The sequence below is a fragment of the Endozoicomonas sp. genome, assembly GCF_965196975.1.
GTDB lineage: Bacteria > Pseudomonadota > Gammaproteobacteria > Pseudomonadales > Endozoicomonadaceae > Endozoicomonas.
This window is the reverse complement of the sequence record NZ_OZ239981.1, coordinates 288,356-346,026: the sequence shown is the minus strand read 5'-3', so window position 1 is coordinate 346,026 and position 57,671 is coordinate 288,356. Positions and strand designations below refer to the sequence as shown.

Annotated in this window: 52 protein-coding genes (2 of these 52 running past the window's edge); 26 read left to right on the top strand and 26 right to left on the bottom strand. The window is 47.8% G+C overall.

Going from position 1 to position 57,671, the window contains the following annotated elements; all coding sequences use genetic code 11:
* Positions 1-1,326, bottom strand: the 5' portion of a protein-coding gene (gene tnpC / locus ACOCLE_RS01670; RefSeq protein ID WP_419532963.1) for an IS66 family transposase. 180 nt of this gene lie to the left of the window's left edge; the window shows 1,326 of its 1,506 coding nt (coding positions 1-1,326); its start codon is at positions 1,324-1,326; its stop codon lies off the left edge, out of view.
* A gap of 202 nt (positions 1,327-1,528) precedes the next feature.
* Between tnpC and ACOCLE_RS01665 the strand changes: the two genes are divergently transcribed.
* From ACOCLE_RS01665 to ACOCLE_RS01655, 3 genes are all read left to right on the top strand, one after another.
* Positions 1,529-2,572: a hypothetical protein gene (locus ACOCLE_RS01665; RefSeq protein ID WP_419535245.1), complete on the top strand. Its 1,044-nt coding sequence runs from the start codon at positions 1,529-1,531 to the stop codon at positions 2,570-2,572.
* A 221-nt stretch (positions 2,573-2,793) separates the two neighbouring features.
* A complete protein-coding gene (locus tag ACOCLE_RS01660; protein WP_026258081.1) occupies positions 2,794-3,276 on the top strand; it encodes a MaoC family dehydratase in 483 nt (160 codons plus the stop codon).
* A gap of 113 nt (positions 3,277-3,389) precedes the next feature.
* Positions 3,390-4,568, top strand: coding sequence for a pyridoxal-phosphate-dependent aminotransferase family protein (locus tag ACOCLE_RS01655; RefSeq protein WP_419535244.1), 1,179 nt, complete (start codon positions 3,390-3,392; stop codon positions 4,566-4,568).
* A 62-nt stretch (positions 4,569-4,630) separates the two neighbouring features.
* Here ACOCLE_RS01655 and ACOCLE_RS01650 read toward each other — a convergent pair whose 3' ends face one another.
* A complete protein-coding gene (locus ACOCLE_RS01650; protein WP_419535243.1) occupies positions 4,631-6,337 on the bottom strand; it encodes a class I adenylate-forming enzyme family protein in 1,707 nt (568 codons plus the stop codon).
* Between the two features lie 399 nt (positions 6,338-6,736).
* On the opposite strand from ACOCLE_RS01650, the gene ACOCLE_RS01645 reads away from it, so the two are divergent.
* The 3 genes from ACOCLE_RS01645 to ACOCLE_RS01635 all read left to right on the top strand — a co-directional run bounded on the left by ACOCLE_RS01645 (position 6,737) and on the right by ACOCLE_RS01635 (position 10,613).
* On the top strand, positions 6,737-8,326 hold the full coding sequence (locus ACOCLE_RS01645; RefSeq protein ID WP_419535242.1) for a hypothetical protein: 1,590 nt from the start codon (positions 6,737-6,739) through the stop codon (positions 8,324-8,326).
* Between the two features lie 6 nt (positions 8,327-8,332).
* Positions 8,333-8,896: a TetR/AcrR family transcriptional regulator gene (locus ACOCLE_RS01640; RefSeq protein WP_419535241.1), complete on the top strand. Its 564-nt coding sequence runs from the start codon at positions 8,333-8,335 to the stop codon at positions 8,894-8,896.
* 211 nt (positions 8,897-9,107) lie between these two features.
* Complete coding sequence (locus ACOCLE_RS01635) at positions 9,108-10,613, top strand: CoA-acylating methylmalonate-semialdehyde dehydrogenase (protein ID WP_419535240.1); 1,506 nt, start codon at positions 9,108-9,110, stop codon at positions 10,611-10,613.
* Between the two features lie 37 nt (positions 10,614-10,650).
* Here the strand turns inward: ACOCLE_RS01635 and ACOCLE_RS01630 are convergent, their stop codons facing one another.
* Positions 10,651-11,574, bottom strand: a complete 924-nt coding sequence (locus tag ACOCLE_RS01630; RefSeq protein WP_419535239.1) for an alpha/beta hydrolase fold domain-containing protein — start codon at positions 11,572-11,574, stop codon at positions 10,651-10,653.
* 177 nt (positions 11,575-11,751) lie between these two features.
* Here ACOCLE_RS01630 and ACOCLE_RS01625 point away from each other — a divergent pair, with 177 nt between their 5' ends.
* A complete protein-coding gene (locus ACOCLE_RS01625) occupies positions 11,752-13,032 on the top strand; it encodes an ISKra4 family transposase (RefSeq protein WP_419532972.1) in 1,281 nt (426 codons plus the stop codon).
* A 309-nt stretch (positions 13,033-13,341) separates the two neighbouring features.
* Positions 13,342-14,520, top strand: coding sequence for a hypothetical protein (locus ACOCLE_RS01620; protein WP_419535238.1), 1,179 nt, complete (start codon positions 13,342-13,344; stop codon positions 14,518-14,520).
* Between the two features lie 103 nt (positions 14,521-14,623).
* Here the strand turns inward: ACOCLE_RS01620 and ACOCLE_RS01615 are convergent, their stop codons facing one another.
* Positions 14,624-16,129, bottom strand: a complete 1,506-nt coding sequence (locus tag ACOCLE_RS01615) for a discoidin domain-containing protein (RefSeq protein WP_419535237.1) — start codon at positions 16,127-16,129, stop codon at positions 14,624-14,626.
* A 135-nt stretch (positions 16,130-16,264) separates the two neighbouring features.
* Positions 16,265-17,773: an NTP/NDP exchange transporter gene (locus tag ACOCLE_RS01610; RefSeq protein WP_419535236.1), complete on the bottom strand. Its 1,509-nt coding sequence runs from the start codon at positions 17,771-17,773 to the stop codon at positions 16,265-16,267.
* Positions 17,774-17,951: 178 nt separating this feature from the next.
* Here ACOCLE_RS01610 and ACOCLE_RS01605 point away from each other — a divergent pair, with 178 nt between their 5' ends.
* From ACOCLE_RS01605 to ACOCLE_RS01575, 7 genes are all read left to right on the top strand, one after another.
* Positions 17,952-18,335, top strand: coding sequence for a MerR family transcriptional regulator (locus ACOCLE_RS01605; protein WP_066016497.1), 384 nt, complete (start codon positions 17,952-17,954; stop codon positions 18,333-18,335).
* A gap of 61 nt (positions 18,336-18,396) precedes the next feature.
* On the top strand, positions 18,397-19,566 hold the full coding sequence (locus ACOCLE_RS01600) for an isovaleryl-CoA dehydrogenase (protein ID WP_419535235.1): 1,170 nt from the start codon (positions 18,397-18,399) through the stop codon (positions 19,564-19,566).
* Between the two features lie 17 nt (positions 19,567-19,583).
* Entirely contained in the window at positions 19,584-21,191 is a 1,608-nt protein-coding gene (locus ACOCLE_RS01595) for a carboxyl transferase domain-containing protein (protein WP_419535234.1), read from the top strand.
* Between the two features lie 21 nt (positions 21,192-21,212).
* The gene (locus ACOCLE_RS01590; RefSeq protein ID WP_419535233.1) at positions 21,213-22,040 is read left to right on the top strand and encodes an enoyl-CoA hydratase/isomerase family protein; all 828 of its coding nucleotides are present in this window, start codon (positions 21,213-21,215) and stop codon (positions 22,038-22,040) included.
* Positions 22,033-24,030 carry an acetyl/propionyl/methylcrotonyl-CoA carboxylase subunit alpha gene (locus tag ACOCLE_RS01585; RefSeq protein WP_419535232.1) on the top strand — a complete coding sequence of 666 codons (1,998 nt, stop codon included), beginning with the start codon at positions 22,033-22,035 and terminating at the stop codon, positions 24,028-24,030. Before ACOCLE_RS01590 ends, ACOCLE_RS01585 begins: the two co-directional genes overlap by 8 nt.
* A 30-nt stretch (positions 24,031-24,060) precedes the next feature.
* The gene (locus ACOCLE_RS01580) at positions 24,061-24,999 is read left to right on the top strand and encodes a hydroxymethylglutaryl-CoA lyase (protein WP_419535231.1); all 939 of its coding nucleotides are present in this window, start codon (positions 24,061-24,063) and stop codon (positions 24,997-24,999) included.
* 56 nt (positions 25,000-25,055) lie between these two features.
* Positions 25,056-26,999, top strand: a complete 1,944-nt coding sequence (locus tag ACOCLE_RS01575; protein ID WP_419535230.1) for an acetoacetate--CoA ligase — start codon at positions 25,056-25,058, stop codon at positions 26,997-26,999.
* 8 nt (positions 27,000-27,007) lie between these two features.
* Here the strand turns inward: ACOCLE_RS01575 and ACOCLE_RS01570 are convergent, their stop codons facing one another.
* Together ACOCLE_RS01570 and ACOCLE_RS01565 are read right to left on the bottom strand one after the other, a co-directional pair.
* Positions 27,008-27,718, bottom strand: coding sequence for a glutathione S-transferase N-terminal domain-containing protein (locus ACOCLE_RS01570; protein ID WP_419535229.1), 711 nt, complete (start codon positions 27,716-27,718; stop codon positions 27,008-27,010).
* Positions 27,719-27,796: 78 nt separating this feature from the next.
* Positions 27,797-28,375: a hemerythrin domain-containing protein gene (locus tag ACOCLE_RS01565; RefSeq protein WP_419535228.1), complete on the bottom strand. Its 579-nt coding sequence runs from the start codon at positions 28,373-28,375 to the stop codon at positions 27,797-27,799.
* 270 nt (positions 28,376-28,645) lie between these two features.
* Here ACOCLE_RS01565 and ACOCLE_RS01560 point away from each other — a divergent pair, with 270 nt between their 5' ends.
* The 5 genes from ACOCLE_RS01560 (at position 28,646) to ACOCLE_RS01540 (ending at position 31,371) form a co-directional block, all read left to right on the top strand.
* Positions 28,646-28,834, top strand: coding sequence for a hypothetical protein (locus tag ACOCLE_RS01560; protein WP_419535227.1), 189 nt, complete (start codon positions 28,646-28,648; stop codon positions 28,832-28,834).
* A 90-nt stretch (positions 28,835-28,924) separates the two neighbouring features.
* Positions 28,925-29,344, top strand: coding sequence for a DUF3301 domain-containing protein (locus ACOCLE_RS01555; protein WP_419535226.1), 420 nt, complete (start codon positions 28,925-28,927; stop codon positions 29,342-29,344).
* Positions 29,298-29,864 (top strand): elongation factor P-like protein YeiP, encoded by a 567-nt coding sequence (yeiP, locus tag ACOCLE_RS01550; RefSeq protein ID WP_419535225.1) that lies wholly within the window; start codon positions 29,298-29,300, stop codon positions 29,862-29,864. The genes ACOCLE_RS01555 and yeiP overlap by 47 nt, the downstream gene beginning before the upstream one ends.
* A 296-nt stretch (positions 29,865-30,160) precedes the next feature.
* The gene (locus tag ACOCLE_RS01545; RefSeq protein ID WP_419535224.1) at positions 30,161-30,688 is read left to right on the top strand and encodes a hypothetical protein; all 528 of its coding nucleotides are present in this window, start codon (positions 30,161-30,163) and stop codon (positions 30,686-30,688) included.
* Positions 30,689-30,762: 74 nt separating this feature from the next.
* Positions 30,763-31,371: a DUF416 family protein gene (locus tag ACOCLE_RS01540; RefSeq protein WP_419535223.1), complete on the top strand. Its 609-nt coding sequence runs from the start codon at positions 30,763-30,765 to the stop codon at positions 31,369-31,371.
* 2 nt (positions 31,372-31,373) lie between these two features.
* Here ACOCLE_RS01540 and ACOCLE_RS01535 read toward each other — a convergent pair whose 3' ends face one another.
* Positions 31,374-32,480 (bottom strand): hypothetical protein, encoded by a 1,107-nt coding sequence (locus ACOCLE_RS01535; RefSeq protein WP_419535222.1) that lies wholly within the window; start codon positions 32,478-32,480, stop codon positions 31,374-31,376.
* Between the two features lie 109 nt (positions 32,481-32,589).
* Positions 32,590-32,958 (bottom strand): hypothetical protein, encoded by a 369-nt coding sequence (locus ACOCLE_RS01530; protein WP_419535221.1) that lies wholly within the window; start codon positions 32,956-32,958, stop codon positions 32,590-32,592.
* 187 nt (positions 32,959-33,145) lie between these two features.
* Between ACOCLE_RS01530 and ACOCLE_RS01525 the strand changes: the two genes are divergently transcribed.
* Complete coding sequence (locus ACOCLE_RS01525; protein ID WP_419535220.1) at positions 33,146-33,421, top strand: DUF2788 domain-containing protein; 276 nt, start codon at positions 33,146-33,148, stop codon at positions 33,419-33,421.
* Positions 33,422-33,461: 40 nt separating this feature from the next.
* On the opposite strand, the gene ACOCLE_RS01520 is transcribed toward ACOCLE_RS01525, so the two are convergent.
* Positions 33,462-34,805 carry a DASS family sodium-coupled anion symporter gene (locus ACOCLE_RS01520; protein ID WP_419535219.1) on the bottom strand — a complete coding sequence of 448 codons (1,344 nt, stop codon included), beginning with the start codon at positions 34,803-34,805 and terminating at the stop codon, positions 33,462-33,464.
* Between the two features lie 200 nt (positions 34,806-35,005).
* On the opposite strand from ACOCLE_RS01520, the gene ACOCLE_RS01515 reads away from it, so the two are divergent.
* Positions 35,006-35,662, top strand: coding sequence for a pseudouridine synthase (locus ACOCLE_RS01515; RefSeq protein WP_419535218.1), 657 nt, complete (start codon positions 35,006-35,008; stop codon positions 35,660-35,662).
* Positions 35,623-36,066 carry a VanZ family protein gene (locus ACOCLE_RS01510; RefSeq protein ID WP_419535217.1) on the top strand — a complete coding sequence of 148 codons (444 nt, stop codon included), beginning with the start codon at positions 35,623-35,625 and terminating at the stop codon, positions 36,064-36,066. Before ACOCLE_RS01515 ends, ACOCLE_RS01510 begins: the two co-directional genes overlap by 40 nt.
* 128 nt (positions 36,067-36,194) lie before the next feature.
* On the opposite strand, the gene ACOCLE_RS01505 is transcribed toward ACOCLE_RS01510, so the two are convergent.
* From ACOCLE_RS01505 to argF, 14 genes are all read right to left on the bottom strand, one after another.
* Positions 36,195-37,298, bottom strand: a complete 1,104-nt coding sequence (locus ACOCLE_RS01505) for an SGNH/GDSL hydrolase family protein (protein ID WP_419535216.1) — start codon at positions 37,296-37,298, stop codon at positions 36,195-36,197.
* A 105-nt stretch (positions 37,299-37,403) separates the two neighbouring features.
* Complete coding sequence (locus ACOCLE_RS01500) at positions 37,404-38,684, bottom strand: ISKra4 family transposase (protein ID WP_419532972.1); 1,281 nt, start codon at positions 38,682-38,684, stop codon at positions 37,404-37,406.
* Positions 38,685-39,062: 378 nt separating this feature from the next.
* Complete coding sequence (locus ACOCLE_RS01495) at positions 39,063-39,806, bottom strand: amino acid ABC transporter ATP-binding protein (RefSeq protein ID WP_419535215.1); 744 nt, start codon at positions 39,804-39,806, stop codon at positions 39,063-39,065.
* A complete protein-coding gene (locus ACOCLE_RS01490) occupies positions 39,790-40,779 on the bottom strand; it encodes an amino acid ABC transporter permease (RefSeq protein ID WP_419535214.1) in 990 nt (329 codons plus the stop codon). Before ACOCLE_RS01490 ends, ACOCLE_RS01495 begins: the two co-directional genes overlap by 17 nt.
* Positions 40,780-40,785: 6 nt before the next feature.
* Positions 40,786-40,917: a transporter substrate-binding domain-containing protein gene (locus tag ACOCLE_RS01485; protein ID WP_419535213.1), complete on the bottom strand. Its 132-nt coding sequence runs from the start codon at positions 40,915-40,917 to the stop codon at positions 40,786-40,788.
* Entirely contained in the window at positions 40,918-41,595 is a 678-nt protein-coding gene (locus ACOCLE_RS01480; protein WP_419535212.1) for a transporter substrate-binding domain-containing protein, read from the bottom strand.
* Positions 41,596-41,832: 237 nt separating this feature from the next.
* Positions 41,833-43,692 carry a V-type ATP synthase subunit A gene (locus tag ACOCLE_RS01475; protein WP_419535211.1) on the bottom strand — a complete coding sequence of 620 codons (1,860 nt, stop codon included), beginning with the start codon at positions 43,690-43,692 and terminating at the stop codon, positions 41,833-41,835.
* A gap of 75 nt (positions 43,693-43,767) precedes the next feature.
* The gene (locus ACOCLE_RS01470; protein ID WP_020581395.1) at positions 43,768-44,457 is read right to left on the bottom strand and encodes a DUF2764 family protein; all 690 of its coding nucleotides are present in this window, start codon (positions 44,455-44,457) and stop codon (positions 43,768-43,770) included.
* Positions 44,458-44,563: 106 nt separating this feature from the next.
* Complete coding sequence (locus tag ACOCLE_RS01465) at positions 44,564-45,256, bottom strand: hypothetical protein (protein WP_066016262.1); 693 nt, start codon at positions 45,254-45,256, stop codon at positions 44,564-44,566.
* Positions 45,257-45,382: 126 nt separating this feature from the next.
* On the bottom strand, positions 45,383-45,832 hold the full coding sequence (locus ACOCLE_RS01460) for an ATP synthase subunit C (protein WP_066016263.1): 450 nt from the start codon (positions 45,830-45,832) through the stop codon (positions 45,383-45,385).
* Positions 45,833-45,834: 2 nt separating this feature from the next.
* On the bottom strand, positions 45,835-47,667 hold the full coding sequence (locus ACOCLE_RS01455) for a V-type ATP synthase subunit I (RefSeq protein ID WP_419535210.1): 1,833 nt from the start codon (positions 47,665-47,667) through the stop codon (positions 45,835-45,837).
* A gap of 61 nt (positions 47,668-47,728) precedes the next feature.
* The gene (locus ACOCLE_RS01450; RefSeq protein WP_020581399.1) at positions 47,729-48,355 is read right to left on the bottom strand and encodes a V-type ATP synthase subunit D; all 627 of its coding nucleotides are present in this window, start codon (positions 48,353-48,355) and stop codon (positions 47,729-47,731) included.
* A 5-nt stretch (positions 48,356-48,360) separates the two neighbouring features.
* Complete coding sequence (locus ACOCLE_RS01445; RefSeq protein ID WP_419535209.1) at positions 48,361-49,743, bottom strand: V-type ATP synthase subunit B; 1,383 nt, start codon at positions 49,741-49,743, stop codon at positions 48,361-48,363.
* 405 nt (positions 49,744-50,148) lie between these two features.
* The gene (argF, locus tag ACOCLE_RS01440; protein ID WP_419535208.1) at positions 50,149-51,156 is read right to left on the bottom strand and encodes an ornithine carbamoyltransferase; all 1,008 of its coding nucleotides are present in this window, start codon (positions 51,154-51,156) and stop codon (positions 50,149-50,151) included.
* 469 nt (positions 51,157-51,625) lie between these two features.
* Here argF and ACOCLE_RS01435 point away from each other — a divergent pair, with 469 nt between their 5' ends.
* From ACOCLE_RS01435 to ACOCLE_RS01425, 3 genes are all read left to right on the top strand, one after another.
* Positions 51,626-53,929: an Orn/Lys/Arg decarboxylase N-terminal domain-containing protein gene (locus ACOCLE_RS01435; RefSeq protein ID WP_419535207.1), complete on the top strand. Its 2,304-nt coding sequence runs from the start codon at positions 51,626-51,628 to the stop codon at positions 53,927-53,929.
* Between the two features lie 76 nt (positions 53,930-54,005).
* Positions 54,006-55,445, top strand: a complete 1,440-nt coding sequence (locus ACOCLE_RS01430) for an APC family permease (RefSeq protein WP_419535206.1) — start codon at positions 54,006-54,008, stop codon at positions 55,443-55,445.
* A complete protein-coding gene (locus tag ACOCLE_RS01425) occupies positions 55,435-56,811 on the top strand; it encodes an amino acid permease (protein ID WP_419535205.1) in 1,377 nt (458 codons plus the stop codon). Before ACOCLE_RS01430 ends, ACOCLE_RS01425 begins: the two co-directional genes overlap by 11 nt.
* A 111-nt stretch (positions 56,812-56,922) precedes the next feature.
* Here the strand turns inward: ACOCLE_RS01425 and ACOCLE_RS01420 are convergent, their stop codons facing one another.
* Together ACOCLE_RS01420 and ACOCLE_RS01415 are read right to left on the bottom strand one after the other, a co-directional pair.
* A complete protein-coding gene (locus tag ACOCLE_RS01420; RefSeq protein ID WP_419535204.1) occupies positions 56,923-57,321 on the bottom strand; it encodes a hypothetical protein in 399 nt (132 codons plus the stop codon).
* 50 nt (positions 57,322-57,371) lie between these two features.
* Positions 57,372-57,671, bottom strand: the 3' portion of a protein-coding gene (locus ACOCLE_RS01415) for a hypothetical protein (RefSeq protein ID WP_419535203.1). 1,011 nt of this gene lie beyond the right edge of the window; 300 of the gene's 1,311 nt are visible here — the last part of the coding sequence; its start codon lies off the right edge, out of view; its stop codon occupies positions 57,372-57,374.

Below are 57,671 nucleotides of genomic sequence, written 5' to 3'. Positions count from 1 at the left end.
GGCATCACGTTCACTGCCATTGTTATCGAAGGGAATTGAAAAGTCCGACATGAAGCGCAACGTTTCAACCTTAAACTCAATAAGCCTTTTGAACAGGTTGTAGGCCTTGGTATTCCTGACCTTCTTACGTCCAAGCACCTGTCGTTGTTTTTCCATATAAGCGGTTTCCTTCGTGAGAGCCCTTTGAAGGATTTGGTCGTATATCGTCTCAATGCGAAGCTGTATTGCACCAGGCATTTGAGTCAGACCGGCTGCTTTGTATTTCTTGCAGAAGTGCCAGGAGAGCGTAAGCAATTTCATCAGCCGCAGAGCCAGCTTATTCGCATCCCTATCGACAACTCCCTGAAGCTCTCTCAGATGATGGGCATTACAAAGCACATGCACTGCCGCATAGGCAAAGTAGGACTTCCAATGATCGTGAACCAGAATGCCTGCAAAAGTCAGCAGGATGCCCATTGCATCCATTGCTTCACAACCTCGCCTTTCTGAGAGGTAGTAAAGCGTCCATTGGTCATCTCGCATAATGTGTAACCACCACAGTGAACCGTCAACCCGCATGCCAGTTTCATCCGCTCCTGCAACCGGACTTTCTTGTAAAGCATCGCGGATACTCTGCTCAGTAGAGGCCAGGTTCTCATGGGTATAGGCAACAAAATTGGCAACAGAGCCTGCGCTGACACTCATGCAATAAATAGTATTGAAATACTCAGACACCCGGTGATATGGGATGAAGTGATACTGGTTTAAATGAACAGCCATTGCCTGAGTCACTTCTCCGTATTGAGCAGCGGCTTTCACTCCTTGGGGAAACTCAGCGGTGTTCCGTTTACCACAAGGACATACTTTAACGTCTGCCCAGTACGCGGTAACTTCAAATTCTCCGGGTCTACCTGGATCAAAAACCTGTCGCTCAATGTATTTGGTGGGTTTAATATCGATAAGCGAAGACTGGCAACAGCAACATTTTTCAACCTTCAGATGCCTGACATAATCGGGTAAGGCGACACGTCTCAAACAAGAGCCTTGATGACCTTTCTGGCCACCTGGTTTATTGCCTGAAGATGGTCTAAGGCTTTTGGGGTTCGGTGTTTCCTGTGAGGAGCAGGGGGCTTCTTTGGAAGATGTATCACCTTTATCACTCCCTTTTTTACTGGGCTTTTGATAACCATCTGACGATGGTGGCTTACTACTGTTTTGACTGTTTTTATTAACCCTTTCTTCCAGTTCGCTGCAACGTTCCCGTAAAAGCGCATTCTCGGTCCGAAGCTCTTCATTCTCTTTAAGGAGAGCTTCGGTAAACGGAGTAGCTGGGAAGTCTGGTTCCATACTGGAGATTTGTTAGAAAAATTGAGTATAAGATGATGGTCGAAAAATCAGAAAATTCCAGATTTATATGAAGGGTGCTGAATAGTTACCGCAAAAGAAACCAGATGGTGATAACCCTGTCGTCAGGATCAGCAATATTCATCTCGAAGGGATACAGCCTGCTACAGTAAACACGCAGGGCGTTGATGCCAGTGGGAACCCCATGGAAAGACTGACAATTAGGGCCGATAAGCTGGCTTTTGAAGTTGAGTATTCATCACCTGACACCATGAGAGAAAACCAATCCTCCCCCGTCACGCTTTCTATTGAGATTAACCAACCGGAACTCGTTGGAGAAAGTAACTTACTGTCCCTGGTTGCGATGTCCATCAATCGATATTGCTCAGAAATCAGGTATCACCTTCCAGGTGCCATTACACAGAAAAGTGATGATACGTTACCAAAGCCTTCTCTCTGGGGCCAGGAAGAAACTGGCGCTCAACTCACATCGCAGACTGCACATATTAAGGTTAGAAATATTAAAAACCTTGCTCCTGACTACTCAGATTACATTCCTGAAGTCACAAACCTTTCACTTATTGATTTAAGAGCGGGGTTACATCAAGGTCTAATAGGGGGGCAAACATCTAAGCCCCATATCTTTTTCGAAAACCTTGAGTTCAGTGGCAACAATGCAGGCCCATTCCATATACGAACAGGGCAGATGAAACTGGATGAAGACATGAGTGGCTCGCTTGATATTATGGTTCAAACTCCTTTTTCCAAACTCGAGGAGTTTATGCAACATCTTCCCGATACAGCCAGAGCTCTAGCAAAGAAAAAAATCACTGGGAATGAAGCAGGTAATAACCAGCTGGGCATTTTGATTCATCTGGACATTATTCATGGTGATATTGACTTAAACACTCTTACTGCACTGGGGGTGAGTGAAAAGAAATTACCTATGCTGCAGAAACAAATTGAGAAAGCCGCGCTTCGAACATTAAGATCTGAACACACAAGGTTCCGAGACTTACCGTCAGGCAACAAAGAATTCAAACTCGATTCCCTTGCCATTTCGGGCAAAGCTCCTGAGTTTCTCAAAAAGAAACTTCATGGTGCAGCGACAAAGAAAACATCCAGCTATTACGATGTTGGTGACAAACCCTATATTAAAACAGGCAAAAAAAGCAGAGGAATGATTTCTCTGCCCGAACTATTACAACTGGAGATAAGTTCAGGTTTCAAGCCTACGAAACCATCCTGAACAATAGCCCTGCCAACTTCTGATTCAGTAACTTCAGCCAAAGTGTTAACCTTTTCATAAAGATGCAAACTGTGGTCAAAAAAACCATTACGGTAGTTCACCTGTACCCCACAATAGGTACGATAATCATTCCCGGTGAAAATATACTACCACTAACCGTAAACCAGACCACTCTGAAAAACGGTTACTCATACCTCAACAATGCAATAGAGCCATACCTTATGCGCAAGCTGGAAAACATCCCATTCGAAGAGTTAACCATTGGCACCAAGGCCAGTCTGACACGCACATTGACAGAAGAAGACCTTCTGCTATTTGCCAAAGTATCCGGCGATACCAATCCCGTTCATCTGGATGAGGAGTTTGCCGCAACGACCCAGTTTGAAGGTCGCATTGCCCACGGCATGTGGACCGCTTCAATTATCTCATGTGCCCTAGCAACAAAACTGCCAGGACCCGGTGGTATCTACCTGGGCCAAGAGCTAAAATTCATGCGTCCTGTCAAAGTCGGTGATACGGTAACCGTTGAGCTGGAGATTCTGGAAATCAACGAACAGCGAAAACGTGCGACAGTCTCAACGAATGTTGTAAACCAGCACGGCAAAGCCGTAGTGAAAGGCAAGGCAGAAATCATGCCTTCGTCTGGTAAAGTCGTTGTTGATGAATATCCTCTGCCTGAAGTGGTATTAAAGCCAGCCGACTGAACGACAGTTCTTGCCTGACTGCGCCTCTGCTGTCAGGCTTCACTACAATAATAGACCGGCACTCGCTCTACCCGTCAGTAGCCGTGCCCATAAGTGGAGAACAACAGGCAGTTATGACAATCACCTCTTTTCACCCTCCAAAGTGTACCCTGATGGGCCCTGGCCCCTCTGATGTTCACCCAAGAATTACCGAAGCCCTGGCTCGACCAACCATTGGGCATCTTGACCCTGAGTTCATTCGAATGATGGATGAATTGAAATCATTGATTCAATATGCCTTCAAGACCAGTAACCGGCTGACACTGCCCATTTCTGCTCCAGGTTCAGCAGGGATGGAAGCCTGTTTTGCCAACCTGGTGGAAGAAGGCGACAAGGTCATCGTTTGCATAAACGGTGTCTTTGGCGGTCGGATGAAAGAAAATGTCATACGCATGGGTGGCACCGCCATTACCGTTGAATCAGACTGGGGGCGTGCAGTAGACCCGAAAGCTGTTGAAGAAACACTGAACGCTCACCCAGATACAAAAATTCTGGCCTTTGTTCATGCCGAGACTTCAACCGGTGCACGCTCCGATGCAAAAACATTGTGTGAATTGGCAAGAAAACATAACTGCCTGACGATTGTCGACACCGTAACCTCTCTGGCCGGCTCTGAGCTGGAAGTTGATGAGTGGGGAGTCGATGCCGTTTACTCCGGCTCCCAGAAGTGCCTGTCCTGTGTTCCCGGTTTGTCACCGGTCAGCTTCAGCGAAGCAGCTATTGAGAAAATTCAGGCCAGAAAAACGCCTGTTCGCAGCTGGTTTCTCGATATGAACCTGATCATGGGCTACTGGGGGGGCGATGGAAAAAGAGCCTACCATCATACGGCACCCGTCAATCAATTATACGCCCTGCACGAGTCTCTCTGCCTCCTGCAGGAAGAAAGACTGGAAAACAGCTGGAAGCGGCATCAGCTACATCATCAGGCGCTGGTTGCTGGACTCGCAGCCATGGGACTGGAAATGCTGGTTCCTGAAGAGGAGCGACTCGCCCAACTGAATGCCGTGATAATACCAGAAGGTGTTGATGACCTTGCGGTTCGCCAGCAATTATTGGCGGAATATAACCTGGAGATTGGTGCGGGTCTCGGTGCATTTGCTGGAAAAGTCTGGCGGATTGGCTTGATGGGGTATGCCGCGAATCAAACCAATGTGTTGAACTGCCTCTCTGCACTGGAGTCTGCACTGCTGAGACAAGGCCATACGTTCACACCAGGTGAAGCGGTAAAAGCAGCCATTTCCATTTACCAATAACAACAAAGGCCCAAAGGGGTTACCCTTTGGGCCTTTGACAAGACAAAACCTTAACGCCCTCTCTATTGCACCAGTTCATCTACATACTGGTCACGAACTTCCTGCTTAACCACCTTCTGCATGGCATTTTTTGGCAGTGGCTGTTCAGCAAAAACAACGTGTGTCGGTACTTTGAATTTAGCCAGTGATGTCGCAACATAATCCTGAAGTTCAGCATCAGACAACTCTTCTCCTGGCTGCAGATGAATCGCAACGGCCAGTTCTTCACCCCACCGGTCGTGAGGGACACCAAAAGCAGCACTCTCGACAACAGCCGGATGCTCATTAATCAACGCTTCTACTTCAACACAGTAGATGTTTTCCCCCCCACGAATCACCATATCCTTCATACGATCGCAGACATAGAGCAAGCCTTTCTCGTCCTTATAACCCACATCTCCGGAACGATACCAGCCATCCTTTAACACCTTGGCAGTTTCTTCCTCCTTGCCCCAGTAACCGTCAATCATGGCAGGGCTTTTGATGCAGATTTCACCCACCTCTCCAATCGCCAGCTCTTTTCCATCGTCACCAATCACTTTGATTTCTGAAATGGGATAGGGAAGACCAACACTGTTTCTGTTTTCCAGATACATAGGCCCCATATTGATGGAGGCATAGAGATTACATTCGGTCATTCCATAGCCAGTCCCAAGAAAATTAAGAGGGAACTGGGTCAGAATCTCTTTCAAAAGTGCTTCAGGCTGGGCAGCACCAACACCGGTAAGGTTCAGAATACTCTCAGTGTCGAACTGGTCAAATTCAGGGTGTTCAAGAAAATCCCAGATCATTTTTGCGGCACCAGAAAATGTGGATATTTTTTCACGCTCCACCAGTTCCAATGCTTTTCGTGCATCCCACTTTGATTGGATAACCACTTTCGTTCCCTGTCGCAAAGCAGAGAGCACCACGGTATGCAAACCGCTGCCATGGAATAATGGCAGCGCCAGCAGGACAGCAGGTGCATGGCCCCGCTTCATCGCGGCCTGGACAGACTCCGGGTGCTGTGTAGCCATGGTCATACCCGCAACAGAGCCACAGGTAATAGCCTGACCAATAGACCAGTGAGAAGAGAGTGCCCCCTTTGGCCTGCCTGTCGTGCCTGAGGTATACAGAATAAAAGCAGGGTCTTTGCCATCAATGCCAACGTCTGGCATTTCAATTGTGGGACCACTGACCAGAGACTGCCATGTGGTTACACGGTCATTCTGTGAAGTTGCTTCATCATCAACCACAATGGCCCGAACATTCATCTGAGCCAAGTCAGCAACAATATGGTTCAATCGCCGGGCATCGGCAAAAACCACCTTTGCTCCAGAATCCTCAATGCCATATTCCAGTTCATCCCGCCCTCCCCAGCTGTTAAGCGGAACAGCAATCGCGCCAGCAGACGTAATCCCCATAAAAGCAAGGATCCACTCAGGCAGATTACGCATGGCAATAGCGACACGGTCACCCTTTTTAATATCAAACTGATCAATCAGCTGTGACGCCACCTTACTGGCCAGAGAGTAAGCTTCCTTAAAGGTATAGCGCTTGTCCTCATAAACAAGAAATGGCTGATCACCAAAAGCCAGGCTTTCCCGGTAAATCTGTGGCAGCGTGGTTGGTGCATTTTTATAGGAACGGTAGGTGATGCCCTGAATAGTCGTCTCTTCAAGTTCAAACTGCGCGCCGGGACGAGTTAAACCCGCAAATACGGTCTTTACCGCATCAATAGCATTGGACATATTTTTTTATCCTTATTATTAAGAGCATGGTGAAAGCTGACTTAATTTCACTCATCCTCTGGCCCCTACTAACCAGCTACAGATGCCGACCAAAATGGCGGTATTCTGCAGACACACAAAAGAGGCACAAGCCGGTGCAAGAAATAACTTTTTTTATCATCGCCAAACTGGCAGCGGGAACAATGACAAAAACAGGCCAATCTACACTGGCAATTTTTTAAATCTCAGGTAATTTGACCAGAGAACAAAAAAACCAATGTCGTATATTGTAGTAAAACGGCCACTCCCCCATCAACCGATGTCACAAAAACACAACAAATAACAAAACCACTTGATCTCCCTGTCGTTTTATTTTTATAGTGCCGCTATAAAAATAAAACGACGCAGGAATTATCTTTCATGAAGCATTATGTGATTGCTCTATTATCAACCGCGCTAATGGCAGGCTGCAGCCCCTCCAAAGAGCCTCAGTCTCTGAAAAGCACGTCAATGACGGCTCCGGCATTTATCGGCCAGCCAGCGGAAGCAAAACCTTTTCAGGGAGAGAGCATCAAGCATCCTTTTATGGCTTCCGCAGGAAAAAGCACCATTCATGGTGATGGCTTTAATTCCGACGTTCACCTGATTTCTGGGCCTCTGGGCATTAACCCGCAGATACAAACCCGGGATGGATCCAATATGCCCGGGGGCATGTGTGCAACGGTTACTATTACTACCAAGGATCAACTGATTGCGCTGTGTGCATCCATTGCCGGATTTGAAATCCACATGTTGCAGCCCAGGTCTTTAGAGCTTCTCGCGCGCTACAAATTACCGAACCGCCCCAGCTCATTTCAGGCTCTGGTCAAGCGTGACCCTACGATTGTAATGACCGACACTTCAGGCGGTGCTTACTATTATCTTGATGATCAGGATCGAGTCGTTCTGGCTGATAGCACACAGCGTATTCTCAGACTGGCCAATCGTCAGACTGAAAGCGGTGAGTGGGAGTTCTATCTGGATGGCAGCTGGGATCTCAGCCAGGAAGTACCCAACGACTGCATGAACTGGAATAACTGGTTCCCGGAAGGAGAGTGCGATCCAATTACCGCTGTATTACCTGATCATAAAGGCCTGATATGGTGGGTAACCCGTTATGGACGGGTCGGTACCCTTAACCCGGAGACCGGCAGTGTCAAAAGTACGCAATTCAAGGGTGAAGAGATCCAGAACAGTTTCGCAATGGATGAGAATACTGCCTATATCGTTACGGATCATGCCACTTATGCCATGAATACCGACGCCAAGGGAAAGCCCACTGTCCTCTGGCAGGAAGCATACGACCGTGGATCTGCACGTAAAGTTGGCTCTATCAACCAGGGATCAGGCACTACTCCAACACTGCTGGGGGATCGGTATATCACGGTTACTGACAACGCAGACGAAAGGATCAACCTTCTGGTTTATCGTCGTCAGCCAGACTTTAACGGCCAGCGGTTAATTTGTACGGTTCCCCTGTTTGAAAGCCAGCAGTCCGCCACTGAAAACTCCATGGTAGGCTGGGGCCGCTCAATCATTATCGAAAATAACTTTGGCTACAGCAGTGCCGTTCAACAGAAAGAGTGGGATGTCATTCCCGGTGGTATCACCCGGATTGATATCCGTAAAGATGAGTCGGGATGCGATGTTGTCTGGAACTCATCTGAAAAAGCGCCATCCGTTGTACCAAAGCTCTCTGCCGACAATGGTCTTGTGTATTTTTATACCTTTGAACCGCAGAAAAATGCTGAGGATGTCGCCTGGTATCTGATGGCTCTGGATGCGGAAACCGGTGAGACAATCTTTAAAATTCGCACAGGCGCGGGTATGGAGTTTGACAATAACTGGGCACCTATTACCATCGGCTCCGATGGTACGGCTTATGTCGGTACCATCAAAGGCATCATCGCTATCTGGGATAACCCGACAGCCTTGAGCCAGTCCGCTGAAAGTAAAGACAACCAGGGATAATTAACCATGGGCAGACCCCGCGTGCGAAACCGCATTCTGGACGCCGCCAGAGACCTTCTGGCAACTGAAGGTCTTTCAGGGCTTACAACCAGAGCTGTTGCCTTGCATGCCGGGGTTACTGAGGCCAGTCTGTTTAATAATTTTGGCGATAAAACCGGACTATTACAGGCTCTGATCAATGAAGCCCTGCCGGAGCAAACCGCTCTCACGGAGCGAATAACAGAAGACAATAAGCAAACTGCGTTATGGCTTTATGGTGTTTTTGAGGCTGCCATTTCTTACTTTGAAAAAGTTCTTCCCATTGCAGCATCTTCTCTCAAAGCAGGTCAGACCTCTGTCCCCAGTGATCGGGTAGGAGGATTTTATACACCCAGGAAAATACTTTCCGACCGATTACAAACGTTGAAAGATAGCCAGCGACTTCCTCAACATATTACCCCTGAACTCACAGCCGTCATGCTGATGGGAACTGCCATGCATACTGCAATGACACGACTGTCACTGGGCGACAGTGGACTTTCAAATCACTTCACGCCCCAAAAACTTGCAGAAACCCTGGGTATCGCATAGTCCATAGCAACCATGAGCTTCATAAGAGCTGCGATACAATAAACACTAACCATCATAAACTGTTCACAATTTACCACCAATCTGTTAAATATTATGAACAGGTTGCCTCGTGATAATTAATTTCACTTAATTATCGTAACCAATAATGACGTGCTGGCATAAAAACCACATAGAAGAGCACGCTTAATAATAAAATAAGACAGGTAGTCCCATGCCTAAGAGAATCCCCCTTTTTATCGATGGCGACTTCATCGCCAGTGAAACCTCACAGTTTATTCCTGTCACAAACCCTGCTACTCAGGAACTGCTGGCGGAACTGCCCTATGCCACCGAAGCCGAAATGGAAAAAGCGGTAGAAAGTGCAAAGGCAGCCTTTAAGCAGTGGAGGGACGTCCCTGTATCGGAGCGTGCTCGTCTGATGATGCGCTATGTTGCACTGCTTAAAGAGAACCATGATGCACTGGGAGAACTGGTTTCCCAGGATACGGGCAAAACATTTGCGGATGCCAAGGGCGATGTGTGGCGTGGCATTGAAGTAGTCGAACAGGCAGCCAATATTCCTTCCGCCATGATGGGCGAGACGGTTGAGAACGTTGCCAACAACATCGACACTTACAGTTACACCCAGCCACTGGGTGTTTGTGTTGGTATCAGCCCATTCAACTTTCCGGCAATGATTCCACTGTGGATGTACCCTCTGGCGATTGCAGCAGGCAACACATTTATTCTTAAGCCCTCAGAGCAGGTACCTCTCACGGTAATGCGCCTGATCGAGCTGTTTGTTGAAGCAGGTGCTCCCAAAGGCGTACTGCAAGCCGTTCATGGCGGTAAAGAGCAGGTTGATTATCTCCTGAACCACCCTGAGACCAAGGCAGTGTCGTTTGTAGGCTCCGTACCTGTTGGTAAATACATCTACAAGACAGCCACCGAAAACATGAAGCGTGCCCAGTGTATGGCGGGTGCTAAAAACCATATGGTCATCATGCCTGATGCCGACAAAGACCGTGTATTGAATGGGCTTGTTGGTGCATCTGTCGGGGCTGCCGGCCAACGCTGTATGGCCATCAGTGTGGCGGTATTTGTTGGTGACAGTAAAAACTGGATTAATGAGTTAAAAGACCAGCTGTCCGTCGTTAAACCTGGAGCCTGGGACGATCCCACAGCAGGCTATGGCCCGATCATTTCCAAGGCGGCTAAAGAACGTGTACTGGGATTAATTGCCAAAGGTAAAGAAGAAGGTGCAACCTGCCTTCTGGACGGCAGTGACTGTACTGTTGAAGGACTTCCAGATGGCAACTGGGTTGGGCCCACACTGTTTACCGATGTCACCACCAACATGGCCATTTATCAGGAAGAGATTTTTGGCCCGGTTCTGTGCTGCATCACTGTTGATACATTGGCCGAGGCTATTGAGCTGATCAACGCCAGTCCATACGGCAATGGCACATCAATCTTCACCGGTTCCGGCGCAGCAGCCCGGAAATACCAGCGTGAGATTGAAGTCGGCCAGGTAGGTATTAATATTCCTATCCCTGTACCGCTCCCCTTCTTCTCATTTACCGGCTGGAAAGGTTCATTCATGGGTGATCTGCATGCCTATGGCAAGCAGGCAGTTCGCTTCTATACAGAAACCAAAACCGTCACTTCCCGCTGGAACTATGATGAAGAAGCTTTCCAACAGAGTGATCAGCCAAACCTGACGATCAATCTGAAATAAAAGTTCAAAGGCTGGCTTTTGCCAGCCTTTTCACATCTCACTGCATATGCCTTAACAGAAAATCATTCAGTTCAGCGTACACCTGCCTGGATTCAGGGGTATCCGTAGCATACATATAATCAGCATGGGACATCCCTTCATAAACATTAAGTTCTGCCATAACAGAAGCCTGTCGTAATTTCCGATGCACTCTGACCGTATCACTTAGCAGCAAATCCCGAGTACCGGTAACAAGATAGGTTGGCGGAAAGTTCTCATATTGGCCATATACTGGAGAAATAAAAGGTGTCAGCAGGTTATTAGTGCCGGCGTAAAGCGCTGCAGCTTCCGACAACAGCCCCTTATTTCCCACCAACAGGCGGTCAAGGCCTTCATTGGTATATTGCGTATCCCCGGTTTTTGTCAAGTCAGACCAGGGCGTACCCAGGTACAAGGCACCAGGAAAAGGTACCCCAAGTTCTTTAAATTTCAGCAGGGAGGCAATAGCCAGGTTACCACCGGCAGAAGTACCACCAAGAATCATCGAATGTGCAGGCCTTTCGGTAAGTAATCCACGATAGACTGAGACAACATCATTCAGTGCTGCAGGAAACGGAAACTCTGGAAGCGTTCGATAGTCAATGGATACAACCGGAATCTTCAATCGAGTAGCGATTAACATTGATTCCAGAATGGAGGCATCCCCCCCATTTACTAAAAAAGCGCCACCATGAGCTTCTACAAAAAGGTGGTTCTTATGCCTTTCATCAATCTCATGGGGAACCACATAACGAACGGTTACGCCATTAATTTGTGACAGTGTGACATTCACTGGAAGCACTTTCATCAATTCTCGAGCCTTGGCCATACGCAGAGTGTTAGCGCTGTCCTTTTTGTCTCTCCATTCCATCATGGTTTCCGGCTTGAACTGGCTGGCTGCTTTTACATCTGGCTGCACTTTACCCGTGATATAGTCACGCAACCCGGTACTGATATCCTCAGGTACGGGAACCGGTCGTTCAGCAATGTGCCAGATAACTTTTCCAACACCTTGTGCATTCTCTTGTTTGGTTACAGGGTGCTCTCTCTGAATGATTGAAACAATAGTGCTCTATTTTCACAGCTACTATGGGAACACCACTCATAATAGTTAACTGTCATGCCCGCTTCTGTTATTTCCAGCTCTACCAAAAGCATCGTTTTGCAAATTGAAGTTTCTATAGATTCAGGCAACATGCTGAATCTTGAAGATAGTTTACAGCGTGCACTCAATGAAGCCGGGCAGCTTGGAACAAAAGAGTTATTGGGGCTATTTGAATCACCCAATAAAGAACCTATCGTCGTTAATCAGCAGAAGTGGAACTACAAAGGAAAGGTTCTTAAGCACTATGAAACCTTATACGGTCGTATACCTTTGGAGCGCTCCGTATATCAGGGTGTCAGAGGTGGCAGTACTCTGGCAGCACTTGATCTTCGTGCCGGTATTATTGGTTCAGCTACCCCCAAATTTGCCAAGTCTATCGCCTGGAAATACAGCCAGATGCCAGCGCCTGCGGTAAAAGAAGATTTTGAGACCAACCATCAAAGGACGCTTTCAAATTCTTATATCAAGCATTTATCGGACAGAGTAGGTGCATTAATTGAAGACCAGCAAGACACTCACTACCACCTTCCTCCACTAAAAGAGCCTGTTGAAACAATAGCCATTGGTCTGGATGGAACCTGCATGCTGCTTTGTGAAGAAGGCTGGAGGGAAGCCATGTGTGGGACATTGAGCCTATATTCTGCAGATGGAGACAGGCTCCACACGATATATACAGCCAGTTCGCCAGAGTATGGTAAACAAAGCTTTATGAGCAAGCTCGACGAGGAGATTGCAGATCTAAAACGACTCTACCCAAATGCCACATACATCGGGGTAGCTGACGGGGCTAGAGAAAACTGGAGTTATTTGAAACAACATACCTCTGGGCAGATACTCGATTTTTATCATGCATCTGAATATTTAGCTGGAGCAGCGGAAGCACTGTTTCCAACCAGTAAGGCGAAGCGACACCAGTGGCTTGAAGACAGGCTACATAGTTTGAAAAACAAGCGTGGAGCAGCCAAAAAAATCCTTCAGGAAATTGAATCAGCCGAGCTCCCGAAAAAGACAATCGCACTGACAGAGAAGCGCTACAAAGCTGTGAGCTATTTTACAAACAATCACCAGTTAATGAATTATCATCAGGCGCTTAAACGCCATTGGCCAATAGGTTCAGGAGTTACTGAAGCGGCTTGTAAGACTCTGGTAAAGCAACGATTATGTGGTTCTGGAATGAGGTGGAAAGCAACAGGAGCGGAAGTGCTTTTGACAACAAGAGCACTGATCCAGAGTAAGGGGCGCTGGGAACAACTTTGGTCTGAGTTCATGACTGGAAAGGTTGAAGCTAACCTATGAGTCAGTTATCAAATTGAGAGAGCACCCTGGTTACACAACCAGAGATTATTAACGAGCACAGAATTATTTTTCCAAAAAACAGTTTCTTATTCATGATATTCATTAAAAAATCAAATTCTGAGGGTAGAACTTAATAGAGGATTCATGAAATCAATATGAGGAATACCCATATAGCACGAGGAAATAAATATACTTTTATTTGACACCCAAAGATTTCAAACCTATTTAAAGGTAACCATCAAAATAACAGCTTAATTCACTCCCCCTGGCCATTAGCTTTAACTCATTCACAAGAAAAGAGATCCTGTCATGGTTAGAAGAATTAATACCAACGCAATAATCTATTCTATTTTCAGCCTATGTCTTATCATTTCTTCAGAAGTACTAGCCAAGGATTTTGACTGTATTGAGTTTCTTCGTTATCCACTATGGCAGCAACGAGAACAGCTCACTGTAGCAAGAGATCAATTTATTGAATATTTCAATAGAAGCGAAAATCACGGTTTTTCTATTTCAGATTTAGCCAATCTCCTCAAGAAAAAAGACTTTGATCCGGAAATAGGAAACGGTGTATATCTAACAAACTTACCTGATTTTATTCTTGACACCCGGAAACACATTGATGATGACTTTCTTAAAGCTCTGACAATGAAAATAAACGCACTGGAAGAAGTTGGAAAGTGTTTCCATTATCAGGTACAGGAAACCTCAACTGATCCCCTAATGGCATTAAAACTCTATACTCCTGATCAAGATTCTGCTTTCGATCCTGATACTAAACTCTATATGGGCTACACAACAGTATCTGTATTGAACGGAATAGCTGTAAAACAGGCAAGATTTACAGCTCCTGAAGAGTGTGATGCATATCAGTGCACATTTACAAATGTGCCCTTAGCAAAAGCCAAAAAGTCATTAGAGACAAACTCTGTAATCAGGCTGATTCACAATCCCAAAGAGTTAGAAAAAGTTGTTCATGACACCCCAGAGCAACCTGACGAAAAACTTCTACCATCACAAACATGGTTAACCGAAGTGACTCTCTATAAAACAGGTGAAATTTTTACCCGTCCAGAAATCTATGTGACTATTGCCTACTATTCGGGAGAAGAACTAATCCATAAGAATGTCAAACCTCTTCCCTGGGTCCTTAAAAAGGGACTAAATACAGGATATTCATTGCTTCTGGATTGGCCAGCTGGAAGTGACAAAGCAAAACTGGCAATAATGGAAAGTGATATGGATATTCCATATAGATCAGTATTCAATATTATTCTTGATATTTTTCAAAACTTCATCAGTGATTCCTCAGTATCATCGGGTATAGACTCGATTTCCGAACGACTGGAAAAAAGGCCTCAACTTGGAAAAAGCTGGGGTGATGATGACTTTATTGGCAAAGCCACTATTTATAGGAGAGCCAAGACTACTGAAGTGATAACCTACGAAGAGACTGCAATATTAAAACTTCAACACAAGTATAATTGACTCTAGCATTTTCATTTTCAATGGGATTAACAGCCTCACCATCCACAACAACTGTTGTGGATGGTTTAAACGTTTCAGGGGAAAACACGTTTTACACATGAATTCATTTCATCCCCCACTTTGAAGCAAGCTGAAGAAAATTTGCCATAATGGGGCCTGACTGGTTAAAAGGCACAACGGCTGCCGGATGGAACTGTGTCGAGTAGACTGGGCGATTCACATTATGCATGGCTTGAATATAGGAAGATCTGGCCATCACAGCGAAGTCCTGATGTTCTTTGATAAACTCATCACTTACCGACCAGCTGTGTATCTCAACCGCCTGAAAGGGATTGGGGACATTGTCAAAAATTGGGTCGCTGGTGAACGGCGGCTGAATGGTCACTTTATCAACTGGTAGTCCCTGGTTCTTTCTGAAAATTGTGTCATCAAACCATTCCATCCAATGGGCAAATGAAATGCCGTAAGCCATGGCAAAAAATTCATTGCCTGCGCACATCCCCATCATGGGAATATCGCGGACTTCCCTCATCACTTCATATTCACCATAGTATTCAAACATAGGCAGATACTGCCAGTCGGCATTATTACCACTGAACATGATGGCCATGGGTTTATGCTTCAGTTTTTTCAATACATCCAGTGAAAATTCGTAGTGTGGTATCAGTACCGTTTTAAATCCTTTACTCTCTACAAAGTCCGCCAGCTGAGTATAAGTAAAGCCATTCATCTGATTACCCACCAGAAGTACATATTTTCCTTCCGGTACCTCTGGTACAGATGGGCTGCCTTTGGTGTAAGGGATGATGGTATTGATCTGAGCCTGCAGAGCATTCTGCTTATTGATCAGCAAACGGAAATAGCGGGCAGTGACCGGTTTAAAATCAATGATATTACGATAGGTATCATTGCCCACTACTTTGGCATCTCTGATATCTTTCCAGCTGACTCGATCATCACTGTATTGCCACTGGAAATCCACCAGCCACCCGGCAGCAGGCGTTACACTTCGGGTTGACAGTATCCAGAAACGACTGAGCTCTGTCTTTTTTCCAAGATCCAACACCACCCAGCTATTCTTTTCACCCATTCCCTGGGGTGAATTATTCCAGAAAGTCAGCTGTCCCTGGTCATCCCAGTCAATGATGTTTTTCGGGTTCTCTCCAGAAGACACTTCTATTGATTTGACCGGCACTCTTAGCAATCCACTGAAGGTTCTGGATCCCTGGTAGTCCATAACAAAACGACTGACCGCCCATGGACTGACAGCTTTTTTATTAAGGGTACGAACCCGCCAGTAATAACGACCATCTCTCAATTTATTTTCCGGCTTAACACGCACCTGAGCAAAATACGAGTTCAACTGTTTGATATTTTTATAGTGGGCAACCACATTCCTGAACGTCTCATCACTGGCAATTTGCAGTTCATATTGCCACTTGGGGTCATGACCACTGACAGAGAACGTCATCACCGGCCTTGGGTTAGTTAATACCATGTCCCACTGCGGGTTATTGTTTTGCCTGGGTGATGGCAGTTCGCTGATGGATAGCGCAATTACAGGCATGAGCAGTAGCCAAAGTGCAAGAAAAGGACGCAGAAGAAGCATAATGGGACTCTTGGGAAAGGAAGCATGAAGGAATGCAGAGAGAAGGGATGATCATTTCGGTCTGAAATCAGATAGAAGTTAGCATATATTGCTGCGCCCACAAGTTCAGGTTTCGCAACGGCAAGCCGCTGCTTTTTATTCGACATCACTGTGCTGTTTTGCCAGGTGCCTGAACCGCGTACCTAGCGATTTAGCCGATGTTATCCAGACGACAAAGAAACCCAGAACAATAACGGCAACATAAGGTGTGATGGCGGAAAGAGAGCCAAAGATAACCAGCAAGACCTGTTGAATCAGCGAGCCGGTAGACTTCCCCAAAGGATTACCAATAACGTCTACGGCTGCCTTGCCCTTCACTTTCTTCTCAGGGTCCAGAGGGATATAACTCATCTCTTTGGTGGGATCGAATAACGAGTACTTAGTGGACTTACTGAGTATATTCTGCAACGCACCCAGAATAACCGTCATCATTAAGGGCGACATTCCCAGGATAAACCAGCCATTGGGTACGCTATCCCGGAGTAGAACGAAACTGAAAAAAAGACAGCCGGTACTTAATAGAACAACTGGTGTGCAGAGTGCTGCCACAGTCCAGCCAAATCGCCGAATGACATTATTGGTAACAAATAGCATCATGAAGATGGTAAAAATTCCGGTGCAGGTAGAGAACAACCCCATGAACTGGTTGTACTCGTTGGGTGATGGGTATTGCATACGCAACTGATTCTTCCAGGTCACCTCCACCATGTTGATACAAACCCCATAACAAATGACAAGCATGGCAATACAGAGTAAGTATCTTGAACTAATAATCAGTTGCAGGCTGTCTTTTATAGAAAGACTTAGCTTATCCTGCTTGGATTCAGCCGTGTTATCAGGGTGATAAAGTTTTGGATCAGTGACCACAAAACGGTTAATCCACCAGTACACCAGCATAATCAACAGACCTGCAACGGTGATCACTCCGGTCATGATGTTGAGAGAGTAACCCCAGGTATCAATACCTTCAGGCAACGTTTCCCGGGCCTGAGAGGCGTAATAAACAAAAAAACCGGCTGTTGGTAATGCCAGGTTTCCCATCATCCCAAAGAGTGCATAAAACCGTTTTGACTCGGATACCTGGGTAATATGATTGGCAAAACCCCAGAATAGCAGTGAGAGACAAACACTTCCCCAAAGCTCAGACATTACATAGAAAAGAGAAAACGTCCAGTTCCGCAGGACGGCGATCAATCCTTTTAACCCCATAGGGAGAACAGCTTCCAGATAGTCAGCAAGCTGGTCTGCATGCAAAACATCCCGACAGGGATACAAAACAAGGGAAAATAGACAGAAAAAAAGGATGAACCCTGAAATGATAAAATAAAAAAGCACATTCCGACGAAGAACGTTGCTAAGTTTTGCGTAGGACAGGGTAAAAAGGATGGCAAAAGGGACATTCACCCATAACTTCAGAAACGGGATAATTTCTGCCCCTGAACCATGACCGGTTATCACTAGTGTATCTTTGGTATCCCTGAGAATGGTGTAAACAAACAAAACCAGATAAAACATCAGGATCATGGGAATCACCTTTTTCAACTCATAGCCATGAACAGGCCAGAGTCTGGCTCTCCATACACTGAACTGATGATTTTCCTGCATGGGCACCCCATTGGGACGAGTGATTCACGATAATGCTTATAGATAGCCAGTAAACCGCTAAAGTTCCATGAGGGAGAACTACGGACAGCTTTACGTTTACGTAAAGGGAATCTATACTCAAGTCATAATAAGAAAACGAAGCGTCTACAAACGCGCTTTAAATAAAGAGCACAGAACAATGTCCGAGACCACGTTCACAATTTCAGAACTCGCCCGGGAGTTCGACCTCACCCCCAGGGCGATACGCTTTTATGAAGATCAGGGGCTGCTCAGTCCCAGCCGCAATGGCCTGCAGCGCATATACAGCAAGAAGGACCGTGTTCACCTTAAGCTCATTGTCCGGGGCAAGCGTCTTGGCTTAAGCCTCGCTGAATCCAGAGACCTGATTGAGCTGTATGACCCAACTTCCCGAAATAAAAAGCAGCTCCAGGCAATGCTCGATGCCATTGACACGTCCAGTATGCGTCTTGAGCAACAGCTCAAGGACATTCAAATGATGCGGGATGAACTTATCGAGGCCAGAACCCGCTGCCTTAAAGCCTTGCAGGAAAACGAGAGTTAAACCGTCTCTTCGTTACATAAAACTCATACAGTAATAAGAATAAAAAAGTGAGGAAGCACCAATGAGTCAATACTCAGAGCTGAATTTCAACCTTGGAGAGACCAACGACATGCTCAGAGAGCAGGTCAGGCAATTTGCTGAAAAAGAGATTGCGCCAAGGGCAATGGAGATCGACCAGACTAACCAGTTCCCTATGGATCTCTGGCAGAAAATGGGTGATATGGGCTTGTTGGGTATCACTGTATCTGAACAGTACGGTGGCTCAGAAATGGGATACCTCGCCCATGTCATCGCCATGGAAGAAATCAGCAGAGCTTCTGCCTCCGTTGGGCTCAGCTATGGTGCCCATTCCAACCTTTGTGTAAACCAGATTTTCCGGATAGGCACCGATGCTCAGAAGGAAAAATACCTGTCCGACCTTATCAGTGGTCAGGCCGTTGGCGCACTGGCGATGAGTGAACCGGGAGCGGGCTCGGATGTGGTCAGCATGAAGCTTAAAGCCGAAAAGAAAGGCGATCGCTATATCCTGAACGGAAACAAAATGTGGATCACAAATGGCCCTGATGCATCCACCTACGTTATCTATGCCAAGACGGAGCCTGAAAAAAAATCCCGCGGCATAACCGCATTTATTGTTGAAAGGGATTTCCCGGGATTCTCCAGAGCTCAAAAGCTGGACAAACTGGGAATGCGGGGTTCAAACACCTGCGAATTGGTCTTTGAGGACTGTGAAGTACCAGCAGAGAACATTCTGGGCAACCTGAATGGCGGTGTTGAAGTTCTGATGAGTGGACTGGACTATGAGCGGGTGGTTCTGTCAGGAGGCCCTACCGGCATCATGCAGGCCTGCCTGGATGTGGTTCTGCCCTACATTCACGACCGTAAGCAGTTTGGTCAGTCCATCGGTGAGTTTCAGCTGATTCAGGGGAAAGTTGCCGACATGTACACCCAGATGAATGCCTGCAAAGCCTACCTCTATGCCGTTGCAGCAGCCTGTGACCGTGGAGAAACAACCCGAAAGGATGCAGCAGGCGTCATCCTCTACTGCGCCGAAAGAGCGACGGCTCTGGCACTGGATGCCATTCAGATACTCGGTGGCAATGGCTATATCAATGACTACCCAACCGGACGTCTGCTAAGAGACGCAAAACTGTATGAGATTGGTGCCGGCACGTCTGAAATCCGTCGTATGCTGATCGGTCGTGAGCTGTTTCAGGAAACAGGACATTAAACCAAGGGGAGCTGGTCATGGTTGCACTTACCACAACAATAGCCATAGACAGTGCAGAATTTAATGACAACCGTCGTCAAATGCAGGCACTGGTTGATGAGCTGCAGCAGAAGTCTGATCACCTGAAGCAGGGAGGCCCTGAAAAAGCCCGGGAAAAGCACATCAGCAAAGGGAAGCTTCTGGCCAGAGATAGAATTGCCATGTTGCTGGACCCCGGCTCCCCCTTTCTGGAAGTCGGATTATTTGCGGCAGACAACGTTTATAATGAAGAAGTGCCCTGTGCAGGTGTGGTTGCCGGGGTTGGTCAGGTTTCAGGTCGCGAGTGCATGATTGTCGCGAACGATGCCACGGTGAAAGGTGGGAGCTATTTTCCGCTCACCGTTAAAAAACATTTAAGAGCTCAGACCATTGCAGAGCAGAATCAACTTCCCTGTATCTACCTGGTGGACTCCGGTGGCGCTAACCTGCCCAGGCAGGATGAAGTGTTTCCTGATCGGGAGCACTTTGGCCGAATTTTCTTTAATCAGGCCAATATGTCAGCCAGGGGCATTCCACAGATTGCCGCGGTGATGGGGTCCTGCACCGCCGGCGGCGCCTATGTCCCGGCAATGGCCGATGAAAGCATTATTGTCCGGCGTCAGGGCACCATTTTCCTTGCCGGCCCTCCCCTGGTTAAAGCTGCCACTGGTGAAGAGATTACCGCGGAAGCTCTGGGTGGTGCGGACGTTCATTGTCGTAAGTCTGGCGTTGCAGACCATTATGCTAATGATGATGCCCATGCCATCAGCCTGATTCGACAATCGGTATCCCGACTCAACTCCGTTAAGAAAGGCCAGTACGATCATCAGCCAAGTGTTGAGCCACTGTATGACATCAGAGAGCTCTATGGGGTTGTCCCTTCGGACTTGAGACAACCTTATGACGTCAGGGAAGTGATAGCCCGCATTGTTGATGGTTCCGATTTTGATGAGTTCAAGGCACTGTTTGGTGAAACGCTGGTGTGTGGCTTTGCCCGTATTCATGGACACCCGGTCGGGATTCTTGCCAACAACGGTATTCTCTTTTCCGAATCCGCCCAGAAAGGTGCGCACTTCATTGAACTGTGCTGTCAGCGCAAAATACCACTGGTATTTCTCCAGAATACCACCGGTTATATGGTGGGATCTCAGGCAGAGTCCGGGGGGATAGCCCGTCATGGCGCCAAAATGGTCAACGCCGTTGCCTGTGCCAGAGTTCCCAAATTCACGGTGATTATCGGCGGCAGTTTTGGTGCCGGTAATTATGGCATGTGCGGTAGAGCTTATGACCCCCGGTTTCTCTGGAGCTGGCCCAATGCGCGTATTTCCGTGATGGGTGCAGAACAGGCAGCCAATGTACTGGTTCAGGTCAAACGTGACGCCATGGAAAAGCAGGGCCAGATATTAAGTGAAGAGGAGGCCCAGGCCATTCGGCAGCCCATTCTTGAGAACTACGACCACCAGGGGAACCCATACTATGCCAGTGCACGACTCTGGGATGATGGTGTGATTGACCCCGCTGATACCCGTAACGTCCTTGGGCTCGGTCTTTCTGCGGCAATGAACGCCCCCATTGAAGACACCCGCTTTGGCATATTCAGGATGTAAGTCTGAAGAGTACTCATCACAATGAACTACAAAAATCTGATACTCGATATAGAAACTCTCAGTGGGCAGTCCAGCAAGATCGCTACGCTCTGCCTTAACCGGCCTGAAACCGGTAACGCACTGAATGAAGCACTGATTGCAGAAATGCACCAGGCGCTTGATCAGATTGAGCAGACGCCCACACGCCTTCTGATACTCAAGGCCAATGGGAAACACTTCTGTACCGGTGCTGACCTCAACTGGATGAAACAGTCAAAAGCACTGAGCAAAGCAGAAAACTATCAGGATGCCCGACAACTGGCCGGATTGATTCAACGGCTGGACCAGTTCCCTGCCCCCACCATAGTGGTAATCCAGGGAGCTGCCTTTGGTGGAGCCCTGGGATTGATCTCTGCCTGTGATATTGCCATCGCCAGTAAATCCGCAAAGTTCTGCCTGAGTGAAGTCAAACTTGGGCTGATTCCTGCGGTAATCAGTCCTTACGTGGTTCGAGCCATGGGAGCCCGCCAGGCAAGACGCTATTTTCTCAGTGCCGAAACCATCTCGTCCAAACAGGCACTTCGCCTGAACCTGATTCATGAACGGTGTAAAGAGCAGGACTTATCGTCAACGGTTGAAGCACTTTGTCATCAAATCCTTCAGAACGCACCGGTTGCCATGGCAGAGGCTAAACAACTAATCGATAACGTCAGTAATCAACCGATTGATGAACACCTGATTGACCTGACCTGCGACCGAATCGCCAGCATTCGCACGTCACCGGAAGGTCAAGAAGGTTTGAGTGCTTTTCTGGAAAAGCGGACTCCTGGATGGAGAGAACCATCAACAGGGGAGCAACACCATGATTAAACGCCTGCTGATTGCCAACCGTGGGGAAATTGCCTGTCGTATTATAAAAACTGCCCATGCCATGGGCGTTGAAACCATTGCCCTCTACTCCGATGCAGACCATCGGGCACTCCATACGACGATGGCCACTAAAGCTGTCTATGCTGGACCGAGCCCTGCTCTGGAGAGTTATCTGGATATTAAAAAAATATTATCCATCGCAGAACAGGAACAGGCGGATGCCATTCACCCGGGCTATGGCTTCCTGTCAGAAAATGCCGGCTTTGCCGAAGCCTGCCAGCAAAAAAACATTATCTTCGTAGGACCTCCAGCTTCGGCTATCGATGCCATGGGGTCAAAAAGTGAAGCCAAAAAAATCATGGCAGAGGCCGGGGTGCCTCTGGTTCCCGGATACCACGGCGATAGCCAGAGTAACGAAAGTCTGATGGCTGAAGCCGGACACATCGGTTATCCCCTGCTGATCAAGGCTGCTTTTGGTGGTGGCGGTAAAGGGATGCGTGTTGTCGACAGTTCAGAGAACTTGAAACAGCAACTGGAGTCTGCAAGGCGTGAAGCAGAAAAGGCCTTCGGCAATGACAAACTGCTCCTTGAACGTTTTGTCACGAAAGCGCGCCATGTCGAAGTTCAGATTTTCTTTGATCAACTGGGAAACGGTGTTTTTCTGTTTGACAGAGACTGCTCACTGCAGCGCCGTCATCAAAAAGTGATCGAAGAGGCGCCGGCTCCCGGACTGACTCCCGAACTGCGCGAAGCCATGGGTAATGCTGCGGTAGCCGCTGGAAAAGCCATCGGTTATCAAGGGGCTGGTACCGTAGAGTTTCTGCTGGATGGTGATCAATTCTACTTTATGGAAATGAACACCCGACTCCAGGTAGAGCACCCGGTAACGGAAATGATCACCGATCTTGATCTGGTTGAGTGGCAGTTAAAAGTAGCGTCCGGTGAACCTCTTCCATTGGATCAGGAGTCATTACACTGTCATGGCCATGCGGTTGAAGCCCGATTGTATGCAGAAAATCCAAGGCAGGATTTTCTGCCCACCTCTGGACGTATTCTGGCCCTGGAATGGCCAGAGAACCATGGCAACCTGCGTATTGATACCGGAATTCAGTCCGGTGACAGCATCACCGCCTGGTATGACCCCATGATGGCAAAAATTATTGCCAGAGGCTCCAGTCGAAAAGCAGCAATAGAACAGCTCCAGACGGCGCTGGCACAGTATTACCAGGCGGGGATCTGCGATAACCGGGACTTTCTGGCCCACCTGCTGGCAACTCCTGAGTTTATTGAAGCCCAGCTCAGCACAGACTTTATTGATCATCACCCATTCCCCCCGGTATCAATGGAGCAGCGGCACCAGCTATTAGCCGTTGCAGCTATATATCAGTTTGAAACACGGGCAGCCCAAAAACCGATTAACGATAATTTATTTCAGCAGCAACCTGGCTCGAACTTACACGTGGAGTCCCTGATACAGCTCTACCTTGATGATCAGAGCTGGCAAATTCGCGTTAGCAGGCAAAAGGCTGGCTACAAGCTCTCGTTTGCTGAACAAGACTTGTTTGTCACCGCAGACTGGCAGGAAGAGCCACAGGGCATGTCCTGCTCACTGGGAATCAGCATTACTGATCACACTAAAAGCGGTTCACCTTCTGATAACACGCTGAGTTGCAGAGTGATCCCTCTCCCCGGAGAAAGACTGAAAGTCATTCTTCCGGATATCAGCCATGAAGTTGCACTTCCTGGCCATCCCATGGAACATGAAGATGATCAGGATAACGTCCCTCTTGCCCCCATGAGCGGCTCTATCACCTGCGTGATGGTAAACAAAGGTCAGTCTGTGGAGCAGGGAACACCACTTCTGATGATGGAAGCCATGAAGATGGAACACTGCATCACAGCAAAAGAGCCCGGAACCGTTGATCGGATACTTTATAAGGAAGGTGACCAGGTTGCCGCAGGCTCTCCATTACTGACGTTCACCGAATAAGCGATAAAAACAATAAAGTGGAGCAAAAGGATGTCCAGTGACACCGCCAATTCACAGCGACTGCCAGACAGGGTCACGCTCGTTGAGATGGGTGCCAGAGACGGGCTGCAGAATCAGCAGCAGATACTCTCTGCTGAGATTCGCTCAGAGCTGATCAACCATCTTGCCAGAGCCGGCCTGCAGCGTATTGAAGTGGGTAGCTTTGTGTCGCCCAAAGCAGTTCCTCAAATGGCAGAGTCCCACAAAGTCTTCGGTCTGCTTCATCGACAACCAGGGGTCACCTATGGTGCCCTGACCCCAAACCTTAAAGGTTTTGAGGCGGCTCTGTCCGCTGGCGCTGATGAAGTAGCCGTATTTGCTTCCGCCTCAGAAGGGTTCAGTCAGAAAAACATCAACTGCTCAATCGCCGAAAGCCTGCAGCGTTTTTATCCTGTTATGGAAGCCGCAAAAAAACACGGTTTGAAAGTCAGAGGCTATGTTTCCTGTGTCATGGGCTGTCCCTATGATGGTGATATCGACCCTGCCGCTGTTGCAGAGGTTGCCCGGCAACTCTGGCAGATGGGCTGTTATGAAATTTCCCTCGGAGACACCATCGGCGTCGGTACCCCCCTCAAAGCCAAAAAGGTTCTGGAACACACTTCCAGAACGATTCCCATCTCATCACTGGCTGCCCACTTTCACAATACCTATGGACAGGCGCTTGCCAATGTTTATGCACTGCTCGAAGAAGGCCTGTCTGTGATTGATACTTCTATTGCAGGCCTTGGGGGGTGCCCTTATGCACCAGGAGCATCGGGTAATCTGGCCACAGAAGATGTGGTTTATATGCTCGAAGGGATGGGCATAAAAACCGGGGTAAATATGGAGGAACTGCTAAAAGCAGCTACATTCATTTGTGACCAACTGGGCATACCCTCAAGATCAAACGCCGGGTTTGCATTAAGCAGTTTGATTCACCCTTCGGGGTGAACTGCAACTCACCAATCAAGAAGGCTCTCCAGAAGAGCATCCAGAAGAGAAGGCTTATGTCAGCACTGTGGATACCGGATCAAAAAACAATAACATCATCCAATCTTCAGGCATTCATCAACCGCGTTAAAGAAGTCACAGGTTTGCCACTGGAGAATTATTCGGACCTTTACCGATGGAGCATCGAAGATCGTCCAGCCTTTTGGCAACTGCTTTCAGAGTTCTACAGGGTACAATTTCATGCACCACCCTCCTCTGCACTAATAAACGACAGCATGCCAGGTGCTGAATGGTTTCCCGGCTCAACACTGAACTATGCAGAACACCTCCTGCAGCGAAAAGACCACAAAACAGCCCTGATATTTAGAGGAGAGAATGGCTGTCGCAGAACCTTGAGCTATGAGGAACTCTATCAATCAGTAGCGGCTGCCCAGCAGGGGTTGATTCAGGCGGGTATCAAAAAAGGGGATCGTGTAGCAGCCTTTATGCCCAACTGTCCGGAAACCATAATTTTGATGCTCGCCAGCACGGCGCTTGGCGCCATCTGGTCATCCTGCTCTCCAGATTTTGGTATTCAGGGCGTTCTGGACCGTTTCGGACAGATTGAACCCAGACTACTGCTCACCGTAGACGGTTACTTTTACGGTGGTAAAAGCATCAACTGCATGGAAAAAATAGAGCGGATTCAGCAAAAAATCCCCTCTCTGGAAACGACCGTCGTTGTGCCTTTTGCCAATCCTGAGCCGAATATCGAGCCTCTCAACAATGCGGTGCTCTGGCCTGATTTCTGCCAACCATCGAATGACCTGGTGAGCATCGTTCCTGTCGAGTTTAGTCATCCACTGTTCATTATGTACTCTTCAGGCACAACAGGCGTTCCCAAATGCATCGTACATGGTCACGGTGGCACTCTGCTGCAACACCTCAAAGAGCTGGGCCTGCATACAGACCTGAAAGAACAGGACACGATTTTTTACTTTACGACCTGTGGCTGGATGATGTGGAACTGGCTGGTTTCATCACTGGCTATTGGCGCGACTGTCGTTTTGTTTGACGGTTCCCCTTTTTATCCCGAACCATCAACCCTGATGGATATGGCAGAGGCTGAGAACGTTTCTATTTTCGGCACCAGCGCCAAGTACATTGCCGCCCTTCAGAAGGCAGGAGTCAAACCTGCCAGCAGCCATAACCTTGAATGTCTCAAAGCCATTCTATCCACCGGCTCCCCCTTGCTTCACGAAAGCTATGACTATGTGTTTCAGGATGTAAAACCCGATGTGCGACTTTCTTCCATATCCGGTGGAACGGACATCATCTCCTGCTTTGCCCTGGGCTGCCCGATATTGCCGGTGTATCGTGGTGAATTGCAGTGTCGGGGACTGGGTATGGATGTTCACTTTGTGGATACAGCGGGCACTCCTTTAATCGAAGAGAAGGGAGAGCTGGTCTGCCAGTCCAGCTTCCCATCCATGCCCATTGGTTTCTGGAATGACCCCGACGGCAGTAAATATCACAACGCCTACTTCGACGAGTTTAAAGGGGTCTGGGCTCATGGAGACTACGGCGAGCTGACCCGGCATGATAGCGTCATCATTCATGGTCGGGCAGATGCTGTCTTGAATCCGGGAGGTGTTCGTATTGGTACCGCCGAGATTTATCGACAGGTCGAAAAGGTAGAGGAAGTGCTCGAGAGCATTGCGGTAGGACAGGAATGGGAAGACGACACCCGCATTGTGCTGTTTGTTCAGCTGCGTGATGGCGTGACACTCAATGATGAACTGATCAGGAAAATCACTCACACCATCCGCAGCAACACAACGCCTCGCCACGTTCCCGCCAAGGTTCTACAGGTAACCGACATACCAAGAACCATCAGCGGTAAAATCGTTGAGCTGGCGGTACGGGAAGTCATTCATGACCGCCCCGTAAAAAATACCGATGCTCTGGCCAACCCGGACGCCCTGGATCTCTTCAGAAACCGTCAGGAACTTTTTTCCTGAGCTTTTTCCTAACGCACTTCAGGGCTCAATGTATGAGCCTTGGTAGCTTTCCCAGCCAGATAATTAAAAAGGGATAACATTCGCTGGAACCACACCTGAACGGGATCATCCTCAGCTAAGAGCTGAACCGATGAAGTGCAGTTTGCCCACTGAAACGTTCCAAAAAGCAGGTAGTCGGCTCCCGCAGGCTGGTCTCCGTTCAAGTAATCCTGCCACTCCAATGTGCTTCTAACAGGTTCAAGCAGCTGCCGAAAATCCTGTATAAAGCCTTCGGATATATCTGAAAATGACTCCAGTGTCATCCCAAGACGCTGCTCTCTGGAAGCACGAAACCAGGCCTTATCTTTCTCATGAAGGCAGTTAAAAATATCCAGAATCAACAGTTTCAGTAAAGGTAAGTGAATGGTTTTCTCCACCCAGAACTTCAGGTTATAGGCAGACTCTCTTGCAGCTTCATTAACAAATAATGGTGGTTTACTGCGGTATACCGTATCCAGGTAGCTCATGATACTCCATGAGTCGTGAATGACCTGATCACCATCCACCAGCACTGGTACTTTCTTCTGATTACTGAAAGCTATTTGGTCTTTTTCGGTAAACCGCCAAGGTTTGCAATCAACAGATAGCCCTTTATGAGCCAGAGCCATTTTTACCCGCCAACAATAGGGGCTGAAGCGCAGATCGTCATCCTGCCCAGCCAGATCATACAAAGTCATCATCATTATTCTTCTTTTTGCAATAAAAAACACACCGGACTCAGAGAGTCAGTGTGAGTTTATATAAACGAGAGAGGAAAATCAGTGGGCTACTTCAAGGTTTCCTTCCCGCTCAGTCACGTAGCGATAAAGATCTTCATAAACTTCCCAGAGGTGAGAGCCAAATAAAGGGTCAGACATCTGCTTCAGATCGTTATCCACCAAAACAAGATCATCAATGGTCAATAAGGACTGCATTGCCGGAATCATAAAGTGATTTTCCAATTCCATATGCTCACGCTGTAATTCACTATAGAGCGTGTATTCCGCCAAAAGCAGATTAATGGGCACCACCTGATCAGAAGCAACCGTATTAAACGACTCCACAAGTTTCTGAGTCATTGCAGTAATCTGCTTATGTTGCTCTTCAATCATATCAAACTGAATCCGCTCTTCCTTACTGGCAAGACGGGGGCGCAGTCTGGCCATCAATCGGGACTCAAGAGGATGGTGAAATGCGTCTGGATAATTATGCATGTAATCCAGCGCTTCAATAATAATGTTAAGCTGAGGATTGTGCTGACTGCCTTCCCGGTAGCCCGACACTTCATAGTCAAGGTAATCCAGCAAGCGTGCCATATGCTGATGGTCTTTGATGATCCGGTCAATCACTGTCGTCATATAGCATCCCCCTTGGATATTTATTCTCTATTACTCTTTTTTATAGGCCCAGCTCTTTTCGAGTATTGATACAAGTCAATTTTGCCCGATTTTAGAGAATATCATGAATTATTTTTCATGAAATTGACAGATGACAACTGTAATCTCTAATTTACATTGCCTTTCAAAACACTTTCTCAGCAAGCAGCTCTTTTTATGCCCTGTATCAACAAAAAGGGCCATGTCGACAGGTAAGCTACCGCGCAAGTTGAAACTGGCTCGGAGGTTATCATGCCTAACCCCCTATATATGCTTGAATACCTGGAGTATGCCGGAGTAGATATCAAGCCACTCATTGATGAGAAAGCCATTAAAAAAGAGTATATGAGACAGATATATCGCGTAGACTCGCGAGATAAAATTCTCGATAGCAAGGGCAAAGTGGTTGGCAAATCCAGTAGCCCACGACACCTGCATTGATATCCAAAACGTCATTATCCCTTCTGTACTGGGCAGTGTTTCGCTCACTGCTTTCTTTATTACCAGCAATAATCAATTTAAAATACACTCATGGATGCTTTACTCTGGCTGACACTACTTTTTATCTTTCTCTATTACTGGTTTGATACAGCCAAGGCAAAAGAGACTGCAGTAGCCCACGGCAAAAAGGCCTGCCGAGACATGAATGTGCAATTTCTGGATGACTCGGTAATTCGCTATCGAAGCAGGCTCTCACGCGGTTCTTCAGGTCAAATGGTTATTGAACGATCTTTCCGGTTTGAATTCACCTTTGATGGACAGACACGGGAAAATGGTTTTGTCCGGTTATCCGGTCAACGACTTCTGATGCTTGAGCTTGATTATCCGGATCACAGTAATTCGGACCAGAGCAATCACCAATCCAACCGATTATATATGCACAACAGTTATTCTGAGGAATCCGATGCCTTACGCTCGAGAACTGAAAAAAGGCCAGATAGTAGACATTGAAGGCCAGTACTATCAGGTTCGTCAGGTAGAGGCGAAAAGCCCATCTGCCCGGGGAGCTCAAACCCTTTACAAGGTTCGTTTCAACTCTGTTCCCGGTGGCCAGAAACTCGAACAGACACTGACAGGGGATATTCTTCTGGCAGATGTGGATTTACAGAGAAGAGCCGTCACTCTCCTTTACCGAGAAGGAAATGAGTGTACTTTTATGGATTCAGAGGACTATTCCCAGTATCTTGTGAATGCCAGTACAATTGAGGATCAGCTTCTCTATATTGCCGACAATATGGAAGGCCTGACGGCACTTCTCGTCGACGGTCAGTTGCTGGCAATTGACCTGCCTGCATCAGTAGCCTTGGAGATTGTCGATACAGCTCCAAGTATTAAAGGGGCTTCGGCAGCGGCAAGAACAAAGCCTGCACGAGTTAGTACCGGTCTTGAAGTTCAGGTACCGGAATATCTCAGTAATGGCGAAGTTATTAAGATTAATACAGAAACCGGAAAATTCATGTCACGAGCCTGACTTTGAACAGTTTTCCAGGGGCTATCTCTGGAAAACTATTTAGCCCCTTATTTTCTCCAGATAATCAAACATTTAAAAAAAATATAATTATTCGAAATATAATACTTTTGTTTTAGTTACTAAATTCAATCGTCTATCTACAATTAGATTGTGACGTTAATGCATTTTGTCATTTTACGTTAGCTAATTGAATTCTGGTTATTTAAAAAATTAGATAATTAATTCAAATTCTAAATCCACGCTTCTGGAGACAGAAATGATCAAAACATAAATGATATAGCAAAAGGAATATTGCCATGAATACTCAGATTTTTACTCAAAATATAATTAGAGCAATTAATCTAACTCTGGCTTTGAGCTTTGCTTCATATCTTTATGCTGATCAAAACCTGATTGCCTCAACTGGTTATGGCACACGCTATTCAGAAGATATCGCTTCTTTTTCTCATTCTCATAAATCTTCATCAATGCAAAGTGATGAGAAAAAAACTGAGTTTTCTTTCAAAGAAAATAGAAAAAGCAATGAAGACCGTGTTGGTTCATTCTTTTATAAAACCATTGATGATCCAGATAAAGTTCGCAATCAAGTGGCAGGAACTGCCATTCTTTACGGGTTAGACAGCGTCGGTCTGGGAGACAGTGTCAGAGAGGGTGTCGACTTTATTAAAAAGAATACCCGTTACTCTTTCGGTGACTGTGGTGACCTGCGGCTTAAAACAGGTAACATCAGTGCTGCCAGCTGTCTGTCTGATGGTGGTTCTGTAGAACTCAATTCAAGCTATGACTTCGATTCAGTTCAACTGCAATTTAAATGGTCCTTATAGCCTATGATTGATGATGCCGCTTTGGACAAGAGCTGGTAAACTCCCAGCGGCATCATTTCAAATGGTATTAGTCATTGAACACCCGCAAACTGTATACTCAATACTACCGACAAATTGAATCTCTCACCCCCTGGCAACTGACCGCATTAGCCACTGCTGCTACTGAAAGAGCCTGGCCCAATTTTGCCTTGTTTTCAGAATTGACTGAGTTTGGAGCTCCTGAAGAGGTAAGGCACTGTCTTAACATGCTGTGGGATTATGTATCAGGGCGGCAATCCTCAAAAAACTTCGAACGATTACTTGAGCGTCTGGACGAAAATACGCCAGCTATTGACGACTTTGATATGTTTGGTGTTCAACCTGCGCTGGATTTTTCGGTTGGGCTTCATTGTGCCATTCACTGTGCTATGAAAGCATCTATAGACGAAGCGGCTAGCGCACTGACCCTGTCACTCAGCACTATCGGAAAATTCATCAAATATACGGAAGCCTCTGAACTGAAAGGAACTGAACTCACTCAGTATATTGAAGAACATGAACTGTTCGAAGTGCAGTTGAGCTTCATTAGTGAGCTGATCAGTACGATCAGCCAACAGCAAAAGCAGTCGAAGGAATTCTCGAGAGAACTACGGCTATTTTCTGCTAATGATGGCGTAAGCCAATTAGGCATAAGCCTTGAATAACTCTATTTAACGTTGGATATAATATCTCGGAGTAATGAGTATATTTTTTGCTGGGCGTTGGACATTGCTTCATAATTTTGATTATACGTTGTCATCGCCCTTTGCAACTGAACCGTCTGGAGCTGACTACTACCATTCAGGTTATCACGGGCATTAATAAGGCTTTCCTTTAATGCAACCCACTCCTCCTGGGTCAGTTGCCCCGTACCACTGGCATCACCATAAGTAATTCTTAACTCTTCTGTTAGCAGATCAATCTCTTTCTGCGTCATGAAAGGAATGGAACCAGTAAACTCAGCGGTAAGATCTGCTTCAAAAGCCAGTTTCCGTCCAAAGTAACCCGTTATCTGTTCATTTGCATCATTAGGGTTCGTCTCACTAATGCTTCCAGTTCCTGAACCATCATACTCCCAGGCATGCATGCCACCTGCTTCCAGCAATACATAACCATCATTGCTATTGGCATCAAGAGTAGTTCCATTCAGGTTTGCCGTGCCTATCGTCGGTGATGCGGTATCAACATCCGTTATAGTGAGTCCCTGATTACCACGAGTGATTGTGATGGTGGTAATATCAGCCAGGCCACCGGAAAAGTCTGTGGTGTTAAATGGTGTATCAGGTGTGCCTGTCTGAAATGTAATTTCAGTCCCATCATCCAGAATAAATGTCATATCACTCATGACCGGAATACCCACTTCTAAGGCATCAACAGTTGTTCCGGCGGGGACAGGAATCAGAGTCTGGTTTTGATAAATTAACTGATTCCCCTCGGCATCCAAAATAGTGAATGTGGTTCCACCATTACCGTCAGGCTGAACGTTGAGCCCGTAACCATTATCAAGAACGACGTTACCTCCATTTGTCGTCCATGTTGGTGCGGCATAGGTTGTCGTCCCATACTCGGCAACATTAGCCTTACCGATCAGTGTATTGATTGCGTCTACATACTGATTGCTTTTATCAATTTCATCAATAATTCTACGAACTTCTGAGTCCAGCATCTCCCCACGTTCCAGGTAGACCGCAGAGATAAAATCCTGCTGACTCATGTCAGCAGGATTAAGCGTGGTTACTCCATTATTTGTTGTTACCCCATTAACCGGATTCATGCTGTCCTCATCCCTGAAAAACAGTAGTTTTTATTTAAACCGTCCCCCCTGTAATTACTGCTTTTTACAAGACAGTTCTTTTTGGTTAAGCCTCTTTTGAGAGTGAATGCTATACAAAACCAGACCGTTTTCTTTTCACGGGTGCTTTCTTGGTTTTGGCTTTTCCTTGATTCAAAATACGGCTGGCTTTTTGCAGCTCTTTCCTTTTGACAGAGGCCTCATGAGCCATGTTATTTTTTAATTCACTATGGAAGCTGAGCAGCTCTTCCCTGGCTTTCTGCTTTTGCCGGGAAGTCCAGTAGTCACTATTAATAAAAGCGCGGAGCTTTTGCCGATCCATTCCGCCGTTTTTCATAAACTCTTCTTGTTTATCCAACAGCTCTTTGGCCTCGCGAATAGCTGCTTTCGATGCTGCAGAAGCCAGATAATTGGATTTCTTCAGCTTGGTGATGTCAACCAGCTTGAGTTTGACTGCCATGCCCGCCCCCGATAGCCATTGTTCAGATCATTTTGAAGCTCTCTGGATACCTATATCGGTCTTAATCCGAAACTATGTAGAGGAAAGGCCATTTTACCTTCAAACCTGGCTTTCAACGGTCTTACACATCAGAGTGAACGAGGAGTTCCCTCTTTTGTTTGATAAATGATGCGGATAGCAGGGGGGTATGAGCACCCATTTCCAGCAGCAGTTGGCTAGCCGTGCACAAAATGCCTACAATGTCGGCAATGTAGTGGGAGGTTCAATGGACGTTGCTGAATTCGAAGCCCTGATGATGCAGGTTCTTATCGGGGGGCTGGTAGTATTTATGGCCTTTATTGTTTATGACTTGGCGAAAAAATCCAATGCAGGTAAATGGGGGACGTTCGTACTTTTTGGTGCTCTTGGGCTTGGGGTACTCGGTTTTCTTATCAAGACATTTCTGGTTGAAATCATTCTTTAACAGGGGGTAGGGTTTATTCCTCCCCCTGAAGCTGGAAATATCAAAGGTATCCCAGCCATGACATCCAGGCACTTCCCAGGCCAAGCCAAACCAACAGGTACACAACGCTCATCATCAGCCCTGCCTTCCACCAGGTAAGAAGCGGTATATACCCCGCCCCATAGAGTATTGGGGCGGGTCCATTGCCATAATGGGTCACCACCGCACAAATATTACTCATATAAGCAAGCATAAGCGCTCCACCCAGAGGGGGAACACCAGCACTTAGCATAATTAACAGGAAGCTCGCGTACATGGCACTGATTTGAGCTGTGGATGCAGCAAAGAAGTAGTGAAAAAAATAGTACAAAGCACAAATACTGATCATTGTCAGCCAGGCTGGTAATCCACTAAATAGCCCCCCAACCCGCTCGCTGACATAACTCACTACACCAAAGTCACTTAAGTAATAGGCCATGGTAATAAATGCCCCAAACCAGATCATGGTATCCCAGGCGCCTTTATTTCCGCGAACGTCATCCCAGTCAAGCACTCCAGTTAAAAGCAGGATGCAAACACCAACCATAGCGACCAAGGTGGCCGAAAAGCCGAGTTTATTGCCAAAAATCCACAGCAGAAGAAGGGTTGCAAATGTGCCTGCCATAATCCACTCATCCCGAGTTAATGAGCCAAGGCGTTTCAGTTCTTCCCTTGCTACATTGACGGCCATCGGCGTTTCTTTCAATTCAGGTGGAGTTATTCGGTATAAGCACAAAGGCATCAAAATCAAACAAACAACACCGGGTAATAGGGCCCCTAATGCCCATGTGGCCCAACTAAGCTCAATACCCTGAGTACCAGCCAGTTTCGCCACCAGCGGATTACCTGCCATCCCCGTCAGGAACATGGTGCTGGTAATAGCATTGGCGTGAAAGACAATCATGACCAGAAAGGCCCCCATCCTGTTAGCCGAAGCCCCCGGCTTACTGTCATAAACATTCGCAATAGATTGCATGATGGGATAAACAACAGCACCCGCCCGCGCAGTAGTACTTGGCATCGCTGGAGCCAGAAGGGCATCCGTCAAGGTAAGCCCATACCCTAGGGTCAACGTTTTCTTACCCATTAAGCGCATGAAGTAATAGGCAATCCTTAACCCCAGACCCGTTTTAATAAAGCCGTGAGAAATAAAAAACGCGAGCACCACCAGCCAGGTAACAGGGTCACCATAACCTGCCAGTGCCTGTTTGAGTGTCAGTGTTTCAGTCAGGCCCAGGGCTGTCACTCCAATTAATGTGGTTGCAGACATCGGCATTGGTGTAACCATCACCCCAAGCAGGGTACTGAAAAAAATAATCAGCATGTGCCAGCCCTGAAGATCCAGACCAGCCGGTGCAGGTAGCATCCACAGCCCCCAACCCATCAACAACGGAGCCATATACCTGAACACGGATTTCAGGTCAGTACCCTGCTGCCGTAAATGTTCAGTACTTGCTGGTGGTGTACTCATAATAATCCCCTTTAAAAAGTATGGTTTTTGGCCACAGTCTAGTAGACAGGACTTACTGCATTTATAATTCTGACTTTTCTCATCAGTGATTAACCATGCAGGCTTCCGTTTTACGTGCTGGTCAAAAAAGCCGATTACTCCTTTTCAATAAACCCTACGGGGTCCTGACCCAGTTCACGGATCAGGAAGGGCGGAAAACCCTGAAAGATTTCATTGATATACCTGGCATCTATCCAGCCGGTAGACTGGATAGAGATAGTGAAGGGCTCTTATTACTGACCAACAATGGTCAGTTGCAAAACCTGATTGCCTCTCCGAAGCACAAGATGCCCAAAACATACTGGGTACAGGTTGAAGGAATCCCCGACTCTCAAGCCTTAGACCGTCTTCGCACCGGAGTAGTTCTAAACGATGGACCTACTCTACCGGCACAGGCAGAACTCATTGATTCTCCTGATGTTTGGGATAGAGAACCGCCCATACGTGAAAGAAAATCGATACCGGATTGCTGGCTGAAGTTAACAATCAGGGAAGGCAGGAACCGTCAGGTCAGAAGAATGACTGCCGCTATCGGTCACCCCACTCTCAGGTTAATTCGAAGTCAGATTGGTCCTTGGGAAATTGATAAGCTTGAGCCTGGCCATTGGCGAGAGCTGGAAATTCCTGCTTCACTGAAAGACAAGCTCATCAATAATAAATCCAACAGTGCGAAGTGGAAAACCTCAGGAAAACGACCTCGCTGGAAGCGATAATCCTTCAGTATTATTTACCGGCCAGCCAAGGGGCACTGGCCATAACCCTTATTGCAATTACTATTTTATCCCTATTACCCATAGACAATATCAGAGGCATTGACCTGACTTTCTGGAAGCTGCCTGTCGCTGCCGACAAAATTGCCCACTTTTTTGCTTTTTTGGTTATTGCCGGACTCATTGATGCTTTTTGTTATCAAGACAGTTTTAACGTTAAAAAAGCGACTATTGCAGCTCTCTATGGTATCTGGATTGAAAGTCTGCAATCCCTCACAGATTACCGTCATCCATCTTTTTGGGATATCGTCGCTAACTGTATTGGTATCTGCATTTATTGGATTCTAATCCCTATGTGGAAAAGAATCCCTATATTGAGACTTCGCTGGGAGTTTAAAGAGAGATAACAAACCCTATGGGCCCGTTATTCAGTCAATTCCTCTAAAACGCAAAGTCCATTACACATTAAACATGATTCTGCCGTTGTCAGCTCCTCTAAAAGAAAAATTCATCAATACTGACTAGATATTTATTATCACTGCCAGTTAGCAATGGGTGCAGGTGCAGTCACCAAAGGTTGATTGGCATTCACAGAGCAGGCAAAGCCATTACTTTTTAGAATATTGCAGGCATAGACTGCAATTTCATAATGGGTATGAGCAGAGGGGTGAACCGTATCAAAAAAGAAGTGTTTATCCGGATTTGAGCAAACAGGTACCTCCTTCCCCTGACTCACATGCGATGCGACTTGAGCTGCATCGGCAAGAGATGGGTTATTAATAATCCGGTCGACAAGGCTTATGCCAAATTTCTCTTTATGGGCATTAATATTTGGAAGCCCTGCTGTTACGCCAAGACAGGGCTTATCGGTAATCACTCCATGCTCTGCTGCACCAGAAAGGAGCTGGTTCATCATCGTTGCCGCATCCAGTTCAATAATTTGAGTCTCCTTATACCGCTCTCTAACCAATTGGAGAGAAGCCTTCAACTCATTATTATTTTCCTGAACCGTATTGGCCATCCAGGCTCGTACCGATTCTGGTGCCGACTGATACCTTGGGGTCAAATTAATATCGGGCAGATTGATAACCACGATATATTTGGCACCCAACCTGATCAGACGAGTCACATCAGAAACATATTTATCGACAACTTCCATAGAATCTGGCCAACCACTCAAGTAATCATTAGCACTGTTAAAAAACATAACCAATGAGTTTGAGTCATTAAATTTGAGGTTACCCTGAGACCAGCCACTAATAATCAACCCCTCACAGGGTGGAACGAGGCTACCGGATACAAAGTCTTCCACAGCATCTTCGGCTCCAGAGGCAATGTGAACAACCTCACTCAAGTGATCAAGCTTTTGAGGTGCACATAATGTCCAGCTACCAGCCATTGCCCGATTATCAAGACTGGCACCTAGCATATGGTGAAGATAGTCTGGCCAGACACCTTTGAATTCATCACCTCCGGTGAACATACCTTTGAGATAGTATTTGGGGTCAGGAAGAATGGGGATAGGCAACTCTTTGGTGAAATCCAGAAAAGCCATTAAGGCATCTTTTTCAATATCCAGAAGCCTTGTTCGAATCCAATGCAAGTGAATGGCCGTTGCATAGCCTGGAACATTCTGCATCAATGCATTATTCATAAATGGCAAGAGGTTGAGCATCGGCTTGCCATCAACGGTGTGCCCCTTCAACGTGTTTAATAAGGGTGCTCTCTCAATTTGATAACTGACTCATAGGTTAGCTTCAACCTTTCCAGTCATGAACTCAGACCAAAGTTGTTCCCAGCGCCCCTTACTCTGGATCAGTGCTCTTGTTGTCAAAAGCACTTCCGCTCCTGTTGCTTTCCACCTCATTCCAGAACCACATAATCGTTGCTTTACCAGAGTCTTACAAGCCGCTTCAGTAACTCCTGAACCTATTGGCCAATGGCGTTTAAGCGCCTGATGATAATTCATTAACTGGTGATTGTTTGTAAAATAGCTCACAGCTTTGTAGCGCTTCTCTGTCAGTGCGATTGTCTTTTTCGGGAGCTCGGCTGATTCAATTTCCTGAAGGATTTTTTTGGCTGCTCCACGCTTGTTTTTCAAACTATGTAGCCTGTCTTCAAGCCACTGGTGTCGCTTCGCCTTACTGGTTGGAAACAGTGCTTCCGCTGCTCCAGCTAAATATTCAGATGCATGATAAAAATCGAGTATCTGCCCAGAGGTATGTTGTTTCAAATAACTCCAGTTTTCTCTAGCCCCGTCAGCTACCCCGATGTATGTGGCATTTGGGTAGAGTCGTTTTAGATCTGCAATCTCCTCGTCGAGCTTGCTCATAAAGCTTTGTTTACCATACTCTGGCGAACTGGCTGTATATATCGTGTGGAGCCTGTCTCCATCTGCAGAATATAGGCTCAATGTCCCACACATGGCTTCCCTCCAGCCTTCTTCACAAAGCAGCATGCAGGTTCCATCCAGACCAATGGCTATTGTTTCAACAGGCTCTTTTAGTGGAGGAAGGTGGTAGTGAGTGTCTTGCTGGTCTTCAATTAATGCACCTACTCTGTCCGATAAATGCTTGATATAAGAATTTGAAAGCGTCCTTTGATGGTTGGTCTCAAAATCTTCTTTTACCGCAGGCGCTGGCATCTGGCTGTATTTCCAGGCGATAGACTTGGCAAATTTGGGGGTAGCTGAACCAATAATACCGGCACGAAGATCAAGTGCTGCCAGAGTACTGCCACCTCTGACACCCTGATATACGGAGCGCTCCAAAGGTATACGACCGTATAAGGTTTCATAGTGCTTAAGAACCTTTCCTTTGTAGTTCCACTTCTGCTGATTAACGACGATAGGTTCTTTATTGGGTGATTCAAATAGCCCCAATAACTCTTTTGTTCCAAGCTGCCCGGCTTCATTGAGTGCACGCTGTAAACTATCTTCAAGATTCAGCATGTTGCCTGAATCTATAGAAACTTCAATTTGCAAAACGATGCTTTTGGTAGAGCTGGAAATAACAGAAGCGGGCATGACAGTTAACTATTATGAGTGGTGTTCCCATAGTAGCTGTGAAAATAGAGCACTATTGTTTCAATCATTCAGAGAGAGCACCCTTTAATAATTTCCATGTTGAAAACGGACCATTACCATCAGAAACACTATCTCCAAACACCAATAGATTATCGATATGAATCAAGCCAGGAGTTTCATCAGAAAATGACCGTTGGGGGAAGAAAAAGCAGAAAGAAACAATAACTAAAAAACAACACCCCTTCGGAAAAAATCTCATTGTAACAATCCTGAATTCACCCTTAACAAGAGTGAAGGTAGCCCTAGATCAGGATTGCTACCAATGAAAGTTCGGATGATATTTGTCGTTTAATATAACAACAAAAACAGTGAGTTTTTTTAAATTACCTGACTTAAAAAAGTCTTCAACCGCTCATTTTCCGGTGTATCAAAAAAGGTATTTGGTTCACTATCAACCAATAGTTCACCTCCATCCATAAACAGGACACGATCAGCCACTTCCCGCGCAAACCCCATTTCGTGGGTAACCACCACCATGGTCATCCCCTCTTTGGCCAGCTGTTTCATAACATCCAGAACTTCACCGACCATTTCCGGATCAAGCGCACTGGTGGGTTCATCAAACAGCATAATTCGAGGCTGCATTGCCAGTGCTCTGGCAATGGCAACCCGCTGCTGCTGTCCACCCGACAGTTGCGGAGGAAAGCTGGCAGCCTTATCCGACAACCCTACTTTCAGCAGAAGGGCTTTTGCCCGTTCTTCTGCTTCAGTACGACTGATTCCACGAACCTTCATGGGAGCCAGGCAGATGTTGTCCATTACTGACAGGTGAGGAAACAGATTAAACGACTGGAAAACCATTCCCACCTCTTCCCGGAGCTTATTCACATCTCCGGGAGTGGTCAGAGAGATGCCATCAACAACGATCTCTCCATCATTAATAGTTTCCAGCTGATTCAGAGTTCTCAGGAATGTCGACTTACCAGAACCACTGGGGCCAATGACCACGACGACCTCACCTTCCTGAATATTCTGATGAATATTCTTCAGTGCATGCACGCCGTTGGGATAAACTTTCTCAACCCCGGTCGCCTGAATAATGGCTTCAGTCTCTGACGGCATATCTCACCTCCAAACGACGAACCAGCCAGGAAAGCGTGGCTGTCAGAACCAGGTACAGCAAGGCAACACTGAACCACACTTCAAACGGGCTGAATGTCACACTCACCACTTCTCTTCCAGCCTTGGTAAGGTCCGTGAGTGAGATAACGGACACCAGTGAGGAGTCCTTGATCAAGTTGATGAACTGGCCTGCCAGTGGCGGAAGCACCCTCTTGAAAGCCTGCGGCAGAATGATATACCGCATGGTCATACCACGGCTCATTCCCAGACTTCGTCCTGCCTCCATCTGTCCCCGGCTGATCGACTCAATGCCTGCCCGGATGATTTCTGCCACATAAGCCCCAGTGAATACGGACAGCGCCACCACGCCTGCGGTGAATCGCTCCAGATCCATCACGGTGCCAATAAAGAAATAGACAATGAATATTTGCACCAGCAGGGGCGTTCCCCTCACCAGCTCAACGTAGACGGTCGCAAAGTGCCGCAGTGCCGGATTAGGAGATATCCGAGCCAGCCCCGCCAGAGCACCAAGAAGAATGGCGAAAACAATCGACACCAGTGAGAGCTTGATGGTCATCCAGAGCCCATTGGCTATCGGTCCTGGCTGCCAGTGATAGTTAACCGCCAGAAGATCGCCTTCGAAGATCAGATCACCGTCCCCAATAGCAATTTCCTGATAACCGGCAACAGTAACACGCTCACTGTCGTCACTATCATTAACGAGGGTCAGCTCTCCTCTTTCATTACTTTCTATGGTGCCATCAAACTCCGCACGAAGCTCATCGTGGGCCTGATAAACAATGTACTGGGGAATTCGATCCCAGCGCCAGATGTAGTCAATCGCTTGACTGGACTTGTAGATACCCAGACCCAACAGCAGCAATATGGCAGCAAAGACCAGATTCCAGAGAACCTGGTTTGGCTGCTTTTCCATTTGCAAAGGCTGGCCTTTCACGGGTTTACCCTGCAGCATCAGCTATTACTTCAGGGTCTTTTGCCATGCGGAACTTTCGAACCACTTAGCGTAAATTTTATCGTAAGTACCGTCGCCCTGAATCTGGGTCAGGAAGTTATTCAACCAGTTAACGAAATCCGGATCGCCTTTGCGCACTCACCAGGCCAGAGGCTCATAGGTAAAGGGGGTATCCAAGTGAACCAGTTTGCCTGGATTCTGGCTGGAATAGACCGCATTAAACGGCAGGTCATAGATAAATGCATCTGCCTTGCCATTCACAACTTCGATGGCACCTTCAGATTCGGTTTCAAACAGTCTCAGTTTGGCTTTGCTCAGGTAACGTTTGGCCGCCAGATCGCCAGTAGTACCCAGTTTTGAAACCACAGTATATTTTGGATTATTCAGATCCTTGTAAGACTTGATTTCACCTTCCAGGCCATTGCGCAGCAATACACTCTGGCCAATGACAATATAGGGATTGGCAAAGTTAATCTGCAGATTACGCTGGGAAGTCAGGGTCATACCGGACATGATAATGTCGAACTTATCCGTCACCAGTGCCGGAATAATGCCATCCCATGCAGTATTAACAATTTCCAGCTCTACGCCCATGGACTTAGCCATCTGGCGGGCAACGTCCACATCAAAGCCGACGATTTTACCCTGCTTGTTGGTCATTTCGAATGGCATATAACCAGCATCAAGGCCGACACGCAGCACTTTGCGCTCCATGATCTTGTTAAGCGTAGACTCTTCCCATATCGGGTTATAAGAGGCAAAAATTGAGGAACTGAACGCCAGCAGAAATGCCAGCATAGCGGTCATTTTTTTCATTATAACTCCTGTCCGCAACCAGAAATCCTGTACTTTCTGGTGCCAGAACTTTTTTTATCGTTATGTACGGCTAATCCCTGGCCGCTTTACCCTCGAATTTAAACCAGTTACACGAGGAAACATTCTGCATTGTACATACCCTGTCGTTTTTGACCAGAGCCTGAATCAAAAACCGCACATAAAAAAACTGCCGGCATAACCGGCAGTTCTGGGTTCAAGCTATTTAACAATGCAGCATCATGCAGCCAGAGCTCCCATTGCGTGCTGGCTGCGAAGCTCCTGAATACGGTTCATGTAGTTGTTGTACTCAGGGGATCCATGATGCGCATAGTGCATGTTCTTGAACAGACCTGTCAGCTTGATGAAGTAATCACGCACTTCTTCTTTGTCACTGAAGTTGTACTGCTGGCGAATCAGACTGACCACCAGGTCAAAGTTTTCCTGCTGACGATTGATTGGGCAGGAAGCGTCCACATCGTCAAAAGCATCCTGCTGCAGATACACCATGTCCAGCATGAAGGACTTCTGGAACGTCACGTAATCTTCAAGGGTGATACCCTCTTCACCGGTTACCTGCATCATCTGGTTGATGCTGTCACCACGAACCAACAGCTCCTGCATCTCCTTAACGTTACTGACCCACTCTGGTGACAGGTTCCTGGAGTACCAGTCTTCCAGCTGATCCAGGTAACGAGACCAGGAAATCAGTGAATCAATCGCTGGGTAGAAGCGCTTGTAAGCGCGGTCATAAGAGAGACCAAGGAACGCTTTTACCGTACTCAGGGTTGCCTGAGTCACTGGCTCTTCAAAGTTACCACCGGCAGGTGATACAGAACCAATCATGGTCAGAGAGCCTTCGTCACCATCTTCGTTGCGAACCACACCACAACGCTCGTAAACACCCTTGATGGCAGAGTCCATATAGGCAGGAAAGCCTTCTTCACCAGGAATTTCTTCCAGACGGTTAGAGGTTTCACGCATAGCCTGAGCCCAGCGGGAAGTAGAATCCGCCAGGGCCAGAACGTTGTAACCCATCTGACGATAGTACTCACCCAGTGTCAGACCGGTGTAGATAGATGCCTCACGGGCAGCTACCGGCATGGACGACGTATTACAGATGATTACGGTACGGTCGATCAGGGCACCACCGGTCTTCGGATCCTGCAGGTGGGGGAACTCTTCGATGGTTTCTACTACCTCACCGGCACGCTCTCCACAGGCAGTAACAATTACGATATCCGCGTCGCAGTAGCGGGAAAAACCGTGCTGCAGTACGGTCTTACCGGAGCCGAAAGGTCCTGGGATACAGCCGGTACCACCACGGGCGATCGGGAAAAAGGTATCCACGATACGAGTGGTGGTGATCAGTGGCTGGTTAGGATAGAGGCGCTCGGTCTTTCCTTTCGCTGCAAGTGTTTCAGAAATCGACTTACGCACTGGCCAGCGCTGGTACATGGTCAGAGGAATTTCTTCCCCCTTCTGGTTCTTAACCCGAGCCACCACAGTGTCAACAGAGAAGTTACCTTCCTGGATCCAGACCACTTCCACTTCGCCCACAGTATCAAATGGAATCATGATCTTATGAGTAAAGCGACCTTCCGGCACCGTGCCAAAGGTTTGGCCAGCATGAAGTCGATCGCCAATTTTAGCAACGGCGGTAAAGGCCCAGTTTTGAGTTCGATCCAGGGACTCAACCTGTACACCGCGCTGGAGGAAACGGCCATGCAGATTCGCCAGACGTTCCAGTGGGTTCTGCAGACCGTCGTAGATCATGCTGAGGATACCAGGCCCCAGATCCACAGACAGCATGTGTCCTGTCTGGATGATCATGTCTCCTACAGCGACACCACGGGTTTCTTCAAACACCTGGATATCAGCAGTATTACCACGAACACGGAGAATTTCAGCCATCAGCTGTTCTTCTACCGCTTCATTGGCGCGACGACTTGGCAGCACGTAAACCACCTCGTTCTTAACCAGAGGCTTTCTCTCACCATCCTGGCCAGTGATGCTTTCGATGGTGATGATATCACCCATCACCGCTACCACTCGGGCAGAGGCCTGTTGCATCAGATCTGTTTTTGTCTCTTCAGTCATGTGTATAACCGTTGTCGTAAATCGTCAGCTATATGTCGTTGTGGACACTTCTGTCATAGTCGACACTGCTGACGCTTAATCTGGGGAACCCGGCAATTGGTGGGCAAATTCGCCCAATGCCTGCTGGGTCAGCTCATTAAACCGAACCACTGCCTCTTCGCCATTGTAGGCCGTCCAGCGCGCCACCAGGTTCCAGCGAAGCAGATAGATCACCACGGCTTCAAAATCAAAACGATGTCTGGCACCAAGCTCATTCAGCTTGTTCCACACCGCTTCCATCACTGTTTTTTCCAGCGTGAGGTAGTCTTTTTTGCTCAGGCATTCAACAGCCACCGGGATCCACGGAAATGCATTCTGCAAACCGAGGGTAGGATGATTCCAGTTGCGGCGGATGTAGGCGTAGCGGCTACCGTAACTCCATTTCGCAGACGTCGGAGCCTGTATACCATTGGCCTTTCGTCTCAAGGCAGCAGCAATGGTTCGCATATCCAGACGCCAGTTCACCAGCTCTTTCAGATCAGGGCTGTCCAACTCCTGCAACAGGCGCTCTGCCAGGTTGATCAAATACTCTTCTTTGATCTCTTCGCCCAGGTGGCTCCAGTGAACCAGCTGTTCAACCTTAACCAGGGTTTCACGATCTTCCGTGGACAGCATGGCCAGACGACGATCCAGCTGAATTCGGGAGATAGGCGTAATCTTGCTGTTAAACAGTGAGTCAATATGCGGCAGCGATGTCAGCAGGGTATAGTAGGCATTGTCTGCCATCTCATTCTCCTCTATTTCAGGACAAGCATCAGGACACAAGTCCTCAGGATGAGAAACCGGATCAGACGGCAGCCGTAAACCCGGCTACCGATGATCTGACATCACTTTATTTAATAATGCCTTCAAGCAGGGCACGGAAACGTGGCTGCAGATGCTTCAGCAGCACCGCAGCAACCGCTTCATCGGTCAGCTCTACCTGGATATCCTTGTCTTTCAGACGGAACGCAATCCCACTCTGGTTTGCACCACCAACGGTGAACGTCACGCCATCCTGAAGCATTTCACTTGCACGCTTCATAGCGAACTCCAGCAGGCCACCAGCCTTGAGAAGCTCAGGGTTATCGCGCAGTTCATCCACACCAATCACTTTTCGTGGCAGGATCACTTCGATATTGTTTTCGCCACGCAGGTTGTTCTGGCCAGCGACTTCAAGAATCATCTCTTCCAGCAGTTTGTCGCCTTCCATGGAATGGCTGACGACCGCACGAATCTGGTCAGAGAATTTTTCCAGCAGATAGTCTTTCAGCTCAAGAATGGCATTTCGCTCAGCCAGCTGCAGTGCTTCTTTACCGGCTTTGGTAATAAAATCAGCTTCTTCACGGGCCTTGCCAACAATGGCACTGGCACGCTTTTCGGCATCCGCGATCATCTCAGCGGCTTTGGCTTCAGCATCAGAAATAATCTTGCTCGCTTCCTGGCGGCCACTGTCGACGCCCTGGTTACGCAGCTTTTCGATTAGTTCCTGAACACCGACGGAAACGGTTTTCCCGGTTTGTTTTTCAGGAGTTGCAGTACTCATTATCTAATCCTGTATTTGCTCATAGGCCAGTAAGTTTTTGTCACCACAAAGACACAAAGCCACAGAGAAATGATTTTTTAAACTTTGTGTCTAGTGACTTTGTGGTTCCAATCATTCACCACATCATCAGGCAGCGATGCCCTGACCCATTACCAGTGCGAATACGAAAGCAAATACCGCAAAGCCTTCTACAATCGCAGCAGGTGCGATAGAGAGGCCAAATACTTCTGGCTTGTTCTTGGAAGCGTTGATTGCAGCCGCTACCGCCTGTCCCTGGTACACAGCAGAGTACATCAGGGCAATACCAGTCAGCAGACCAATACCAAACAGACCAGGAGCGCTGGCCAGAGTGACGCCGATGCCACTCAGAGTAAACATGATTACAATACCGTAAATAACCTGGGAAGATGGCATGGCCGAAAGACCGACGAACTTACCGTAGCCGCTCTCAACATCCAGCATCGCACCACAGGCAGCCTGTCCTGCAACAGAACAGCCGATTGCTGAACCCACTGCACCCAGAGCAACCGGCGCGAAAACACCTACCCAACCCAGTGCGATAATCAGTGCATCCATTGTTAATCCTCTTCTTTACTAAAAGTTGTTCGTTGGTTAAAGACTTTGAATGGGTAGCCTTCGTCAGACAGTCCCCAGTTGACAAATTCAATGACGTTAAGACGCATGCCGTGAACCACACCACTCATGATGCAAAGTGCAAAGTTAAGGAGGTGGCCCAGCAGCAGAATGATTCCCGCAAACAGCACACCGGTAACGGGGCTGGAATTAAGAACGTCCATGGCCAGAGAGTTAAACGTCATGGCCAGGGATGCACCGGACAGGCCGAGGGCAAACAGGCGCATGTAACTGAGCACATCACCAAAAGCACCGGTAATGTTGTAGACGGCTTTCAGGCCATCCAGCATTCTCAGAATAAGGTCCTTGAAAGATTTCACTTCACGGCTGCTGGAGAACAGGAATACCAGCAGGGCACCGACAATCATCAGTCCGGGACCAATCGTGGTTTCAAAGGCTTCTGGCAATGTCCGGGTCATGCCCAGCCACAGCGTCAAACCACCGCCCATCAAGCTCGCCCAGCCCAATGGGGCCAGTGCATAACTTGAGCCACGATTCACCACCGCCGTCATGACGTTGGCAACGATCAGGTGAGAAACACCGATCACCACCGACAGTTTCATCATGGCGTTGTAATCATTGAGATCAATGAAGGCCAGCTTACCCAGGAAACTTCCACTGTCCGGTGCCGCACCGAAGTAACTACCGATAAAGACACCCCAGACAATACCCACTCCGGACATAAAGTACGCCAGATTCATCAGACGACGACCGGCTTCACTCTGCTTGAGCTTGCCTCTGAGCAGGAAGATGATCAGTCCAAAAATCAGACAGTACATGGCGTCACTCATGATCATCGCAAAGAACAGCGAGAATGAGTAAAACACCACATTGCCGGGATCCCAGGCACGGTAGTTTGGTGTTTGGAAGAACCCAAGGGCATCCGCACCACCACCGGTTCCGGCCGGCTTGTCCAGCAGCGTCGGGGGATTGTCGTCTGCTGTCGGCTCTTCAAATATTGCGGCAACACCGTGGGCAGCGGTGAAGGCTTCAACATTGGCCTGCTCAGAAACCGGAACCCAGCCCTGAACTAGGAAGAAGCTGTCTTCATCCATTGTGCCACTCGTGGCCTGCTGCAGATCAGCACTGTCCAGACGAGCCGCCAGTACCTGATCCAGAAGATAGTTCCAGCGTGTCAGCGCTTCGCGCTCAGCCAGAAGGTCTTCGATGGCATCTTCTGCTTCATCCAGCATCTCTTCCAAACGGGAGAGCGGAATCTTACCCACATGAGAACGATGAACAGGCAGCAGAACGTCTTCAGGCTCCTGATCAGAGACGACAATAACGTAACTGTCTTTCTGGCTCTGGTGAATCAGCTCCCAGGGCAGCTCGCACTCTTTCAGCGAATCTCTCAGTGCCGGCAGTTCTCCATTGGGCAGAACATAGAACCAGAGCCGCTGACCATTCAGGTCTGACAGGGCAGGAAAAGTAAATTCTCCCCAGGGACGCACTTCCCGAATACGCTCCTGCAGCTTGTCTCGAATATCGGACTGCTCACGGAACTTGGACTTATTGTCCAGGATCTTATGAACAATGTCGTCTACCCGGGCAGCATCCTTGCGCTCGCGGAAGTTACGAACCTGCCTTCTCTGCTTTGGACTGCGCTCCAGCCACGCTTTCGCTTCACTGGCTTCCGCAAGCTGTACCTGAACATCAGCCGGTTTCTCGGTTAATGGAATCAGATGCAGACAGCCAAGGGATTGCAGCTCTTTAAGGATGCCGCTCTTCTCCTGACTGGGCCCGTATAGGGTGATCTTTTTAAGTCGTTTAATAGCCATAATCAATGCTTTCGCAGGTTGTGTGTGTCAGGTTCTTACCGAGCCAGACACCAGCCGGATATCAGCCCGCCTGCGAATGACCTCCTTTGGCTTCCTGGGCCAGAACCTTGCCCTTGGAGAGCTTGGCGTTCATTACGCTGGCTCTGTCCTGGTCAGACATATAGATCTGGATTTTCTGGATGTTCTTTTTGGTCTGTGGAATCAGAACCTTAGAGAACAGGTTTACCCGCTGGGACGTAGTACGTGTCGCCTTGTCCAGCTCCTTGTGGCGCAGCTGACGAACCTGAAGCTCTATTCTCAGGCGAATCATCTGCTGCAGAAGCTCAACCAGGTAATCAACCCAGTGAGGTTTGGCCAGATCACTGTATGGTGTCAGCGCAATTTCAATATGCTCTACCAGAGGAACCGATGTTCCGACAATATTTTCCTGGGTCAGGCGCACATCCGTCACCTTCACCAGGTTGTCCACCGGAACATCCTGTCTTGCCAGCATCGGGAGCTGCTGTCTAACCAGCTGCTCCACTTCAGCCAGGTGCTCCCGCGTTTCCGCCAGAGCCTCTTCGGCCTTCTTACGTTCCATCATCAGCTGCTGACGCTTGAGCTCAAGCGCGGGCAGATAACGGTTGTACGTCTTTAAACTGCGCTTCTCTTTGTTTAATGAACTTTTGTTGAGAGCTACCTTGGCCATGATAATTACGCCTCAGCTGCAGCTTCAGAAGCTTCCTCAACGGCCAGTTGCTCTGGATTTGGCCAGTATTTTTCCAGAAGACTCTGCTTCATCAGGGTCTCTTCAGGCCCAAAGCATTCGGCCATGGTCTCCCAGCACTTATCCAGCGCTTCTTCCAGGGACATGGCAGCGTCCAGAGACATAAAGCGTTTCTTAAAGAGCTTGCCGAACTTGATGGTTTTCAAGTCATAGCTGGACAGTTCAAACGCCATTGCCTGCTTCTGGGCAGCATTCACGGAGTCCGAGTAGAAGCGGATCATGGTGTTCATGATCGCCGGATGGTCTTCGCGGGTTTCTTTACCCTGAACCATCTGCTTCAAACGGGACAGGGAACCAAATGGATCCAGGTGCCCTTCGTGCAGGTAGAACTGACCTTCGGTGATATATCCGGTGTTGTCCGGAACCGGGTGAGTTACATCATTACCTGGCATGGTTGTAACCGCCAGAATGGTTACAGAACCCGCGCCCTTGTAGTCACAGGCTTTTTCGTAACGACGCGCCAGCTGAGAGTAGAGATCCCCCATATAACCACGGTTGGCAGGGATCTTGTCCATGGCGACACCGATCTCTTTCATGGCATCGGCATAAGAGGTCATGTCGGTCAGCAGAACCAGAACCTTTTTGGATTCTTCTACGGCAAAGTGTTCAGCCACCGCCAGCGCCATATCCGGCGTCAGCAGACGTTCAACCGTTGGGTCTGAAGCCAGATTGGTGAACATAACGGTACGGGCAGATACACCAGCTTCTTCAAAGGTCGTGCGGAAGAAATGGTAATCATCGAAGATCAGGCCCATGCCACCAAAGACTACAACATCGGCCTCTGCCTGAATGGCAATACGGGCCAGGAAGCGGTTGTAGGGCTCACCAGCGACAGAGAAGATAGGGATTTTCTGGGACTCAACCAGCGTGTTGAAGACATCGATCATCGGTACATTGGTACGTACCATGCGGGAAGCCAGTACACGACGAACCGGATTTACTGAAGGCCCATCGATTTCTACCTTGGGATCCTGTTCAAGAGCAGGTCCTCCATCAATAGGCTCACCAGCACCGTTAAAGATACGCCCAAGGATATTGGGTGAGTATGTCGTCTTCATTGGCTGGCCCAGGAAGCAAACAGACGCACCGGTGGATAGCCCCTTGGTGCCGGCAAAAACCTGGAGAGAAACCTCTTCATGGTCAATCTTGATGATCTGCGCCATGGAGTATGTCTGTCCATCCTGCTCAATCAACGCCAGATCACCGTAGTTAGCCTGGGCATCACCCTCAGCCAGATTAGGTACGTGGACGCGAATGAGGTCACCAACGATGCTGAGAATATTGGTGTATCGCAATAGGCTCTGGGGCATTACTGCTCCTCTATACTGCTGGGAAAATGAAAAGAGAATGGATCATGGGCTCAGAAGATCATCAGTCATACGGGTGACGCTGAGTAAGTGCGATACACCTCATTGCACACAACATAAGCCAAGTGTCGTATGTTTGAACTAAACTAATAAGCTCAAACACTGATTTGTACTGCTGGCTCTATCCAAGCCTCCTGCTAGTAATCATTTCAATCAATAAAGCAGGCACCTCAGTCATCCAGAGGGAAGAACTGAGGAACCATTCCAAGTAACGAATGAAAAACACCTAATAGAGTAGACAATTCCACGAGTTTCGCAGAGTTCTACCTGAACAGCAGGACAGGCTCATTGCTTCCTGCAATTCTGATGGGTAACCGTCGTTTTTACGAACTACCGACTCCCTATGGGCTAGCGGCTTCTACCCAATGTTTCCACCATCACTGCCTTGATGGTATGCATACGATTTTCTGCCTGATCAAACACAATGGAAGCGTCCGACTCAAACACGTCCTCGGTGACTTCCAGACCGTTCATACCAAATTTGTCAGCGACTTCTTTGCCAATCACCGTGTCATCATTGTGAAAGGCTGGCAGGCAGTGAAGGAAACGAACACCGGCATTGCCTGTTTTCTGCATCACTGTCTGATTCACCTGGTAGGGCTTCATCAGTTTTACCCTTTCATCCCAGGCTTCCATCGGCTCACCCATGGAAACCCAAACGTCGGTGTAAAGAAAATCACAACCAGCGACCGCTTCATCCACCGACTCGGTAATAGTGACCTTTGCTCCAGTCTCCCGGGCAATTTCCCGACATTGCTCGATGAGTGCAGTGTCAGGGAAAAATTCTGCCGGTGCGGCGATTCTGAAATCCACACCCATTTTCGCAGAACCAACCATCAGCGAGTTGGCCACATTATTACGGCCATCTCCGAGATAGCAGAGTTTCATCTCGGCCAGAGGGCGACCATTACCGTGTTCCTGCATGGTCAGAAAATCCGCAAGTACCTGGGTTGGATGCCAGTCATCGGTCAGGCCATTCCATACCGGTACTCCGGAATAAGCAGCCAGATCTTCAACGTGCTGCTGCAGGTGGCCACGAAACTCAATACCGTCGTACATACGCCCCAGTACCCGCGCAGTATCCTTAACCGTCTCTTTGGCTCCCATCTGAGAGCCACCACCGATGTAGGTGACATTGGCGCCCTGATCAAAACAGGCCACCTCAAAGGCACATCGGGTTCGGGTCGATGCCTTTTCAAAAATCAGGGCAATATTTCGCCCGGTTAAAAACTGTTCCTCAGTACCGGATCGCTTTGCCGCTTTCAGCTGTGCTGCGCGCTCCAGTAAGTGGCTGATCTCCAGCGGAGAAAAGTCCAGTAGCTTGAGAAAATGACGGTTCTGCAAACTCTGAGTCATATACAGTTTCCTGTGTCAGGTCATTTATTGTTGTTTACTTACACAATCCAGCGGTCCTTACGTAGTCAGTGACAATCTCATTACTGCTTACGATCAGGGGTCAGCGAGTCACATCATCCATAGACCGGTTATTGCTGTCCAGCTCCAAATTGAATTTCATTCGGACATAGACTAGCGCCGGATGATACGGAAGGCATTACGTAAAAATACGTTTCCAAACTTTGCCATGTATAAAAAGCACCTTGCTTATTCCCACTTTACGCATAAAAACATTCCACCTGACCAATGCATTGCACTGCGCTGCCACTTTTCCTAACAAACGACAGCGATCAACTCATCCTTTTGGCGCAACTCCCATACTGGGGCTATCCTTTCGTGGAAGTACTTATCCGCTGTTCAATGCCACTCTCAGGCATACACCTCTGTGTAATACCGAGTTCCTGTCAAGCCGCTTTCTTCGAGGTTGATTATGAAAATCACCAAACGGGCATGGCCAGTCCTGATTATTTCTGCTCAGTTTGACGCCAACAATGACGAAGGTTTCCGCCTGCGAGAACTGGTAGAGAATCTGGAAGAGGTTCAGGAACTGACCGTACACCCGTCATTCAGTTACGAGGATGGCGTTGAAATTTTCATGTCCCGCTCTGACCTGGGCGCCGTAATTATCGATTGGGATATTCGCAGCGAAACCTGCAGTGAGAATATGGAGCCAGAAGAACTGCTAAATCTCATTCGTTCCCGCAACAAACATATCCCGATTCTGCTACTGACCGAGAGGCTGGCCGCCGCCAATATTCCTACTCATGTCCTTGAGATTATTGATGATGCTCTGTGGAAAACAGCAGACACTATCGAATTTCTCGCCGGGCGTATTGATGTCTTTGTAAATGAGTATATCCGGAGTGTGTATCCCACCTTTTTCGGAGCCCTTGTCGAGTACTCTCAGGAGTATAAATACGCCTGGCACACGCCCGGCCACATGGGTGGAGAAGGCTTTCTGCACAGCCCCTCCGGCACGGCCATGCATGACTTTTATGGAGAGAATGTCTTTCGTGCTGATCTGTCGATCTCTGTACCAGAACTCGGTTCTTTGCTGGATCATTCTGGAGTGGTAGGTGATGCAGAGAAAAATTCAGCCCGTGTATTTGGCGCTGACTACACCTATTACGTTCTCAATGGGACATCCAACGTTAACCAGATCATCTGGCGCAGCCAGCTGGTCAGGGATGACATTGCCTTTGTCGATCGCAACTGTCATAAGTCCCTGAACTATGCCATGGTCATTACCGATGCCTATCCGGTGTACATGGTTCCGAGAAGAAATAAACGGGGAATCATCGGCCCCTGCCGTTTATCCGAGTTTTCGGAAGAATCCATCCGCAGCAAAATTGATGCTCATCCTAATATTCCGGCTGAGATAAAAAGTCAGAGTGCAGTAAAAATGTCAGCCCTGACGAACTCAACCTACGATGGCATCTGCTACAACGTTATCAACATTAAAAAAGAGCTTCAGCAAAGTGTCGAAAACCTGCACTTCGACGAAGCCTGGTATGCCTACGCCCGATTTCATCCAATCTACAAAGATCACTTTGGCATGGCGGATGACGACAGGAACAGCGACCATCCCCCCATCTTCTGCTCCCACTCGACTCATAAGCTACTGACTGCCTTCTCCCAGGCATCCATGCTGCATATCCGCAGTGGCAGTAAAGTCAAAATCAACCCGGATGAGATTAATGAATCCTATATGATGCACTCATCCACCTCGCCACAGTACAGCATGATTGCGTCGCTGGACGTTGCCACCAAAATGATGGATGACAACGGTGAAATCATGCTGAATGATATTATTCTGGAGGCTATTCGACTGCGCCAGAAAGTCACCCGGATTGCCAGAGAAATGAAAACCGCCAAAAGCTGGTTTTTTGAAATGTGGCAACCTCGCATCGTCAATTACGATGGCAGCGATACGGCGTTTGAAAATGTTCCTGTGGAATACCTGGGCAACCATCAGGAAGCCTGGGTATTCAACCGGAAGAATGACTGGCACGGCTTTGAAGACATTGAAGACAACTATGCCATGCTGGATCCCATAAAACTGACGTTCATCACGCCAGGGCTTGATGATGCTGGCAACCTTGCTGATGAAGGCATTCCCGCATCCATCGTTACCGACTACCTGATCAAACACGGCATCGTTTGCGAAAAAACCGATTATTATTCCTTCCTGCTGCTCAACTCACTGGGTACCACCAAAGCCAAACAAAGCGCCCTGCTTTCAGCGTTGCTGAAATTCAAAGCACTTTATGACAGTAATGCGCCTCTTGAACAGGCACTGCCAAGACTGGTCACTGACTATCCGGAGACTTACGCCGGTGTCGGCCTGAAGGATCATTGCAATGAAATTCACCAGTATTTTAAAGAGCACCAGATGCTCGACAAGATGCAGGCTGCCTTCCAGGTCATTCCGGACCCAGCCATGAAGCCAGCCGATGCTTACCACTGCGTCGTCAGAAAACAGGTTGAGTATGTGGAGCTGGAAGCCATGGAGGGGCGGGTTCCAGCCGTCATGATGGTTCCCTACCCTCCCGGAATCCCCATCATGATGGGGGGGGAATCCATGAATGATAAAGCCAGACCCATTTTTGACTATCTGACGGCAAGACAGAACTTTGAAAACCTGTTCCCAGGCTACGAAAGCGATATACATGGCGTCGAACGAGTAGAACGGGACGGCAAGAAATTCTTCCATACCCTATGCGTGAAGGCATGACCCATCCACCGGGAGTTTCACGCTCCCGGTCTACTTTTAACGACCGAGCCGACTCCCGCTCTTTACCAAGAGAATGATGAAGAAAAAAACATCAAGCCATGTACGTTTAAAAAAGCTGCCTCACAAGCTCAACGTTTTCACCCTAACCATGATCAATGTGGCAGCCATACTGGCTCTCCATGCTCTCCCCAGTCTGGCAGAGTATGGGTACTCACTGGTTTTCTACCTCGGCCTGGCAGCACTGTGCTTCTTTATTCCTTCCGCCCTGGTATCTGCTGAACTGGCTTCCGGCTGGCAGGGTGAAGGCGGGGTTTATCTATGGGTTACTGAAGCCTTTGGCCCCAAGTGGGGTGTCGTTGCGATTTTTATGCAGTGGGTAGAAAACCTGCCCTGGTTTGCCATGGTTCTTGCCTTTGCAGCTTCTGCCGTGGCCTACATCATTCATCCGGCACTGGCCGAAAATAAATGGTTTGTGGTCGGGTTTATCTGGCTGGCACTGGCTTTTTCTACACTGGTCAACCTGAGAGGGCTGAAGTTCTCGGCCCTGCTCAGCACTACAGGCGTTATTATTGGCAGTATTATTCCCTGCCTGATTATTATCACGCTGGGTGGAATGTACCTTTTATCGGGTAAACCCACTGCCATTCACTTTTCCTGGGCAGCCACTATTCCAAAGTTTGAAAATATCCAGCACCTGATGCTGATGGCCGCCATGCTGGTGTCGTTTACCGGTATGGAGATGTCCGCCGTTCATGTCACAGAAGTCAAAGACCCGGGAAAGAGTTACCCAAAAGCCATTTTTTCAGCCTGTGTCCTGATCATCGCTCTGTCGTTGCTGGCATCACTTTCCATTGCGCTGGTGATCCCTTCCAGTGATGTCAGCTTGAGTGCCGGTGTGGATCAGGCGCTTAGAACCTTTTTTGCCATCCATGACCTCTCCTGGCTGGCCCCAATCATTACCCTGCTGATTGCCTATGGTGCCATGATTATGGTCATCACCTGGATGATCGGTCCTTCAAAAGGCATTCGCGAAGCCGCTCAGGAAGGCTACTTCCCAAGCCTGTGGCAGAAAAACAATAAATACGGTGTTCCTGTACCCATTTTAATTCTGCAAGCCTCACTCTCCGCCCTGCTATCACTGGCTATTTTATTCATGCCTTCGGTCAGCAGTGCCTTTATGTTGATGAATGCCCTTGCTGCACAGCTTTATCTGATCATGTATCTGCTGATGTTTGCCGCAGCAATAAAACTGCGCTACTCACGCCCTGAGATCTATCGCAGCTACCGGATTCCCGGCGGCAAGCCCGGTATCTGGCTGGTTTCCGGGGTTGCCATTATCACCAGCTGCTTTGTCTTCATTTTTGGCTTTATCCCCACAGCCGCCGTCAGAGAAGAGGGACTAACCGCAATCCTCGGCTACATTGGCTTCCTGCTGGCTGGCTGCATCATCTTTATGTCATTACCACTGTTTTATTACCACCGCGCAGGGCACAGGAGTCTTCACCATGTCCAGTGACACCCCGGATAAACAACAGACGTCTTCAAGTCAACCTGACTCAAACCCAACAGGGAGTAATGCGAAAAAACTGGGTGTCATCGGTGCCACCTTTTTAATTATTTCCAGCCTTGCCGGCAGCGGTGTCATTGCCCTGCCTCAACAGCTTGCTTTTACCGGCTCGATCACACTGGTCTCTTTTATCCTGGTTACCCTGGGTGCCCTTTTTCTCACACTGGTCTATGTCAGAGCCGGTGAACGTTTTGATGACCCAAGCCCCACAGCACTGGCCACCACCGTCAGCCCGATCATTGGTGCCAAGTGCGGTTTCTTTTATGTCTATGGGAACTTGATATCCAATGTGTCCATTCTTATAGCGGGCCTTGGCTACATTGCCATGTTTATTCCCGAACTGAATGATCCGATCGTTCTCGGCTGTACGGTAATCGCTCTGATCTGGCTCTTTGTGGTGCTTTCCCTGAGAGGGGTCGGCATCATTGCACAGGTAGTGTCCATCACCGTCACACTTCTGCTGATCGCTGTTGTACTGACCAGTGTTCTTGGGTGGCTGGAGTTCAGCCCAGCCCAGTTTCGTGAAAACTGGAATGTCTCAGGCAAAGGCGACGGTTCAGCTATTATGGCCGGGTTTGCCATACTGATCTTTTCTTATGTGGGAGTAGAGAGTGTGGCCACCAATGCGGAGCAGATAGAAAACCCCCAAAAGGTGGTACCTGTTGCGACCATTGTTGGCTTTCTGGTCGTGGCTGTTTTTTACATCCTTTCCACTACGGTGATGGAAGGCATGTTTACCGCCAAAGTGATTCAGGAAGCCCCTGCGTCCTTTGCCCTTTCCATGGAAAAAATCTTCCACTCTACCTACGTTGGCCAGATAGTATCACTGGTCATGGCCATCGCCTGTATCGCTAGCTTCATGGTCTGGGGACTGAACTCAGTCAGCGCGGCAAAAACCAGTGCCGACAATGGCTTTCTGCCGAAAGCCTATTCCTATACCAATCGATATGGCATTGCCAGCAAGGGATTGGTGATTAACGGCGTCATCATGACCGCCGTAGAACTGGTTCTGATGTTGATGGGCAGCGATATTGCCGAGGCGTTTAATATCTCAGTAACCATCTCGGTTCTGTTACTGTTATTTCCTTATTTCTGGTCCGGCGTAGCATTACTGAAACTGGATCACCTGGAGAAGAAGACATCCCGCTCCAACATCGCGATTGTGGCTCTTTCTTCACTGTTTATTATCTCTGCCTTTGCTTCAGCCAATTATGATGAACTGATGATGGTCATCGCCATGGTGATGATTGTTCCGGGTATCTATGCGATTTTGATGAATATTAAGATTGTTAATGTTGACAGTGATGATGGTTAATAATGAATACCCACCCACTTTTTCAACTCAATAAATGAGGGAGCGCTATCTCCCCATTTATTTCCAAAAGCATAAAAAGCAGGTCATGCTAAATAGCCGTATATGGAAATGCTATTTGGGAACTCGTGAATCGTCCTCACGTGACAAATCTTCAAATACCACCGGTTTACCAGCCCAGGAAGAACTAATAATCTTTTGCGTTTCTATTCCTTTATCAAAGTCAGCACCCTGATTTTCTATGTCAATAACATGGGCTCCTGCAACACTCGGTGGCAGAGCAGAAAAACCACCCCCTTGAGCTTCAGGAATATTAATTACTGAATGTGAGGCTTTTCCTTGCTTATGGGCAACTGTTACAACTACCTTCTGGTCAGTACCATCTACCTCACCAATGGAAGGCTCAGAGCTTAAAGACCCATCATTTTTAGCAGAAGGGGACTTGCTGAGATCACTCAGCTTAGAAGGCAAGTCACTTGATACTGTTGCTTTGCCATGAAGTTCATCGCTCATAACCGTCGAAATTGTAAAACGCCCAGATATCTCTAATGGAGGTGAACTTTTCAGCGGCCCACCTGAACAATCCACAGTGTGAGCTGACAACATATCCCCCCCCTATGATGAATATCTAACTCTGGTTTACCCATGTCCAATAAAGGTACCATTTCTGAGCTCGTTCTTTCAGAAGGGCCCAGTGATTTTAAATAACGTGGACTCGAGAACTTTACTACTCCCTTAGCTCCTGAGATAGCTATAACCTCTGCACCTGAATCCGCCTCTCCAGACAAACCTTCCGCAGCAACATCTTTTCTTTGATGGAATAAAAACTCATTCAAATCCGGGCGCCCTGAGTGATGTGTTCT

Coding starts and splice junctions, on each gene's coding strand:
- ACOCLE_RS01665 (WP_419535245.1), top strand. CDS start 1,529: ATGGAAAGACTGACAATTAGGGCCGATAAGCTGGCTTTTGAAGTTGAG.
- ACOCLE_RS01660 (WP_026258081.1), top strand. CDS start 2,794: ATGCGCAAGCTGGAAAACATCCCATTCGAAGAGTTAACCATTGGCACC.
- ACOCLE_RS01655 (WP_419535244.1), top strand. CDS start 3,390: ATGACAATCACCTCTTTTCACCCTCCAAAGTGTACCCTGATGGGCCCT.
- ACOCLE_RS01650 (WP_419535243.1), bottom strand. CDS start 6,337: ATGTCCAATGCTATTGATGCGGTAAAGACCGTATTTGCGGGTTTAACT.
- ACOCLE_RS01645 (WP_419535242.1), top strand. CDS start 6,737: ATGAAGCATTATGTGATTGCTCTATTATCAACCGCGCTAATGGCAGGC.
- ACOCLE_RS01640 (WP_419535241.1), top strand. CDS start 8,333: ATGGGCAGACCCCGCGTGCGAAACCGCATTCTGGACGCCGCCAGAGAC.
- ACOCLE_RS01635 (WP_419535240.1), top strand. CDS start 9,108: ATGCCTAAGAGAATCCCCCTTTTTATCGATGGCGACTTCATCGCCAGT.
- ACOCLE_RS01625 (WP_419532972.1), top strand. CDS start 11,752: ATGCCCGCTTCTGTTATTTCCAGCTCTACCAAAAGCATCGTTTTGCAA.
- ACOCLE_RS01620 (WP_419535238.1), top strand. CDS start 13,342: ATGGTTAGAAGAATTAATACCAACGCAATAATCTATTCTATTTTCAGC.
- ACOCLE_RS01615 (WP_419535237.1), bottom strand. CDS start 16,129: ATGCTTCTTCTGCGTCCTTTTCTTGCACTTTGGCTACTGCTCATGCCT.
- ACOCLE_RS01610 (WP_419535236.1), bottom strand. CDS start 17,773: ATGCAGGAAAATCATCAGTTCAGTGTATGGAGAGCCAGACTCTGGCCT.
- ACOCLE_RS01605 (WP_066016497.1), top strand. CDS start 17,952: ATGTCCGAGACCACGTTCACAATTTCAGAACTCGCCCGGGAGTTCGAC.
- ACOCLE_RS01600 (WP_419535235.1), top strand. CDS start 18,397: ATGAGTCAATACTCAGAGCTGAATTTCAACCTTGGAGAGACCAACGAC.
- ACOCLE_RS01595 (WP_419535234.1), top strand. CDS start 19,584: ATGGTTGCACTTACCACAACAATAGCCATAGACAGTGCAGAATTTAAT.
- ACOCLE_RS01590 (WP_419535233.1), top strand. CDS start 21,213: ATGAACTACAAAAATCTGATACTCGATATAGAAACTCTCAGTGGGCAG.
- ACOCLE_RS01585 (WP_419535232.1), top strand. CDS start 22,033: ATGATTAAACGCCTGCTGATTGCCAACCGTGGGGAAATTGCCTGTCGT.
- ACOCLE_RS01580 (WP_419535231.1), top strand. CDS start 24,061: ATGTCCAGTGACACCGCCAATTCACAGCGACTGCCAGACAGGGTCACG.
- ACOCLE_RS01575 (WP_419535230.1), top strand. CDS start 25,056: ATGTCAGCACTGTGGATACCGGATCAAAAAACAATAACATCATCCAAT.
- ACOCLE_RS01570 (WP_419535229.1), bottom strand. CDS start 27,718: ATGATGACTTTGTATGATCTGGCTGGGCAGGATGACGATCTGCGCTTC.
- ACOCLE_RS01565 (WP_419535228.1), bottom strand. CDS start 28,375: ATGACGACAGTGATTGACCGGATCATCAAAGACCATCAGCATATGGCA.
- ACOCLE_RS01560 (WP_419535227.1), top strand. CDS start 28,646: ATGCCTAACCCCCTATATATGCTTGAATACCTGGAGTATGCCGGAGTA.
- ACOCLE_RS01555 (WP_419535226.1), top strand. CDS start 28,925: ATGGATGCTTTACTCTGGCTGACACTACTTTTTATCTTTCTCTATTAC.
- yeiP (WP_419535225.1), top strand. CDS start 29,298: ATGCCTTACGCTCGAGAACTGAAAAAAGGCCAGATAGTAGACATTGAA.
- ACOCLE_RS01545 (WP_419535224.1), top strand. CDS start 30,161: ATGAATACTCAGATTTTTACTCAAAATATAATTAGAGCAATTAATCTA.
- ACOCLE_RS01535 (WP_419535222.1), bottom strand. CDS start 32,480: ATGAATCCGGTTAATGGGGTAACAACAAATAATGGAGTAACCACGCTT.
- ACOCLE_RS01530 (WP_419535221.1), bottom strand. CDS start 32,958: ATGGCAGTCAAACTCAAGCTGGTTGACATCACCAAGCTGAAGAAATCC.
- ACOCLE_RS01525 (WP_419535220.1), top strand. CDS start 33,146: ATGAGCACCCATTTCCAGCAGCAGTTGGCTAGCCGTGCACAAAATGCC.
- ACOCLE_RS01520 (WP_419535219.1), bottom strand. CDS start 34,805: ATGCTACCTGCACCGGCTGGTCTGGATCTTCAGGGCTGGCACATGCTG.
- ACOCLE_RS01515 (WP_419535218.1), top strand. CDS start 35,006: ATGCAGGCTTCCGTTTTACGTGCTGGTCAAAAAAGCCGATTACTCCTT.
- ACOCLE_RS01505 (WP_419535216.1), bottom strand. CDS start 37,298: ATGCAGAATGTTCCAGGCTATGCAACGGCCATTCACTTGCATTGGATT.
- ACOCLE_RS01500 (WP_419532972.1), bottom strand. CDS start 38,684: ATGCCCGCTTCTGTTATTTCCAGCTCTACCAAAAGCATCGTTTTGCAA.
- ACOCLE_RS01495 (WP_419535215.1), bottom strand. CDS start 39,806: ATGCCGTCAGAGACTGAAGCCATTATTCAGGCGACCGGGGTTGAGAAA.
- ACOCLE_RS01490 (WP_419535214.1), bottom strand. CDS start 40,779: ATGCTGCAGGGTAAACCCGTGAAAGGCCAGCCTTTGCAAATGGAAAAG.
- ACOCLE_RS01480 (WP_419535212.1), bottom strand. CDS start 41,595: ATGAAAAAAATGACCGCTATGCTGGCATTTCTGCTGGCGTTCAGTTCC.
- ACOCLE_RS01475 (WP_419535211.1), bottom strand. CDS start 43,692: ATGACTGAAGAGACAAAAACAGATCTGATGCAACAGGCCTCTGCCCGA.
- ACOCLE_RS01470 (WP_020581395.1), bottom strand. CDS start 44,457: ATGGCAGACAATGCCTACTATACCCTGCTGACATCGCTGCCGCATATT.
- ACOCLE_RS01465 (WP_066016262.1), bottom strand. CDS start 45,256: ATGAGTACTGCAACTCCTGAAAAACAAACCGGGAAAACCGTTTCCGTC.
- ACOCLE_RS01460 (WP_066016263.1), bottom strand. CDS start 45,832: ATGGATGCACTGATTATCGCACTGGGTTGGGTAGGTGTTTTCGCGCCG.
- ACOCLE_RS01455 (WP_419535210.1), bottom strand. CDS start 47,667: ATGGCTATTAAACGACTTAAAAAGATCACCCTATACGGGCCCAGTCAG.
- ACOCLE_RS01450 (WP_020581399.1), bottom strand. CDS start 48,355: ATGGCCAAGGTAGCTCTCAACAAAAGTTCATTAAACAAAGAGAAGCGC.
- ACOCLE_RS01445 (WP_419535209.1), bottom strand. CDS start 49,743: ATGCCCCAGAGCCTATTGCGATACACCAATATTCTCAGCATCGTTGGT.
- argF (WP_419535208.1), bottom strand. CDS start 51,156: ATGACTCAGAGTTTGCAGAACCGTCATTTTCTCAAGCTACTGGACTTT.
- ACOCLE_RS01435 (WP_419535207.1), top strand. CDS start 51,626: ATGAAAATCACCAAACGGGCATGGCCAGTCCTGATTATTTCTGCTCAG.
- ACOCLE_RS01430 (WP_419535206.1), top strand. CDS start 54,006: ATGAAGAAAAAAACATCAAGCCATGTACGTTTAAAAAAGCTGCCTCAC.
- ACOCLE_RS01425 (WP_419535205.1), top strand. CDS start 55,435: ATGTCCAGTGACACCCCGGATAAACAACAGACGTCTTCAAGTCAACCT.
- ACOCLE_RS01420 (WP_419535204.1), bottom strand. CDS start 57,321: ATGAGCGATGAACTTCATGGCAAAGCAACAGTATCAAGTGACTTGCCT.